The sequence below is a fragment of the Actimicrobium sp. CCI2.3 genome (assembly GCF_035019065.1).
GTDB lineage: Bacteria > Pseudomonadota > Gammaproteobacteria > Burkholderiales > Burkholderiaceae_D > Actimicrobium.
The window spans coordinates 1-57671 of sequence record NZ_JASJWR010000006.1; the positions used below are offsets into that span (position 1 = coordinate 1).

At 50.8% G+C, this 57671-nt stretch carries 47 protein-coding genes and 3 pseudogenes (1 of these 50 running past the window's edge); 17 read left to right on the forward strand and 33 right to left on the reverse strand.

All coding sequences use genetic code 11. The annotated features are described in order from the left end of the window. Positions 1 to 318 precede the first annotated feature (318 nt). Positions 319 to 2277 carry a PhoX family protein gene (locus QN370_RS04950; RefSeq protein WP_322125903.1) on the forward strand — a complete coding sequence of 653 codons (1959 nt, stop codon included), beginning with the start codon at positions 319 to 321 and terminating at the stop codon, positions 2275 to 2277. A gap of 124 nt (positions 2278 to 2401) precedes the next feature. Continuing rightward, positions 2402 to 2833: pseudogene (locus QN370_RS04955) on the forward strand (transposase); the annotation flags it as partial. Positions 2834 to 3099: 266 nt separating this feature from the next. Here the strand turns inward: QN370_RS04955 and dinB are convergent. The 3 genes from dinB to QN370_RS04970 all read right to left on the reverse strand — a co-directional run bounded on the left by dinB (position 3100) and on the right by QN370_RS04970 (position 6955). Further along, a complete protein-coding gene (gene dinB / locus QN370_RS04960; protein WP_322125902.1) occupies positions 3100 to 4218 on the reverse strand; it encodes a DNA polymerase IV in 1119 nt (372 codons plus the stop codon). Between the two features lie 100 nt (positions 4219 to 4318). Continuing rightward, on the reverse strand, positions 4319 to 4726 hold the full coding sequence (locus QN370_RS04965) for a hypothetical protein (RefSeq protein WP_322125901.1): 408 nt from the start codon (positions 4724 to 4726) through the stop codon (positions 4319 to 4321). 180 nt (positions 4727 to 4906) lie between these two features. Next, complete coding sequence (locus QN370_RS04970) at positions 4907 to 6955, reverse strand: UvrD-helicase domain-containing protein (RefSeq protein WP_322125900.1); 2049 nt, start codon at positions 6953 to 6955, stop codon at positions 4907 to 4909. A 195-nt stretch (positions 6956 to 7150) separates the two neighbouring features. Here QN370_RS04970 and QN370_RS20695 point away from each other — a divergent pair. The 4 genes and pseudogenes from QN370_RS20695 to QN370_RS04985 form a co-directional block, all read left to right on the forward strand. After that, positions 7151 to 7351, forward strand: a pseudogene (locus QN370_RS20695) (hypothetical protein); the annotation flags it as partial. Continuing rightward, positions 7341 to 7628, forward strand: a pseudogene (locus QN370_RS04975) (hypothetical protein); the annotation flags it as partial. The pseudogenes QN370_RS20695 and QN370_RS04975, both read left to right, overlap by 11 nt. A gap of 50 nt (positions 7629 to 7678) precedes the next feature. Beyond that, positions 7679 to 8908, forward strand: a complete 1230-nt coding sequence (locus QN370_RS04980; RefSeq protein WP_322125898.1) for an AAA family ATPase — start codon at positions 7679 to 7681, stop codon at positions 8906 to 8908. 2 nt (positions 8909 to 8910) lie between these two features. Then, positions 8911 to 9555, forward strand: coding sequence for a hypothetical protein (locus QN370_RS04985; protein ID WP_322125897.1), 645 nt, complete (start codon positions 8911 to 8913; stop codon positions 9553 to 9555). 35 nt (positions 9556 to 9590) lie between these two features. On the opposite strand, the gene QN370_RS04990 is transcribed toward QN370_RS04985, so the two are convergent. Further along, positions 9591 to 12410, reverse strand: coding sequence for a pitrilysin family protein (locus QN370_RS04990; RefSeq protein WP_322125896.1), 2820 nt, complete (start codon positions 12408 to 12410; stop codon positions 9591 to 9593). A 316-nt stretch (positions 12411 to 12726) separates the two neighbouring features. On the opposite strand from QN370_RS04990, the gene QN370_RS04995 reads away from it, so the two are divergent. Next, entirely contained in the window at positions 12727 to 13197 is a 471-nt protein-coding gene (locus tag QN370_RS04995; protein ID WP_322125895.1) for an SRPBCC family protein, read from the forward strand. A 7-nt stretch (positions 13198 to 13204) separates the two neighbouring features. Here QN370_RS04995 and QN370_RS05000 read toward each other — a convergent pair whose 3' ends face one another. Both QN370_RS05000 and hemE read right to left on the reverse strand, forming a co-directional pair. Beyond that, the gene (locus QN370_RS05000; RefSeq protein ID WP_322125894.1) at positions 13205 to 15244 is read right to left on the reverse strand and encodes a primosomal protein N'; all 2040 of its coding nucleotides are present in this window, start codon (positions 15242 to 15244) and stop codon (positions 13205 to 13207) included. A gap of 717 nt (positions 15245 to 15961) precedes the next feature. Continuing rightward, a complete protein-coding gene (hemE, locus tag QN370_RS05005) occupies positions 15962 to 17041 on the reverse strand; it encodes a uroporphyrinogen decarboxylase (RefSeq protein ID WP_322125893.1) in 1080 nt (359 codons plus the stop codon). A gap of 251 nt (positions 17042 to 17292) precedes the next feature. Here hemE and QN370_RS05010 point away from each other — a divergent pair, with 251 nt between their 5' ends. Then, the gene (locus QN370_RS05010; protein WP_322125892.1) at positions 17293 to 17796 is read left to right on the forward strand and encodes a BLUF domain-containing protein; all 504 of its coding nucleotides are present in this window, start codon (positions 17293 to 17295) and stop codon (positions 17794 to 17796) included. 163 nt (positions 17797 to 17959) lie between these two features. Here QN370_RS05010 and QN370_RS05015 read toward each other — a convergent pair whose 3' ends face one another. The 22 genes from QN370_RS05015 to QN370_RS05120 all read right to left on the reverse strand — a co-directional run bounded on the left by QN370_RS05015 (position 17960) and on the right by QN370_RS05120 (position 40216). Continuing rightward, positions 17960 to 18382, reverse strand: coding sequence for a F0F1 ATP synthase subunit epsilon (locus tag QN370_RS05015; protein WP_322125891.1), 423 nt, complete (start codon positions 18380 to 18382; stop codon positions 17960 to 17962). 76 nt (positions 18383 to 18458) lie between these two features. Then, positions 18459 to 19859 (reverse strand): F0F1 ATP synthase subunit beta, encoded by a 1401-nt coding sequence (gene atpD, locus QN370_RS05020; RefSeq protein ID WP_322125890.1) that lies wholly within the window; start codon positions 19857 to 19859, stop codon positions 18459 to 18461. A 140-nt stretch (positions 19860 to 19999) separates the two neighbouring features. Next, positions 20000 to 20869 (reverse strand): F0F1 ATP synthase subunit gamma, encoded by an 870-nt coding sequence (atpG, locus tag QN370_RS05025; protein ID WP_322125889.1) that lies wholly within the window; start codon positions 20867 to 20869, stop codon positions 20000 to 20002. 29 nt (positions 20870 to 20898) lie between these two features. Beyond that, positions 20899 to 22434, reverse strand: a complete 1536-nt coding sequence (gene atpA / locus QN370_RS05030) for a F0F1 ATP synthase subunit alpha (RefSeq protein WP_322125888.1) — start codon at positions 22432 to 22434, stop codon at positions 20899 to 20901. A gap of 52 nt (positions 22435 to 22486) precedes the next feature. Further along, entirely contained in the window at positions 22487 to 23020 is a 534-nt protein-coding gene (locus QN370_RS05035; protein WP_322125887.1) for a F0F1 ATP synthase subunit delta, read from the reverse strand. A 2-nt stretch (positions 23021 to 23022) separates the two neighbouring features. Further along, on the reverse strand, positions 23023 to 23493 hold the full coding sequence (locus QN370_RS05040) for a F0F1 ATP synthase subunit B (protein WP_322125886.1): 471 nt from the start codon (positions 23491 to 23493) through the stop codon (positions 23023 to 23025). A gap of 67 nt (positions 23494 to 23560) precedes the next feature. After that, positions 23561 to 23806 (reverse strand): F0F1 ATP synthase subunit C, encoded by a 246-nt coding sequence (gene atpE / locus QN370_RS05045; protein ID WP_009664937.1) that lies wholly within the window; start codon positions 23804 to 23806, stop codon positions 23561 to 23563. Positions 23807 to 23892: 86 nt separating this feature from the next. Next, positions 23893 to 24720, reverse strand: a complete 828-nt coding sequence (gene atpB, locus QN370_RS05050; protein WP_416172124.1) for a F0F1 ATP synthase subunit A — start codon at positions 24718 to 24720, stop codon at positions 23893 to 23895. 16 nt (positions 24721 to 24736) lie between these two features. Beyond that, positions 24737 to 25075, reverse strand: a complete 339-nt coding sequence (locus QN370_RS05055; RefSeq protein WP_322125884.1) for an ATP synthase subunit I — start codon at positions 25073 to 25075, stop codon at positions 24737 to 24739. 237 nt (positions 25076 to 25312) lie between these two features. Next, positions 25313 to 26206, reverse strand: coding sequence for a ParB/RepB/Spo0J family partition protein (locus tag QN370_RS05060; protein ID WP_322125883.1), 894 nt, complete (start codon positions 26204 to 26206; stop codon positions 25313 to 25315). Between the two features lie 9 nt (positions 26207 to 26215). Further along, positions 26216 to 26986: an AAA family ATPase gene (locus QN370_RS05065; protein ID WP_322125882.1), complete on the reverse strand. Its 771-nt coding sequence runs from the start codon at positions 26984 to 26986 to the stop codon at positions 26216 to 26218. 26 nt (positions 26987 to 27012) lie between these two features. Further along, positions 27013 to 27576, reverse strand: a complete 564-nt coding sequence (locus QN370_RS05070) for a lipocalin family protein (RefSeq protein WP_322125881.1) — start codon at positions 27574 to 27576, stop codon at positions 27013 to 27015. Continuing rightward, positions 27573 to 28241 (reverse strand): 16S rRNA (guanine(527)-N(7))-methyltransferase RsmG, encoded by a 669-nt coding sequence (gene rsmG, locus QN370_RS05075; protein ID WP_322125880.1) that lies wholly within the window; start codon positions 28239 to 28241, stop codon positions 27573 to 27575. The genes QN370_RS05070 and rsmG overlap by 4 nt, the downstream gene beginning before the upstream one ends. A gap of 9 nt (positions 28242 to 28250) precedes the next feature. After that, a complete protein-coding gene (mnmG, locus tag QN370_RS05080) occupies positions 28251 to 30185 on the reverse strand; it encodes a tRNA uridine-5-carboxymethylaminomethyl(34) synthesis enzyme MnmG (RefSeq protein WP_323581684.1) in 1935 nt (644 codons plus the stop codon). A gap of 91 nt (positions 30186 to 30276) precedes the next feature. Beyond that, positions 30277 to 31005 (reverse strand): hypothetical protein, encoded by a 729-nt coding sequence (locus tag QN370_RS05085; RefSeq protein ID WP_322125879.1) that lies wholly within the window; start codon positions 31003 to 31005, stop codon positions 30277 to 30279. A gap of 1041 nt (positions 31006 to 32046) precedes the next feature. Next, positions 32047 to 33009: a branched-chain amino acid ABC transporter permease gene (locus tag QN370_RS05090; RefSeq protein WP_323581685.1), complete on the reverse strand. Its 963-nt coding sequence runs from the start codon at positions 33007 to 33009 to the stop codon at positions 32047 to 32049. Between the two features lie 81 nt (positions 33010 to 33090). Beyond that, complete coding sequence (locus QN370_RS05095; RefSeq protein ID WP_323581686.1) at positions 33091 to 33975, reverse strand: branched-chain amino acid ABC transporter permease; 885 nt, start codon at positions 33973 to 33975, stop codon at positions 33091 to 33093. A 126-nt stretch (positions 33976 to 34101) separates the two neighbouring features. After that, positions 34102 to 35331: an ABC transporter substrate-binding protein gene (locus QN370_RS05100; RefSeq protein WP_322129236.1), complete on the reverse strand. Its 1230-nt coding sequence runs from the start codon at positions 35329 to 35331 to the stop codon at positions 34102 to 34104. Between the two features lie 45 nt (positions 35332 to 35376). Beyond that, complete coding sequence (locus QN370_RS05105; protein WP_322129237.1) at positions 35377 to 36087, reverse strand: ABC transporter ATP-binding protein; 711 nt, start codon at positions 36085 to 36087, stop codon at positions 35377 to 35379. Further along, positions 36087 to 36857: an ABC transporter ATP-binding protein gene (locus QN370_RS05110; protein ID WP_322129238.1), complete on the reverse strand. Its 771-nt coding sequence runs from the start codon at positions 36855 to 36857 to the stop codon at positions 36087 to 36089. Before QN370_RS05110 ends, QN370_RS05105 begins: the two co-directional genes overlap by 1 nt. A 193-nt stretch (positions 36858 to 37050) precedes the next feature. Further along, positions 37051 to 38682: a GMC family oxidoreductase gene (locus tag QN370_RS05115; protein WP_322129239.1), complete on the reverse strand. Its 1632-nt coding sequence runs from the start codon at positions 38680 to 38682 to the stop codon at positions 37051 to 37053. Between the two features lie 16 nt (positions 38683 to 38698). Then, positions 38699 to 40216 (reverse strand): CoA-acylating methylmalonate-semialdehyde dehydrogenase, encoded by a 1518-nt coding sequence (locus QN370_RS05120; RefSeq protein ID WP_322129240.1) that lies wholly within the window; start codon positions 40214 to 40216, stop codon positions 38699 to 38701. A gap of 106 nt (positions 40217 to 40322) precedes the next feature. Here QN370_RS05120 and QN370_RS05125 point away from each other — a divergent pair, with 106 nt between their 5' ends. After that, entirely contained in the window at positions 40323 to 41198 is an 876-nt protein-coding gene (locus tag QN370_RS05125; RefSeq protein ID WP_322129337.1) for a LysR family transcriptional regulator, read from the forward strand. Positions 41199 to 42690: 1492 nt separating this feature from the next. On the opposite strand, the gene putA is transcribed toward QN370_RS05125, so the two are convergent. Next, a complete protein-coding gene (gene putA, locus QN370_RS05130; RefSeq protein WP_416172191.1) occupies positions 42691 to 46365 on the reverse strand; it encodes a trifunctional transcriptional regulator/proline dehydrogenase/L-glutamate gamma-semialdehyde dehydrogenase in 3675 nt (1224 codons plus the stop codon). 190 nt (positions 46366 to 46555) lie between these two features. Here putA and QN370_RS05135 point away from each other — a divergent pair, with 190 nt between their 5' ends. Further along, on the forward strand, positions 46556 to 47014 hold the full coding sequence (locus QN370_RS05135; protein WP_322129241.1) for an Lrp/AsnC ligand binding domain-containing protein: 459 nt from the start codon (positions 46556 to 46558) through the stop codon (positions 47012 to 47014). 6 nt (positions 47015 to 47020) lie between these two features. On the opposite strand, the gene QN370_RS05140 is transcribed toward QN370_RS05135, so the two are convergent. Further along, positions 47021 to 47971 carry a LysR family transcriptional regulator gene (locus QN370_RS05140; RefSeq protein ID WP_322129242.1) on the reverse strand — a complete coding sequence of 317 codons (951 nt, stop codon included), beginning with the start codon at positions 47969 to 47971 and terminating at the stop codon, positions 47021 to 47023. A gap of 160 nt (positions 47972 to 48131) precedes the next feature. On the opposite strand from QN370_RS05140, the gene QN370_RS05145 reads away from it, so the two are divergent. Next, the gene (locus QN370_RS05145) at positions 48132 to 48449 is read left to right on the forward strand and encodes a hypothetical protein (RefSeq protein ID WP_322129243.1); all 318 of its coding nucleotides are present in this window, start codon (positions 48132 to 48134) and stop codon (positions 48447 to 48449) included. A gap of 375 nt (positions 48450 to 48824) precedes the next feature. Here QN370_RS05145 and QN370_RS05150 read toward each other — a convergent pair whose 3' ends face one another. Further along, entirely contained in the window at positions 48825 to 50684 is a 1860-nt protein-coding gene (locus tag QN370_RS05150; protein WP_322129244.1) for a phosphoenolpyruvate carboxykinase (GTP), read from the reverse strand. A 314-nt stretch (positions 50685 to 50998) separates the two neighbouring features. Here QN370_RS05150 and QN370_RS05155 point away from each other — a divergent pair, with 314 nt between their 5' ends. Continuing rightward, positions 50999 to 51994 (forward strand): D-2-hydroxyacid dehydrogenase family protein, encoded by a 996-nt coding sequence (locus QN370_RS05155; protein WP_322129245.1) that lies wholly within the window; start codon positions 50999 to 51001, stop codon positions 51992 to 51994. Here QN370_RS05155 and QN370_RS05160 read toward each other — a convergent pair. Then, positions 51983 to 52744: an L-asparaginase gene (locus QN370_RS05160; protein ID WP_322129246.1), complete on the reverse strand. Its 762-nt coding sequence runs from the start codon at positions 52742 to 52744 to the stop codon at positions 51983 to 51985. The two genes, QN370_RS05155 and QN370_RS05160, sit on opposite strands and share 12 nt — an antisense overlap. Before the next feature lie 340 nt (positions 52745 to 53084). On the opposite strand from QN370_RS05160, the gene QN370_RS05165 reads away from it, so the two are divergent. The 5 genes from QN370_RS05165 to QN370_RS05185 all read left to right on the forward strand — a co-directional run bounded on the left by QN370_RS05165 (position 53085) and on the right by QN370_RS05185 (position 56471). Continuing rightward, a complete protein-coding gene (locus QN370_RS05165; protein WP_322129247.1) occupies positions 53085 to 53606 on the forward strand; it encodes a hypothetical protein in 522 nt (173 codons plus the stop codon). Positions 53607 to 53770: 164 nt separating this feature from the next. Further along, on the forward strand, positions 53771 to 54295 hold the full coding sequence (locus QN370_RS05170) for a hypothetical protein (RefSeq protein ID WP_322129248.1): 525 nt from the start codon (positions 53771 to 53773) through the stop codon (positions 54293 to 54295). 5 nt (positions 54296 to 54300) lie between these two features. Then, entirely contained in the window at positions 54301 to 54786 is a 486-nt protein-coding gene (locus QN370_RS05175) for an asparaginase domain-containing protein (RefSeq protein ID WP_322129249.1), read from the forward strand. Positions 54787 to 54898: 112 nt separating this feature from the next. Next, positions 54899 to 55852 (forward strand): CAP domain-containing protein, encoded by a 954-nt coding sequence (locus QN370_RS05180; protein ID WP_322129250.1) that lies wholly within the window; start codon positions 54899 to 54901, stop codon positions 55850 to 55852. Positions 55853 to 55961: 109 nt separating this feature from the next. Further along, positions 55962 to 56471: a hypothetical protein gene (locus QN370_RS05185; RefSeq protein ID WP_322129251.1), complete on the forward strand. Its 510-nt coding sequence runs from the start codon at positions 55962 to 55964 to the stop codon at positions 56469 to 56471. A 17-nt stretch (positions 56472 to 56488) separates the two neighbouring features. On the opposite strand, the gene mnmE is transcribed toward QN370_RS05185, so the two are convergent. Next, positions 56489 to 57671, reverse strand: the 3' portion of a protein-coding gene (gene mnmE, locus QN370_RS05190; protein WP_322129252.1) for a tRNA uridine-5-carboxymethylaminomethyl(34) synthesis GTPase MnmE. Its footprint extends 206 nt past the window's final position; the window shows 1183 of its 1389 coding nt (coding positions 207-1389); its start codon lies off the right edge, out of view — the gene reads right to left on this strand; the stop codon is at positions 56489 to 56491.

The following is a 57671-nucleotide window of genomic DNA, read 5'->3' on the forward strand; positions in this document are numbered from 1 at the left end:
GGAGTGAGCCGCCTGCGCGGCTCACGGCGGGACGAAAAGGCACTCGCTTGCAAGCGAGTGAGCGGCCTGCCGCAGGTAATGCCATTCAGTTGAGCCCTGAACGTTATTTTTTATGCGCGATCTATTAAAAAAAGATTCACAAGCTGTTGACGCTTCGCCCTCATGCATTTTTCATTGCCACGCGAAGTCGTAGCTGACAAATAAATGACAATTCATGCCACTGTAATATTAGATTTTTATACTCACCGGTAGTCAGGCTTCTCCCTGATCTGCCGGTACCCATCGGCTGCCATTGCACCCAACTGTGGGAAATAAAAAATGTCCGATCTGCCGCAAGCCTCCCGTCGCCAGTTACTCAAATTTTTGGGCTGCGCTCCCATGCTTCCTTTGGGCGCTTTTGCGACCACGTCGTTGCTCGCTGGTTGCGGCGGCACGAATTCGTCGGTGGCACCGTCGATTACCGACTTCCTGTCAGTATCGTTTACGTCAATGCCTGCACCGTCACTGGCGATTGCCAAGGAAATGGCAACGACTACCGCGGGTTCCAGCATGAATGTGCTATACGCCGACAGCACGACGGTCAGTTACAAGTTGTCCTATCAGCCGTTCTTCATTACCGGCGACATGGTGTCCAATGGTGCCGGTGGCACCATTCTCAGTGGTGGATATGTCGATATCAATAATCGACCAATTATCGATCGTTCAGCAGCAGGCAAGACGCCACAGTTTTTTTCAGATGCACCGGACGGTACCTCGCTGCTATCGCTGGCTAGCCCAACGATCACCGGCCTCAAGGGAAAAGCCGTCTTCGCCGTCGTTCAGTTCGAATACACCACCCGCGATCAGGCAGGTGTCAGCCAATACGGCAGACTACCCTCCCCGATTGCCGTGCTGACGCTGGATCAGGATCAGACCACCGGCAAGCTGACGCTGGTCAGCTATCACAACGTGAATACGTCCGGCGTGCATGGCCTGTGGATTACTTGCGGTTCCAGCCTGTCGCCGTGGAACACGCATCTGTCGAGTGAAGAATACGAGCCGGATGCAACCGTTGCCGCGACCGATGCACAGTTCAAGGCATTCAGCCAAAACCTGTTTGGCAGTGAAACGGCAGCCAATCCCTACCACTATGGCCACCTGCCGGAAGTCACCGTCAACCCCGACGGCACCGGTTCGATCAAAAAGCATTACTGTCTTGGCCGCATCTCGCACGAACTGGTGCAAGTCATGCCCGACAACCGCACCGTCCTGATGGGCGATGACGCCACCAACAGCGGCCTGTTCGTGTTTGTCGCCGACCGCGAAAAGGACTTGTCGGCGGGTACCTTGTACGTCGGCAAGCTCGGCACCGGCTTTTCGATTGATCCGGCCGCAGCCGGTGCCGCGATCACCTGGATCAATCTTGGTCACGCCACCAGCGCGGAAATTGAAGGACTGGCCAATTCACTGAAGTCCACCGACATCATGACTGTCGTGACGACCGATCCCGCCGATGCCACCTTCACCAAGGTGTTCACCAACGGCACGGCCAACTGGATCAAGGTCAAGCCCGGCATGGAAAAAGCGGCGGCCTTTCTTGAAACACATCGTTATGCCTACCTCGCCGGTGGCAGCATGGGCTTCTCGAAGATGGAAGGCACCACCGTCAACATCAAGGACAAGATCGCCTACTCGGCGCTGCAAAATATCCAAGACTCGATGATCAGGACCGGCAAGGGCTGGAACGCAGCCAGCGGCATTGCCCTCGACAAGGCACTGGTGGCCGGCGGCATCATGGCCCACACACTGACCGGCGGACAAAAAGACCTGGGCGGCGCGGCAATCAACAGCGAATGGATGCCGGTGCAGATCAAGGCCTTGCTGATGGGTGAAGATATCGCTGCCGATGCATTGGGTAACAAAGCCAATCCAAACAAGATCGGCAATCCGGACAACATCAAGTTCTCGGAAGCCATGCGTACGCTGTTCATCGGCGAGGACAGCGGTTCGCACATCAACAATTTTGTCTGGGCCTACCACATCGATACCAAGGTATTGTCACGTCTTCTGTCGATGCCTTCCGGTGCCGAGGCGACCGGTCGGCATGTCGCCGACAACATCAATGGCTGGACCTACATCATGAGTAATTTCCAGCACGCCGGTGACTGGAGTTCACTACATGCGATCGTGCAGCCAACGCTTGATCCGCTGGTGCGCAACAATTACAAAGACCGTTACGGCGCAGCCGTCGGTTACCTGACTGCCGACCCGCTGAACATGAAGTTATCGAAGAGCTGATGCAAGTCAGTGCAGCGCAATAAAAAATGCCCGGCAATTGCCTTAATGCCGTTCAGTTAAGCCCCGAACGGCATTTTTTATGCGCGATCTGGTTGTAAACAAATTCGCAAGCTGTTAACGTTTCGGCCTCATGCTGGCCATGGATGGCACCACGTTACGTACCGCCAATAGCGTGGCTAACCGGACCCATTTCGGCGCTCAAGGATATGCCGGTGGCACGGTTGCGAGTTACCCGCAGGTGCGGGGCGTGACGGTGACGTCGATACCGACCCATCTGGTCGTCGATGCCACATTCGGTCCGTATGAAATTAACGAAATGCGATTCGTGGCCTGCTACAGCAGGCGCTGGCAAATCGAAACGAGTTATCGTGAATTGAAACAATCGATGATGGGTATGGCGCTGACCATACTCAGTAAGACCGTCGACGGTGTCATGCAGAAGATCTGGAGTGCGTTGACCGCCTATAACTTGATCCGTCTCGAAATCGCTAAAGCCGCTTTGGAGGCAAAGTGTGCGCCGACCGATATCAGTTTTATTCGCGCCTTTTACACCATTCATTCAGGCGCTTCGACGAACGCATAGCGCGTCGCCCTGCCCTGCCCGGTCCGAACAACTTTCCCTGCTCGCACCAGCCATTCCAGCCAACGCTTGGCGGTAGCAGAACTAGCTCGGTGGACGTCGCCCCTCCCTGACCAGGACGATGGCGTTCGCGCAAGACTTTCAACAGATTATCGGTAGGCAACACGGTATCGCTCCTGGAATCGGCTCATATTGGCTCGTATCAGCTCATAGTGAGCTGATACGAGCCAATATGAGCCGATTTAAACGATATGAGCGGATTCTCCAGGCCGGATGTCATCAATCCGCTCCTCCAACCCGAACAACGACAACTGCGTTCCCGGCTCCTCCTCCTCACCCAATCGCACCCCCGCGCCCAGCAACCGCACAGCCTGCTCACGCCGTCGAAACCCGGTCTCCAGTAGTGAGCGCAGCATGTCGCGATCAATCGTAGTGGCGACGCATTCGACCGTGGTCTGGTGGAAGTCAGCGAAGCGAATCTTAATGTAGAGCTTGTGGATATGCCGTTCGGCCTGCGCCCGCTGAACCCGCACGATCAGCATGTCGATCAGCGGCTCGAGTTCGGCAGCGCAAGCGGCCAGGTCAGGCAGATCAGTGACGTAGGTTTCCTCAACGCTGACTGATTTGCGCTCGGAGGCCGGATTGACTTCGCGCTCGTCGATACCCCGGCACAGACTGTAAAGTCGCTCGCCAAATTTGCCGAATTGTTGCAGTAGTTCGGCACGCGGCCAACTGCGCAAATCGGCGCAGACATGGGCACCAAGCGCATTGAGTTTGGCAGCGGTGACCTTGCCGACACCGTGCAATTTCTTGACCGGCAAGGCAGCGACGAAGGCATCGATCTCGTGCGGTCGCACTACGAACTGGCCATCGGGCTTGTTCCAGTCGCTGGCGATCTTGGCGATGAATTTGTTCGGTGCGATGCCGGCAGAGGCGGTGATGCCGACGGTCGCTTCGATGCGGGCGCGAATCTCTTGCGCGATCAGCGTGGCGCTACCGCCATGCTGGGTAGCGTCGGTGACATCGAGATAGGCTTCGTCCAGTGACAGTGGTTCAACCAGGTCGGTGTAATCGCGATAGATTGCCAGAATCTGCTTCGAGGCGAGGCGGTATTTTTCCATCGCCGGACGCAGCACGATCAGACCGGGACAACGCTTGACCGCTTGCGCCGTGGCCATCGCCGAGTGCACGCCGAAGCGGCGTGCTTCGTAATTGCAGGTGGCAACCACACCGCGCTGGTCAGCGCGCCCGCCGACGGCCACCGGCAGCAGGCGCAGCGACGGATCGTCACGCATTTCGACGGCAGCATAAAAACAATCGCAATCACAGTGAATGATCTTGCGCTGGCGGGGTGGTTTCAACGGGATGTGCTGGATGGCATTGGGGCCTCATTTTAACGGCCTGCCGATAAAAAAACCGCCGCCCGTATTACGGGGCGACGGCTCGATGTGCCGCGTGCTGTCAGTTGCCGATGTTGGCTTTTGCACCTGCTTTAATATCCGCAGCAAGCCGTGCCTTGCGCTCACGCGCCGACGCACGTTTTTCGGCTTGCAGATCGGACTCGGCCAGCGCCTTGCTGTCGTTGTACTGCTCTTTGGCCAAATCTTTCTTCATCTTGGCGTCGTCCTTGGCGGCCGCATCTTCTTCGCGCTTCTGGACATACGGGTCGGCCGGCGGCGCGACTGATACCGCACCGCTAACACCGGCACCGACCACCGGCTTGGCCGGGCTCATCGGTGTGACGGCCACCGGCGCGGTGGTTCCCGCGTTGGAATTCACGCCGGCACCGACGGAGAGCGATTGCGCACCCGCAAAACTGGCGACTACGAGAATAGCTGAGCCGAATAGAACTTGAGTTGATTTCATCATGATGGAATCCTTGATCGAGGCATGCAGGCTGGACGACAATCCGTCCGGAAAAATGACCGGGTGAAATGAATTCCACGTTATTGCGGTCATGGCTGGTTGATGACTTCACCTTAGCAGAGGGTAATCGTCAGACCTCTTTCACCATTTTTTATTACATCTTCCCGGAGTGCCGGAACCTGCTCAGGGCGTGCGCGGTTTTTGCAGCAATTCCTTGAGCATCGCCATCCGGTCCTTCGGCGAGATGATTTCCGCTTCCGTTGGTACTGCCTCGCCTTCGTCGAGTTTCATTTCCGGGATAAAGCGCGACATCTCGCAATTGATACTTTCGCGCGCCCGCTTGCGGCGCTTGCACCAGCTCACGTGCAAGGTGCGCTGCGCCCGCGTAATGCCGACGTACATCAAGCGGCGTTCTTCCTGAATGCGTGCGCCCAGCGTCTCGAGCGGCGCATCAGGATCTCCCTTGTGCGGCAGGATGCCTTCCTCGACACCGATCAGAAAAACGTGCGGAAATTCCAGCCCCTTGGACGCATGCAATGTCGACATGCGGACCGCGTCCTGCTCTTCGTCTTTCCCTTCCAGCATCGTCATCAGTGCGACCATCTGGGTCAGTTCAAGCAGACTTTTTTCGGGTGCTTCGCCGTCCTTGCCGCCGGTGCATTTTTCCTTCAGCCAGCCGGTAAAGTCGACCACGTTTTCCCATTTGCTCTGCGCCTGGCGATCGTCGAAATTGTCGTACAAGTAGTACTCGTAATTGATCGCTTTCATCATGTCATCAAGGATCTCGGCAGCATCGTCGCCGCTGCCGTTCGCGCGCTCTTCGAGCTGCCGGATGAAATTGCCGAACTCGCGCAACGGCTTGAGCTGGCGATCCGGCAGCTTCGCGTCGAGCCCGCCCTTGAAGACCGCTTCAAACAGCGAGCATTGCCATTGGCCAGCGAACGTACCGAGTACTTCGAGCGTCGACTGACCGACGCCGCGCTTGGGCGTGGTCACCGCGCGGATGAAGGCCGGATCATCGGAGCCATTGGCGATCAGTCTCAGGTAGCTGATGATGTCCTTGATTTCGGCTCGGTCAAAATAGCTCTGGCCGCCCGACATCGTGTACGGAATACGTTCGCGACGCAGGGCCTTTTCAAGCACCCTGGCCTGATGATTACCGCGATACAGGATCGCGTAATCCGAAAATTTCGCCCGCCGTTCGAAGCGGTGCGCCGACAGCATGATGGCGACCTGATCGGCTTCGATTTCATCGTCCTCCATCGCCATGACCTTGACCGGATCACCGAGGCCGTGCTCGGACCAGAGTGACTTGTCGAACAGTTTCGGGTTGTTTGAAATGACGGCATTGGCGGCGCTAAGAATGCGCGTGCTGGAGCGGTAATTCTGTTCGAGCTTGATGACCTTCAGGTCCGGGAAATCAACCTGGAGAGTCTTCAGGTTTTCGATGGTCGCGCCACGCCAGGCGTAGATGGCCTGATCGTCGTCGCCCACCGCCGTAAAAAGCGGCTTCTTGCCCACGCCGGTGACCATCAGCTTGACCAGTTCGTACTGGCAGGTATTGGTGTCCTGGTACTCGTCGACCAGCAGATAACGCAAGCGTCGCTGCCACTTGTCGCGCACCGCTTCGTTACTGCGAAACAGTTCGACCGGCAGCCGGATCAAGTCATCAAAATCGACTGCCTGATAGGCCGACAGCGTGGCGACATAGCTGCGATAGATACGCGCGGCCTCGGCTTCTTCTTCATCGACGGCTTGCTTGACGGCGGTGTCGGGATCGATCAAACCGTTCTTCCATAGCGACATCGCACCCTGGATGCGACGGATCAATTGCTTGTCCGTGGTGATCGCCAGATCCTGCACCAGCGAAAAACAATCGTCGCTATCCATAATTGAAAAGCGATCCTTCAGCCCGAGCTGGCGCGCTTCCTGGCGCAGGATTTTGACGCCCAGCGAATGGAAGGTGCTGACCGTCAATTGCTTGGCCTGACGCGGTTGCTTGAGCAGTTTGGCGATGCGCTCCTGCATTTCCAGCGCAGCCTTGTTGGTGAAAGTCAGCGCCGCAATATGCTTGGGTTCGTAGCCGCAATCCTCAATCAGGTGAGCGATTTTTTGCGTAATCACGCGCGTCTTGCCGGAACCGGCACCGGCCAGGACAAGGCACGGACCATCGAGGTAATAAACCGCTTCGCGCTGCGGGGCATTGAGGCCAAACGAAGGGGTCGAGGACATGGAGTCAGTGAGATATCGGTGTGGGTTGCTGATTGTACAGACCACGTTTGGACGACGTCGACGTGCGCAACATTATGCTATTTTTGGTCAGGCAACTTGGCTGATTTCGGTAATTTCACCCTACGAGCACACATCGAAAAATGGTAAGCTTCGCGGGATTTTTAGCTCGATTCAACCCTCCCGCGCTAGGCACCAATGACTAATCAGTTTTTTGAAAAACCGATTTTAAACACGCCTTACGGCTATCCGTCCCGGCACTGGGAACTCGACAGCAGCGGTCAACCGACCCAGAAAATTATTGGAAGTCGTCGCAGCGCCGAATTCATTACACCGATCCCCAAGCCAAAAAAAAGCAAAGGCGTACTGCAGTTAACCACGATGACGTTCGACGAAGGACGTGCACAGTCACGATGCCGATGACATCGCTTGCTGGTTCATCGATACCGACTACAACGAAGAAAGTTTTTTTGTAAGACAGGCGTATTTTCTGGGTGCAAATGATCCGTACAAAGCCTTGAAGACAACGCTCAAAGCAGAGATCAATGCAGAAGCATGGGCCACCCTGAACAGTGAAACCTCACGGCCGTTTGCCGAACCGAAATCGGGACGGGTAGCGGTGAAGGTGATCAATCATTTGGGGGACGAAGTGATGAAGGTATTCAGGACTACCTGAGTTTGCAGACCAAAAATGATGCACGAAACAATTTTCAGCAGAGGAACGATATGGCGTTGATCGAAGGCTTCCGGGTTCAGAACTATCGCGCCTTGCGGGACGTGACGTTAGGCAGATTGTCGGCTCAAAAAACTGGTGCGCCGCTCACGCCGTTCACCGTTGTCATTGGAAAGAACGGCGTGGGCAAGAGCACACTGTTTGATGCATTCGGCTTTATCGCGGACTGCCTGACACATGATGTCGAGACCGCGTGCGATATGAAGGATAGGGGCGGCTTCGAACGGCTGCACTCGGCTGAAACGGATGCGCCGATTCGCTTTGAAATCTATTACCGTGAAGCCTCAGGCGAACGACCCATCACCTATGAGCTATCGATTGGACTCGATGACACGGGACGACCGTTCGTCGAGAGTGAACTGCTCAAGCAGCGTCGAAAAAATTCGAAGAGTGGTCAGCCGTTTCCGTTTCTGCGCTTGACGCGTGGCACCGGTCATGTATGGGCGGGCGAAGTCGCCGTGCAACTGGATGGCGAAGAGGATAACGGCAAAGAGGCTGTCGAATTAACTGACCTGCGTCAGCTTGGTATCGCTACGCTTGGTACCTTGAAAGAGCATCCACGCATCAAGCGTTTTCGCGATTTTCTCAAGGGCTGGTACCTGTCTTACTTCTATCCTGATGCTGCACGCAGCCTGCCTTCGGCCGGGCCGCAAAAGCATTTGAATAGCCACGGTGACAATATCGGCAACGTGGTGCAGTTCATGGAGCGCGAGCACAAAGCGCGTTTCGCGACGATCCTGCAACGCATCGCTGACAAAATTCCCGGCGTATCCAGCATCAGCACAAAGGTCACCGATGACAAACGCGTGCTGTTGCAGTTCAATGATGGCGCATTCGCCGATCCGTTTTTTGCACAGCAGATGTCAGACGGCACATTAAAGGTGTTTGCTTATTTACTGCTGCTCGAAGATCCCGAACCGCCTCCGTTCATCTGTATCGAAGAACCGGAAAACGGCCTGTATCACAAGCTGCTGGAAACCCTGGCGATCGAATTTCGCGCGCATGCGACAGGGAAAAAGAACGCACCACAGATTTTTGTTACTACTCACCAGCCGTATTTTGTCGATGCGTTGTCGCCTGAAGAAGTCTGGATTCTGGAGAAGGGGATTGATGGCTACTCGACGGTACGGCGCGTGTCCGACATGGAAATTGTGCGCAATCTGGTAGCCGAAGGATTGCCACTCGGCGGCCTTTGGTACAGCGACTATCTCGATGCGAGGTAGCCATGCACATTGAAATACTGAGTGAGGACAGTTCGGGAAAAAAACTGCTGGAAGCCCTGATGCCTCAATTGCTAGGTGTACAGGGCGAACCGCATACATGGCGCATCAATGCTTACAAGGGAATCGGAAGAGTCCCGGCAGGGTTGACTGCGAAGGGTGACGCGGCAAATCGCATTCTGCTTGACCAGCTACCCAGGCTTTTGCGTGGATACGCAATGACGCCGGGGTACGAAGCAATTGTCGTTGTAATGGATGCCGATGACCAGATTCCCAAAGTCATGCTGGATAAATTGAATGCACTTGCGTTGAAGTGCAATGCTGCGGAGATCACCCGATTCTGTCTGGCCATCGAAGAGACAGAAAGTTGGTACTTGGGTGATAGGGAAGCTTTATTGAAAGCGTATCCTCGCGCCAAGAAAGATGTGCTCGTCCGCTATGTTCAAGACAGTATTTGCGGCACATGGGAGCTCTTGGCTGATGCGGTATATCCAGGAGGAGCGGCAGCCGTCAAGAAAGAAGGTTGGCCGCTGCCTGGTCAGATCAAGCACGAATGGGCAGAAAAGATGGGGCCGCTCATGGTCGTCGAGCGCAATGTATCTCCCAGCTTTGGAAATGTGTGCGCACAACTGCGACACCTTATTAGCTAATCAAGGCCTGCCCATGTGCTCGTGCCGAAGACGCCTTACTTCAGCACGACACCATCCGCATCACGCAACTCAACCGGTCCCAATTTGAACGGCTCGAATTGCGGTGCGATGCTGGCTTTGTCGCCTACCGCGATGACGATCATTTTTTTTGGTTGCAGATACTTGGCGGCGACTGCCTGCGCCTGTTTCGCGGTGACGGCGGCATAACGTGCGGGCAATCCGACGTAGTAATCGCGACCCAGGTCGTAGATAAAAATATTGGCCAGTGAGGCACCAATGGCCTGATTGGTTTCAAAGCGTCCCGGTAGCGACAGGATCTGTGAATTGCGCGCATTGGTTATCTCGGCCGCTCCCATTGTTGCGCCGGTCATGCCACGGATTTCCTTGAAAATTTCTGCTACGGCCACGCCCGTCACGTCGCTGCGGATGCTGCCGGCAACGGCAAATGGTCCCGGCGCACGGCGATAGTCAAAGCCGGACGTGGTGCCGTAGGTGTAGCCTTTTTCTTCGCGCAGGTTGCTGTTGATACGGCTGGTGAACAAGCCGCCGAGCGCAGCATTCATCACCTGCAAGGCGTCGAAATCAGGCGTCTTGCGAGCGGGGCCAAGGACAGCTACGCGGATCGCGGTTTGCGGCGCGCCGGGCTTGTCGACGAGGATTAGTCTTGCGCTGGTCGGCTGGGCCAATCCGAGCGTTGCCTGCTCGCTGACCACGCCTTTCCACTCGCCGAAGCGAGTTTCGGCCAACGCTGTCAGTGCCTCGCGGGTGATGTCGCCAGACACGACGAGCGCAGCATTGCCGGGAACGTAATGCTTCTTCCAGAAACCGTCGAGGTCGGCACGACCAGTGGCCTTGACCGCGGCCTCGTCACCGAGTTCGGACCTGCCGTACGGATGCACGTCACCATACAGTGCGGCCAGCTCGACACGGGTTGCGACGGCGGGTGCATTCTCGCGTTCCTGACTGAGATCACCGAGCCGGCTACTCCGTGCGCGCTCGATTTCTTCGGCCGGAAATGCCGGGTGCTGGACCATATCGGCCAGCACATCAAGCGACTGGCTGAAGTTGGCTTTGAGCGACATCACCGATACCATCGAGGCATCGGCATTCGACCCGGTCATCATGAACGCACCAAGCTGCGCGAGTTCATCGGCGATCTGCGGTGCGCTTCGACTGGTCGTGCCTTCCTCCAGCATGTGTGCGGTAAAACTGGCCAATCCCGGCTGCCCGGCAGGGTTCGCGCCAGAGCCGCTGCGCAATACCAGTTCGGCAGCCACAAGCGGCAATGCCGGATTGAAGTTGTGGATCACCGTCAAGCCGTTGGCGAGCGTGAAGCTGTCGCCCGTGGGCAGCGTGAACGGTTTCAATGGCTGGCCCTTCGGTACTTGCCGACGCCATGGCTCATCCTTGTTCAGTGACGTGATCGGTTCAACCGGTCCTTTCACGACCGGCGGTGTCGGCACTTCCGCGCCAAGTTGTTTCTGGCCCGGCATGCCGTGCACGACCACGCGGGCATTTGACGCCAATTGCGCGTTGATGACGTGCTTGACGTCGGCAGCAGTGACTTGACGGTAGCGCTCGATGTCCTTCGCCAAATAGCCGGGATCACCAAGGTACTGGTTGTACTGATTCAGTTGGTTGGCCAGACCTTCGCCACCGACTTTTTCGAGACGGGTCAGCATCGCCGTTTCGATAGTGTTGCGGGCGCGCGCGACTTCCTTGTCATCGGGACCATTCTTGCGTAACAGCTGCAACTGCTCGTCGATCGCCGCTTCGATTTCTTTGACATCGTGACCCGGTCGCGCGGTCACCGAGACCACAAACATCGAGGTCAGCGCGTTCGATCCCTGCGAGGCACTGACTTCCTGCGCGATCTGCTTGTCATAGACCAGCGACTTGTAGAGTCGGCTGGATTTTCCGCCTCCAAGGATTTGTCCGGCAATCGCCAGCTCGGCATCACCCGGCTGGTACGCCGGCGACGTCAGCCAGGCCATGTAGACCCGTGGCAGCTCGATCTGATCGGTCACGACGGCTCGTCGCTCGCTGGTGATGGCAGGCGTGACGACAACCGGCTTCGTCAGTTCGGGACCGCGCTTGAAAGAGCTGAAATATTTGGCCACCAGTGCCTTGGTGCGGACCTTGTCGATATCGCCGACGATGACGAGGCTGGCATTATTGGGTCGGTAATACTGCGTGAAAAAGTGCTTGATGTCGCCCAGTTTGGCGGACTGGATATCGGCATGCGAGCCCATGATGCTGGCGTAGTACGGGTGCGTCTTGGGAAATAGCTGGTGAAACAGGGCTTCTTCGACGATGCCATAGGGCGCGTTTTCGATGCTTTGGCGACGCTCGTTGCGCACTACGTCAATCTGGTTGGTTAGCGCAATCTGGTCGAGCACATCAAGCATGTAGCCCATGCGATCGGCGTGTACCCACAGTGCCAGTTCGAGCTGGTTCGATGGCACGGTATCAAAATAGTTGGTGCGATCGAAATCGGTACTGCCATTGGAATCGGTCGCCCCGGCACCTTCGAGCAATTTGTCCGCCTTGCCACGTGGCACGTGCTTCGACGCGGCAAACATCATGTGTTCGAACAAATGAGCAAATCCGGTCAGGCCGGGCGCTTCGTTGGCGGGACCGACGTGGTACCAGAGATTGACTGCCGTCAACGGCAAGCGGTGGTTTTCAACCAGAATGACGTCTAGCCCGTTGGGTAATGTGTATTTCTCGAACGGGACTTGCGGCACCGACAGGTTGACAGCATTCACCGCCTCCGCTGCTGACACTGGCGATGACAACACCGCGCATAGGACGAGCACTAAGGCGGGTAACGCCAGCAATTGGTGGGGTTTCATTGATTGCTCCGGGGATGTGGTGGACGCAGGGCTGGTGACGCCTTACCGACGGATTATGCCAGCGCTCTGCAGGGCGCGCAGCCAAGGCAGCTGACTGCTTGGACGCACGCCACCCCAAAGTTCGGCAGCGGTGCCATGCATGACTGCGCTGCAGCGGCTGGGACTGACGTGAATCAATCGAAGGATTAACTTTTGCATCAGAAAAAGGTGTGTCTGATTAACTTGACGCGCGTTGGAGATGCGCCTTTGCTTGCAAAGCAACCGTTGCGGCCCGATATTGATGCTTATATTTAACGCTCAATGAAATGGCACTCGCATGAAATTTACCCACTTGATCGAAATCAATGATCCGCTTCTGCCCTTGGTAGACATGCTGACGCGCGAGCAACTCTGGCTGGGGCTGGTATTGCGCGCCAAAGCACCGAAATTGTTTGTGCCCTATCTGGACGGCTGTTCGATCACGCACTCTTCCGATGTGGGGTTTTCACGCGAATTGCAGTACGGCGATCTGGTTATTCGCGACGAGGTGACACTGACACCGGTCCATACTGTCCATTACGCGATACCGCAACAGAAAGATATTGCGCCGTCGTCGTTGACCATGACTATCGAGGAACCGCAGCCAGAGTTGTTCTTTGTCCGGTTTTCGTATGAAGACAGCCAGCGTGAAGAAGATGGCTCCGTCGATGCGTTTTATAACGAATTTCGGCATTCAGCCTATCAGGAAGCAGATATCGACACGGTGCGCCTGATCCGTCAGATGGCACAGGATGGCGAACTGCACTGAACAGGATTCAGATATCCACCGGGTCGACTTCGACCGACCAGCGCGCCCTTGTTTTGATCTCGCGCAGCGCAACGATCCATACCGTGAGAAAGGCCTGTAACGCCGGACGCGAGGGCGATTCCACCAGTAACTGGGCGCGGTCGACATTGGCAACGCGCGTCATGGTCATCGGAATAGGATCGTTGATGATGATGCCGTCCTGTTTCACCGCTGCGGCCGCTGCGTGCAGAAATTCAAGCGCGATTGGCAGTTCGCGGGCTTCTGCTCGCAGCAATGCTTGATAAATAAATGGCGGCAAGCCGGCTTGACGACGTTCCGCCAGCAACTCGTTGGCAAAGCGGTCGTAGTTGTGCGCGATGATGGCTGCATAGAGCGGGTGTTGCGGATAGCGCGTCTGAATCAGCACTTCGCTGGGACTTCCTCCCTCTTTCGGCGCAGCCCGTCCAGCCCGCCCCGCCACCTGCATCAACTGCGCGAACAAGCGCTCGCTGGCCCGATAGTCTTGCGAAAACAGGGCGGTATCGGGATTAAGAATTCCAACCAGAGTCAAGTTCTTGAAGTCATGCCCTTTGGCAACCATCTGGGTACCAATCAGAATATCGACTTCCCCGCGATGCACGCTATCAAAAGCGGCCTGGGCACTTCCCTTGCGTCGGGTCGAGTCTGCATCAATGCGAAGTAACCGTGCCTCCGGCAACAAGCTCTGCAGCCCTTCCTCGACCCGCTGGGTACCGCGACCAAGAGGCTGGATATCCACGTTGCCGCAAGTCGGGCAGGATTTCGGAATACGATGTTCGAGCCCACAATGATGGCACCGCAGTCGATAATCGGGCTTGTGTAACACCATGAAGGCCGTGCAACGGGTGCAATTGCTGATCCACCCACAGGCATCGCAAGCCAATACCGGGGCATAGCCGCGTCTGTTCAGGAATAACAACGATTGTTCGCCGCGCGCCAATCTTGATTTGAGCGCTGCCAGCAAAGTCGTGGTGATGCCTTCGAATGGCTTGTCATGCTCCATGTTGATCAAACTCACTTTAGGCAAGACGGCATCACGCACTGCCCTGTCACGCAGATCAAGTTGGCGGTAACGTCCCGACTGGGCGTGATGCCAGGTTTCCAATGACGGCGTTGCCGAACCCAGCACCAGCGGTATGGCCAACTGACGTGCGCGCCAAACCGCCAGATCACGCGCCGAATAACGCAAGCCCTCCTGTTGCTTATACGATGGATCGTGCTCTTCATCGATGATGATCAGCTTGAGATGCGGAAACGAGGCCAGCAGGGCCAATCGGGTACCGAGGATAATTCGGGCATGTCCTAAATGCGCCGCCAGCCAGTTACGCAGGCGCTCGCCTTCCGCCAGCCCGCTATGCAATGTCACCATCATGACTGTCGGAAAACGAGCGCGGATATTGCCTTCAAGCTGCGGCGTCAGGTTGATCTCGGGCACCATGATCAGAATCTGCGACGGGTTGTCGATGTCGCTAGCCTGGCTAAGAATCGTCGCCGCGGCATGCAAATACACTTCGGTTTTACCACTGCCCGTCACCCCGTAAAGCAAGTGCGGCAAATAACCCGTCGCGCTGGCAATCGCGTTTGCCGCAGTGCGCTGAGCAGGATTGAGTGCGGGCACATTCGCAGGTGTTGCATCATGCGTAACACGAGGCTGCTGGAGCTTTTTTAGTGCGTTATCTAGCGAAACCAACTGCAATCCGCGCAGATTTTTCGGTAATGCCGGAATCACCACCTCACCGAGCGGACGGTGATAGTAAGCCGCAGCAAAGCGGCATAGCGCTAGCCAGGAAGAACTTAACGGCGGAAGTTGTACATGTACAGCAAGCGCGTCCTTGAGCTTTTCGGCAGGAACCTCCGTGCTAGTACCAATCCCGACGATCATTGCGGCAACGTCACGTCGACCGAATGGAACGATGGCGATATGTCCGATCTTAGGCACTTGATCACTATCTGCTTGCTGTGACCAGCGATAGTCGAAACAGACATTGAGCGGTGCGTCGATTGCGACGGTCAGGATGCAAGGTTGCACGAGTTAAGGTAATCCTTAAGAACAAAAGCTAACTATCAGTTTCAAAAGCACTTTTGGACAGATTCCCGGCTCCTGTGGATAACTTTGTGGATAAAGGCCTATTGACAAGCCGGAACCCTAGTATTCATGCGGGTCTCTAGGAATTACACAAAAGAGATGAAAAAATTTAGTTCTTTAAAATCAATGAGTTAAAAAATATGCTGGAAGACAAAAAAATAAGTCTTTAAATAAAATTACGTCGATTTAGCCCGTATTAATTTTGTGAATAAGTTAGAAATAGAATGACTGTTACTGTTGACTTTTCATTTCTCTTGGTTAGTTTTAAGGAAAAACTTATCGAAAAATACAACCGGGATAAAACCATCATGTCAACAGTACGGAAATTGGCCTATTCCCGAAAGCGCCGATCATTACTTCGCGTAAAACATGAAGTAGTGGCGTAACACCCCGATTTGAAAGCACTTTTAACTCTATCCACAATAACTGTGGATAACTTTGTGGATAAGTGACTCTTGACAAGCCACGAGACCAGCGCTGATGCGGGATTCAACATATTGCCCTTTGTAACAGCGAAAATTTTATTCATTAAAATCATAGACTTACATTTACCCAGTAAGAGCTAAATTTTAATTTGAAAAAAATATTTTTCTTTTTATCCGTGTCTGATTTTGTGCATAAGGTCTTTTTGAGACACAACAAATTCAGTTATTGGAAGGCTCAAATCGTCGAGCGGCTTAGGCTATGTACCGCCTCAACCATCACGGCAACCGCATCTGGTTGCGTGAACTGCGAAATACCATGACCAAGATTGAAAACATGACCGTGCCCCATCGAAGGTGCCCCATAGGACGCAAGTGTTCTGGCTACCTCCGCATGAATCTGTTCGGGCTTAGCAAACAAGGCGACGGGATCAAGATTTCCCTGCAAAGCGACCTTGTCGCCGACCAGGGCACGAGCGCGGCCAAGATTGACAGTCCAGTCAAGGCCAACCGCATCGGCACCGATATCAGCGATCTGGTCGAGCCACAGCCCGCCTCCCTTGGTGAAGACAATACAAGGAATACGCACACCGTCCTGATCGAGGTTTAATTGCGCCACAACCTGTCGCATATAATCCAGCGAAAATTGTTGATAGGCACCATCTGCTAGTGCTCCGCCCCAGCTATCGAAAATCATCACGGCTTGTGCGCCGGCTGCAATCTGGGCGTTAAGATATCCGGCCACCGCGGTCGCATTAATCGACAAAATGCGATGCATTAAGTCAGGCCGGTCGTAGAGCATGCTTTTCACCCGCCGAAAATCATCTGAGCCACCGCCTTCGACCATATAGCAAGCAAGCGTCCACGGACTACCAGAAAAACCAATCAGCGGAACACGACCATTAAGCTCAGTGCGGATCTGCGTTACTGCGTCGTAGACGTACTGCAAATCACCCAGATCCGGCACTTGCAACGCCATCACAGCAGCCTCATCTCGAAGTGGCCGCTCGAATTTTGGACCTTCACCATCGGCAAAATAAAGACCCAAGCCCATCGCATCTGGCACAGTCAAGATGTCAGAAAACAAAATTGCGGCATCCAGCGGAAAACGATCAAGTGGTTGCAGGGTTACCTCGGTTGCATAATCGGGATTTTTAGCTAACCCCAAGAATGAACCGGCACGAGCGCGTGTAGCGCGATATTCCGGCAAGTAACGACCAGCCTGGCGCATTAGCCAGACGGGCGTGTATTCAGTAGGTTGACGCAATAAGGCGCGAAGAAAGGTATCGTTTTTCAGCGGAGCAAACTTGGTAGACATCAGGCGAATCCTGGGAACATCGAAGAAGTCGGTATTATCGCCCAAAGCACTATCAGGGAATCATAAAGCGCCACCCGGATTGCAATTGCTCCGCGCATCGATCCGCATCGCAAAAATGCGGATCGAATCCGAAGCTCCGTGATTGTTCAAGCTGCAGCTGCAACAGCAGTAGAACCGTACAGTCACCGTACACGTAGTCTGTGGATGTCTTGGGACTGACGAACTAGCTACCAATCAGGACGTCTTGCGCAATGTCCCAATCCGGCTTAGGATTTCCGCCGGAGGGAAAAATGCAGAATACTATTCGCAGTCTTGTCTACGTCAGTCGTTCAATGCAGCGCATGTCACTGAACGAACTTAATAAGTTGTTGATTCAGGCCCGCACATCCAATCAAGCGACTGGGATTTCTGGCGTTCTGCTCCATCATGATGGCTTGTTCTTGCAACTGATGGAGGGTGAACCAGGGGCAATTGATACGCTATTAAAAAAAATCATGGTTGATCGTCGCCACGAAGGTGTGTTGATTCTTCTTGATTCGCTACGGGATCGCCCGCGTATGTTCCCGGACTGGAAAATGGGTTTTTATCATTTTTCATCGATTGAGAGCGTGGTAGGTCCGGGCCTCATGGAAAATGCCACGACAGACATGGACAATGCGATCCGGTTAGTCGATCCCGAAGATCCGGTCTCCATCCTTATGGCGACCGTATGGAAAGCGAACCGTCAACATTTTGATCGGACTCCACTAGCGTAGTACAGCACGTCCCTAATATCAGTTGCCCTTACACCGCTGCGGTTTGCTCCTCACGCTCTGGTGGGCTTGATGAAGAACCCGCACCATTAATAATGCGCCCGTGTCGGGCGCAAAAAAAAAGCAGCCTCAGCTGCCTTTCTTTTTATTAGTCCTGCTACAACAATCAACGCTTCTGACGCAATCGCTGAATCGCTGCCAACTGGGCTATCGCTACCGACAATTCTGCTTGTGCAGCAGCGTAGTCAATTTTCGACTCCTGATTGATCATCGCTTCCTCAGCCAAGCGCTTTGCTTCCAACGCCTTGGCTTCATCGAGGTCGCCACCACGAATTGCCGTGTCTGCCAGGACTGTTACCGCGTTTGGTTGCACTTCCAGAATGCCGCCAGCGACGAACACTAGTTCCATCTCGGCTTGGCCTGCAACCTTGATGCGCACCGCGCCCGGTTTGATACGCGTAATGAGTGGCGTATGACCAGGATAGATACCGAGCTCTCCAGATTCGCCCGGTAAGGCAACGAACTCGGCTTCACCCGAGAAAATCTGCGTTTCGGCGGAAACCACATCAACGTAAATAGTGTGTGCCATCTTGAAACCTTATCTGTTCAATGAGTCAGTCATCCGACTGCCAACATCGGACAATCCCGATGCTGACAGACACCGATTACTGAGCCTTCTTGGCTTTTTCGATTGCTTCCTCGATCGTGCCGACCATGTAGAACGCTTGCTCTGGCAGGTGATCAAGTTCGCCCGACGCGATCATTTTGAAGCCCTTGATCGTGTCTTTCAGCGAAACGTACTTACCAGGTGCACCAGTAAATACTTCAGCAACGTGGAATGGCTGTGACAGGAAGCGTTGCATTTTACGTGCGCGTGCGACAAGAAGTTTGTCTTCCGGCGCCAATTCATCCATACCCAGAATCGCGATAATGTCGCGCAATTCCTTGTAGCGTTGCAAGATACCTTGCACCGATCGGGCGGTGTCGTAGTGGTCCTGACCAACGACGAGCGGATCGAGCTGACGTGAGGTTGAATCGAGTGGATCCACCGCAGGGTAAATACCCAGCGAGGCGATATCACGCGAAAGAACAACGGTTGAATCCAGGTGAGCAAAGGTTGTTGCTGGTGACGGGTCGGTCAAGTCATCTGCAGGAACGTAGACAGCCTGAATCGAGGTAATCGAACCGACTTTGGTCGACGTGATGCGCTCTTGCAGACGGCCCATTTCTTCGGCCAGCGTTGGCTGGTAACCCACTGCGGAAGGCATACGTCCCAACAGTGCAGATACTTCCGTACCGGCCAACGTGAAGCGATAAATATTATCAACGAAGAACAGAACGTCTTTACCTTCGTCGCGGAAACTTTCAGCGATCGTCAGACCGGTCAGCGCAACGCGCAGACGGTTGCCTGGCGGCTCATTCATCTGCCCGTAAACCATCGCGACTTTGGAATTCTCCGGATTTTCCAGATCGACCACTTTCGCGTCGGCCATCTCGTGATAGAAGTCATTACCTTCACGGGTCCGCTCACCAACGCCTGCAAACACGGACAGGCCGCTGTGTGCTTTGGCGATGTTGTTGATCAGTTCCATCATGTTCACGGTCTTGCCGACACCGGCACCACCAAACAAACCGACTTTACCGCCCTTGGCAAACGGACACACAAGATCGATCACCTTGATACCGGTTTCCAGCAAATCTTGCGACGGTGACAACTCGTCATACGCTGGTGCTTTGCGATGAATTGACGCCATTTTTTCATGGCTGACCGGACCGCATTCGTCGATTGGGTTGCCCAATACGTCCATGATACGACCCAGCGTTGCCTTACCAACTGGGACCATGATCGGTCCGCCGGTGTTCTGGATAATCATGCCGCGGCGCAAACCGTCGGAAGTACCCAGCGCAATGGTACGGACGATACCGTCACCCAATTGCTGCTGCACTTCCAGTGTCAATTCCGAGCCTTCCATTTTCAAGGCGTCGTACACCTTGGGCATCGCGTTGCGCGGGAACTCAACGTCCACCACTGCGCCGATACACTGAACGATTTTGCCGTCAGCCATGTTCGTTCCTTCAAAAGTAATTTAAATTCCTGGCAGCTTGACTACGTGCTTTCCACTCTTAAAGCGGCATACGGTCAAGTTGCGTCATGTTTTATTCAGTCGGGGACAGAGCAGTTCGCGCCTCTGTCCCACTCAGGTCATTAGACTGCTGCTGCTCCGGAAACAATCTCCGACAATTCCTTCGTGATCGCTGCCTGACGCGTCTTGTTATAAACCAGCTTTAATTCACCAATCACGTTGCCAGCGTTGTCGCTGGCAGACTTCATCGCCACCATACGGGCCGATTGCTCGGACGCCATGTTTTCTGCGACTGCCTGGAAAATCAATGCTTCAACGTAACGCAACAGTAGTTCATCAATAACCGATTGCGCATCTGGCTCGTAAATGTAATCCCATGAGGTATTACCTTTATCGGCTTCCAGTTTGTCAGCCGACAGGGGCAGCAATTGCTCCAGTGTCGCTTCCTGACGCATCGTATTGATGAACTTGGTATAAACCACATACACCGCGTCCAGCCGGCCTTCCTGATACGCATCCAGCAAAACCTTGACCGGACCAATCAGTTTGTCGAGATGAGGGGCATCACCGAGTTGCACCGCATGCGACACCACTGTCACACCGACGCGATTGAGGAAACCAAATCCCTTGTTGCCGATAGCGACTGCCTCGATTTTGTTGCCCGTGCTTTCGACTTCACGCATCTTTGTCGTCAACAGGCGCAACGCATTGGTATTCAGACCGCCGCACAATCCCTTATCGGTTGTAACGACGACGAACCCTACGCGCTTAGCCTCCGCTTGCGACACCAAAAACGGATGTGTGTATTCCGGATTGGCCTGCGACAAGTTAGCAGCAATATTACGAATCTTCTCGCTGTAAGGACGAGCCGCACGCATCCGCTCTTGCGCTTTGCGCATTTTGGATGCAGCGACCATTTCCATCGCCTTGGTGATCTTCTTCGTATTTTCTACGCTCTTGATCTTGCCTCGAATCTCTTTACCTGAAGCCATGCTTAGTTACTCCTTATGCACAGTTAGGTTCAGAACGATTTCTTGAAATCTGCAATCGCCGCGGCCAGTGCAACTTCACCGTCCTTGTCGAGCTGCTTGGTTTCTTCGATCTTCTGCAACAACGCCGCGTGGCTGCTTTTCATGAAGCCATGCAGACCCGATTCAAACGGCAGTACTTGCTTGACTTCGACATCATCGAGGTAGCCTTTGTTGACCGCGAACAGCGAACACGCCATCAGCGAGATCGACAACGGTGAATACTGCGCCTGCTTGAGCAGTTCAGTAACGCGCGCGCCACGATCAAGCTGTTTGCGGGTCGACGCATCAAGGTCCGAAGCAAACTGGGCAAACGCTGCCAATTCACGGTACTGGGCCAAGTCGGTCCGAATACCACCAGACAGGTTTTTAATGACCTTGGTCTGCGCTGCGCCACCAACACGCGACACCGAAATACCGGCATTAATCGCAGGACGGACACCGGCGTTGAACAGCGAGGTTTCAAGGAAGATCTGACCGTCGGTAATCGAAATCACGTTGGTTGGAACGAAAGCGGAAACGTCACCAGCTTGCGTTTCAATGATCGGCAACGCAGTCAGCGATCCAGTCTTGCCCTTGACTTCGCCCTTGGTGAAGGCTTCGACGTAGTCCGGATTCACGCGTGCTGCGCGCTCAAGCAAGCGGCTGTGGAGATAGAACACGTCGCCAGGGTACGCTTCGCGACCTGGTGGACGGCGCAGCAACAGCGATACTTGACGGTAGGCGACAGCTTGCTTTGACAAATCGTCATAGACAATCAGTGCATCTTCACCACGGTCACGGAAATATTCACCCATGGCGCAACCGGCGTACGGCGCAACGAACTGCATGGCAGCCGACTCGGAAGCCGAAGCAGCAACGACAATCGTGTACTCCATCGCATTGTGCAGTTCGAGTGAACGCACGATGTTTTTGATCGATGATGCTTTTTGGCCGATCGCAACGTAGATACACGTGACGCCCTGACCCTTTTGGTTGATGATCGCATCGATCGCCACCGCGGTCTTGCCGGTTTGACGATCGCCAATGATCAGTTCGCGTTGACCGCGACCAATAGGTACCATTGCATCGATTGACTTCAGACCGGTTTGCATTGGCTGCGATACGGATTGACGCGCAATCACGCCAGGCGCGATCTTTTCAATCGGTGCCGTCAGCTTGGCATTAACAGGACCCTTGCCATCAATTGGCTGACCCAGTGCATTGACCACACGGCCGCACAACTCAGGACCAATTGGCACTTCCAGAATACGACCGGTACATTTGACTGTGTCGCCTTCCGAGATGTGCTCGTAATCACCCAGAATCACGGAACCGACCGAGTCACGCTCGAGGTTCAGCGCGAGGCCGAAAGTGTTACCTGGAAATTCCAGCATCTCGCCTTGCATCACGTCGGACAGACCGTGAATGCGGCAGATACCATCGGACACCGAAATGACCGTACCTTGATTACGAATCTCGGCGCTGTCGCTGAGACCCTGAATCCGGCTCTTGATCAGTTCGCTGATTTCGGACGGGTTGAGTTGCATATAAACTCCTAAAATTTTTCTCTGGCTTACGCGAGGGGCAAGTTTTGCACGGTTACGCGGTGAGCGCGACCTGCATCTGTTGCAGCTTTGCGCGCACCGACGTGTCGAGCACTTCGTCTCCGACAACTACGCGCACACCACCAATCAATGTCGAATCCACCGACACCAACGGATTGAGTTTGCGACCGAATTTTTTTTCCAGCGTGGCAATCAGTTCACTGACCTGCTCTGACGTCAATTCGAACGCGCTGACGATGTCCGCATCTGCGGCACCTTCCTGGGTATTTTTCAATACCTGGAATTGAGCGTCGATTTCAGGCAGCAAAGTCAGGCGGCCATTTTCGATCAGCATCATGATGAAGTTATTGGCTTCAGCACTGACTGGCGATTTGACAGCTGACAAGAAAGTGGCAGCAATGTCCGCATCCGAAATTTTCGGGTTGTGCGTCAGCGCTTGCAGATCAGGATCTGCAGCCACTTGAGCCATTTCTGCGACCAGGCCAGACCAGACAGTCAGGTCCTCTGTCTTTGCGATGCGAAACAGGGCTTCGGCGTAAGGACGGGCAATCGTTGCGAGTTCGGCCATGATTACAGCTCGGTTTTCAGATGAGCCAACAGTTCGGCGTGCACGGCTGCATTGACTTCACGCTTCAAAATCTGCTCAGCGCCTTTTACCGCCAGCGTAGCGACCTGATCACGCAGCTCTTCACGTGCGTGGGTAACTTGCTGATCGGCTTCGGCTTTAGCAGCGGCAACAATACGCGCGGCTTCCACTGTTGCAGTGTTCTTGGCTTCGTCAATAATGCCCTGGGCGCGCTTCTCAGCATCGCTGATTCGCTTTTGACCGGCATCGTTAGCGGATGCCAGTTGCGCCTGAACACGCTTCTCTGCGGCAGCCATTTCGGCCTTGCCACGTTCGGCCGCAGCCAAACCATCCGCGATCTTCTTTGCGCGCTCATCGAGCGCTTTCGTCAACGGCGGCCATACGAATTTCATCGTGAAGCCAGCGAGGATGAAGAAGACCACGAACTGTGCAATCAAAGTTGCATTGAGGTTCATGGTTTTTTTCCTTAGCAGAATACGGTCGGCCGACATCCCGAAACGGGATGCGACCACGAGCAGCGAATTACTTGGCGATGAATGGGTTTGCGAATGCAAACAACATGGCGATACCAACACCGATCAGGAACGCAGCATCGATCAGACCAGCCAACAAAAACATTTTGGTTTGCAATGCATTCATCAGTTCTGGTTGGCGTGCCGACGCTTCAAGATACTTACCGCCCATGATAGCGATACCGATACAAGCACCGATGGCGCCCAGGCCGATAATCAAACCACACGCCAATGCTACGAATGAGAGGTCAGTCATGACAATTCCTTAAAAGTTAAAATAAATATAAAAATCAAATCAAAAAACCAGCGTGCCAATACAACAATTTCAAAATCTAAAACCGGTTAATGCCCTTCGTGTGCCTGGCCGATATATACCAGCGTCAACATCATGAAAATGAATGCCTGCAGAAATACGATCAGGATATGGAAAATAGCCCAAACGGTACCCGCAACGACCTGACCAGCAAATCCGAATACTGTGGCAGTTGATGCGAGCAAGGCAATCAGAAGGAACAACAATTCGCCGGCGAACATATTACCGAACAATCGCATCGCCAAAGACACGGTCTTGGCAGCGAACTCGATGACGTTGAGCAGCAAATTGAAAGGAGCAAGCCAGATGCCGAACGGGGCAGCGAACAACTCATGAATAAATCCGCCGAGGCCCTTGATCTTGAGGTTGTAGTACATCATCAGAGCAAACACGCCCAGAGCAATCCCCATCGTGCCATTAAGGTCAGCAGTAGGGACGACGCGATGATGCGGAAAAATATGTTCGACACCAAGGAAGCTGAACAAGGCAGAGAACATGTCGACCGGCAGGAAGTCGAGTGAATTCATTAATGCAACCCAGACGAAAATCGTCAAGGCCAGCGGTGCAATGAAGCTGCGATCGCCGTGGACAATCGACTTGGCTTGGTCGTCGACCATTTCGTAGAGCATTTCGACTGCAGCCTGAAAACGGCCTGGGACGCCGGCTGTTGCCTTACGTGCGGCAAGGTACATGATCAGACAACCAACGACACCAGAAAATATGGACCAGAAAAGGGTGTCCATATTCAGGATGGAAAAATCGATGATTTTTTCCTGATGCTGGGTCGAAAAATGTCCCAGATGGTGGACGATATATTCAGAGGCAGTCGGTGCGTGTTCCGCAGCCGCGCCAGCAATTACTTCAGTCGTCATATCATTGCCTAAATAATAAAATAATGTAACTTTTCAGTGCCACGACGAAAGCAGCGATTAACGCCAGCCAATTCAAGTCACGGTACAGCCATCCGATGGTGCCTAATAGCGCCACCGTCAATGCAATCTTGACAAATTCACCGATGAAAAATGACATGGGATTTGCACCACCTGCTTTGCGGGAATCAGCAAACAGTCTTAGCGCAAATAGTCCATTTGGAACGACACAACACAAGCCGCCTAACAAAGCTGACAGGAATCCGGGGACTCCTGCCAAAGCACCTGATATCACACTGACGACTAGCGTCGCTACGAACTGCAATAAGACAACGCGTAACATGCTAGTCCAAGGTCGGAGCCCATCTCCGACAATCTGACGGAGCAATGTGCATGAAAAAAGTGCTGATGTGGGTGCTCTGAAGGCACGGGATTATAAGTGGTTTCCGAAGGGGCAGTCAATTAATTGGCGCACTGATACCCAACGAAAAACACGTACCTGGCAAGACTCCCGGCAGATCGTTTGAATCAGGGTAACTGCAGCTATTTATTCGCTGCTGTCTGCGACTGAACTATGGATTTATGCCGCCACGCGCAACCTGACAATGATGCCGTCAAGGGCGTCCAGGCTGGCAAAATCGATGACTAGCTGGCCTTTCTGGCGCGCGCCCATCTTGACCGTCACCGTGGTCGCAAGTGTGTCTGATAGCTCTTCCTCCAGCCGAGCAATATCACCTGACTTGGTTTTTCTGGAGTGCGGCTCAGCGGACACTTCAAGTGCAGTACGCGACACCAATTTTTCGGCATCCCGGACCGACATGCGTTTTGCAACGATCTGATTAGCGAACATGATTTGAGTTGCCGCATCAACCGGTAATAGTGCCCTGGCATGTCCCATATCGAGATCACCCGCCATCAACATCGTCTGTACCGGTTGTGCGAGATTGAGTAATCGCAATAGATTGGATACGGCGCTGCGCGAGCGCCCTACTGCTGTCGCTGCCTGTTCGTGTGTAAATTCGAAATCACTGATCAAACGATGAATACCTTGCGCTTCTTCAAGAGGGTTCAAGTCCTCGCGCTGAATGTTTTCGATGAGCGCCATTGCGGCGGCAGCCTGATCGTCAACGTCCTTGACTAGTACTGGTACCTCGCTTAAACCGGCCAGCTGCGCAGCACGATACCTGCGCTCGCCGGCAATGATTTCATAATGATTGCCCCCATCCTGCACCGCAATGCGCCTCACGAGGATAGGCTGCAAGATGCCTTGCGCCTTGATCGATGCTGCCAACTCATTGAGCGCACCCTCATCCATGCGCGTACGCGGCTGATATTTGCCAGCCTGCATGACACCGACCGGTAGCACTGACGGGGCACCCGGCAAGTTCGGCACAGCATCCTCGAAATCGGTAGAACCACCTAGCAATGCATCGAGACCGCGACCCAGACCACTCTTATGTTTTTTCGTAGCCATAATTGCTCTTTACATTGTTTTGATACGTTCGACCATCTCGGCGCCGAACGCGATGTAAGCTTGCGCGCCTTTCGAACTTGGATCGAAATTTACGCCGGGCACGCCGTAGGACGGTGCCTCTGCGAGGCGAATATTGCGAGGGATCATGGTTTTGAAGACTTTGTCACCGAAATGTTGTTCGAGCTGAGCCGACACTTGCTGTGACAACGTCATGCGGGGATCAAACATGACACGAAGCAAACCGATGATCTTCAGATCGGGATTAAGCTTGGCATGGACCTTCTTGATCGTGTTGACCAAGTCTGACAACCCTTCAAGTGCGTAATATTCGCATTGCATCGGAATGATCACACCATTGGCTGCACACAAGCCATTCAACGTCAGCATGGAAAGCGCCGGGGGACAATCAATCAAGATGAAGTCATAGTCGTCGCCAACCAAGCTCAACGCGTCCTTCAAGCGCTTTTCCCTGTTTTCCAGTTGAACCATTTCTACTTCGGCACCGGCGAGCTCCCGGTTTGCCGGCAAGACGTCGAAGCCACCATTCTCCGATTTCAAACGCGCATTGGCGACGTCGGACATACCGAGCAAGACTTCATAAATAGAACTACTCAACGTCGTCTTGTTGATGCCTGCGCCCATCGTGGCATTACCTTGAGGATCAAGATCAACCAGCAAAACGCGTTGTCCGATTTTCGTCAAGCCTGCAGCAAGATTGACGGCCGTCGTGGTCTTGCCAACGCCGCCCTTCTGATTTGCAACGCAAAATATCTTAGCCATATTTTCAATTTTTTCGTGATGGTAAATCAGCGAGATGCTGGAGCTTGTTTCGTACCACCCTGAGGAGTAAGAACCAGACTATTTGTGTCGTAACCTTGGACGTCAAGTCTCTTCAGCAGCGACTGATAAACAGGCTCGTCAATCGCTTGCTTACGAGAAAGTACCCAAAGATACTTTCTCGTAGGATCTCCGACTACCGCGATCGAGTAATCCGGTGCCAGCTCGACTACCCAGTAATCTGCCCACACCATTGGTAACCAGGACAGCCACTGGGGTGCGAAACGTACTTTTAATTTAGATGTCGTTTCAAGAGATGGAACCCGCGCTCGTCCAACTGCTTCCTCGATAAGACCGGTAACATTTTTGCAGCGATTAATGACATCCATATCGCCGTCGGCACGCTTGACATACGTTGCGGAAACATCGCCGACGCACTGCTTTTGAAACTTGTTCGGGAAGCGTGCTATCTCGAACCACTTTCCCGTATAGCGATTTAGATCGAGATCTGCAACCACAGTGACCGTTTCGGCATGGCTTGAAGTAGCGTGCAGCATCAACAGTAAAACAAGAGAATATAGCCGCCGGATCATGCCTTCTGATCTCGCGCAATAAAAATCAGATGCCGCTCTGCCTTCAAGCCGGGTACCTGTAACGGTCGAATTTCAGTGACTTTCCAGCCGGCTGGCAAACGGGTAATTTCGTCGACAGGTATCTGGCCTTTCATTGCAATAAAACGCCCCTGTTCTGCGAGTAAATGTCCGGACCAATTCACAAAGTCGGCTAACTCGGCAAATGCTCGAGAGGTAATCACATCAAATGGCTGTGCGACATCGAGTGCTTCAACACGGCCAGTGTGAACAGTGACGTTTGTCAGTCCAAGCTCCGCCTTGGCCTGCGTCAGAAACGCTGTCTTTTTGTGGACCGTATCGACCATAGAAATTCTCATCGCCGGGTTTTCCTGTTGTGCCCAGATCGCGAGGACCATGCCTGGCAAGCCACCACCAGAACCGACATCAAGCACATTTTTCACGTGAAAAAATGCGGGTAGGATCGTGAGCGTGTCCAGCAGATGCTGGGTCACCATTTGCAAGGGATCACGTACTGCGGTCAGGTTATACACTGCATTCCACTTGGTCAGTAGCGCAAGATAGTCAATCAGTCGCTCGAGGGTAGTGGCATCAAGCTGGAGATTGAGTGATGTCGCGCCATCACTTAATGTCTTTATCAGTTCTATACGATTGAAGGAAGTGGTCATGATCTTGTGTCAGGCTGCGATATCAGTCGTTGCAACAGCAGCAAATTCCATGTACCCGCCTTTTTTAAGGTGCACGAGCAACAATGACAAAGCTGCTGGTGTGATCCCCGAAATACGTGAAGCCTGGCCAAGTGTTTCAGGGCGTTGCGTGTGTAGTTTTTGTCTCACTTCCATCGACAGTGCGGTAACCGCCAGATAGTCGAACTCAAGAGGCAATTTCAAATGTTCAAAATGCTCGTGACGTTCAATTTCTTTAGCTTGCCGATCGATGTATCCGGCATACTTCAACTGGATTTCGACTTGCTCTCTGACGATGGGATCGTCCACGCCCGGATGGGCCAATAACTTGCCATTGATACCAGTCATTTCTAGCAAACCGGCATAACTCACATTCGGACGTCGTAACAGATCAGCCAGGGAGTATTCACGTTCGATCGCCTTTCCCAAGATGCGTTCGGCTTCCGCATCGGCGAGGACGCGCGGGCTTACCCAGGTCGAGCGAAGCCGTTCCATTTCACGTGCTACGGCTTCTCTTTTTTGCTCGAATGCCTCCCATTGCACGTCACCGACACAGCCCAGCTCTCGACCAATTTCAGTCAGACGCATATCGGCATTGTCTTCCCTCAAGCTCAGCCGATACTCTGCCCGGCTTGTGAACATTCGATAAGGTTCTTGCACACCCTGAGTCACAAGATCGTCCACCAGAACACCAAGATAGGCCTGATCTCGACCAGGAGTCCAAGCTGGCCTGCCCTGTGTTTGTAACGCAGCATTCAGTCCCGCCAGCATGCCTTGCGCCGCGGCTTCTTCGTAGCCTGTAGTGCCATTAATCTGGCCAGCGAAAAATAATCCTTGAATTGATTTAGTCTCGAGGGATGATTTCAAGCCACGTGGATCAAAGTAGTCGTATTCAATTGCGTAACCGGGACGCAGTATATGCGCGCTCTCAAGACCCGTCATTGACCGTACTAACGCCAATTGCACATCGAACGGCAAACTAGTTGAAATTCCGTTCGGATAATACTCGTTTGTGGTCAGCCCCTCTGGCTCAAGAAAAATTTGATGTGATGACTTATCCGCAAAGCGATGAATCTTATCCTCAATTGATGGGCAATATCTCGGACCAACACCCTCAATGACACCGGTGTACATGGGACTGCGATCAAGCCCTCCGCGAATAATGTCATGGGTGCGCTCATTGGTATGTGTTATCCAGCAAGGCATCTGCATAGGATGCATGCTCACGGAACCCATTACTGAAAAAACAGGAATGGGATCAAGATCCCCAGGCTGTTCCTGCATAACTGAAAAATCGATGGTGCGGCCGTCCAATCTAGGTGGTGTTCCTGTCTTTAAACGCCCTTGGGGCATCTTCAACTCTTTTAAACGCGCTGACAGCGATACAGCTGGTGGATCACCAGCGCGTCCTGCTGAATAGTTGTTTAATCCAACGTGAATTTTTCCGTCTAAAAAAGTACCAGCTGTAAGTACGACTGAGCGGGACCTAAATTGAATTCCGATTTGCGTAACTGCACCAACAACACGATCACCTTCCACCATCAAGTCATCTACTGCCTGCTGGAAGAGCCACAGATTGGGCTGGTTTTCAAGGCGGAAACGTATGGCTTGCTTGTATAAAAGGCGATCCGCCTGCGCGCGCGTTGCACGTACCGCTGGCCCCTTTGAAGAATTTAATATCCGGAACTGTATACCGGCCTCATCGGTTGCGAGTGCCATTGCTCCACCCATTGCATCGACTTCGCGTACGAGATGCCCTTTTCCGATACCACCGATAGATGGATTACAGGACATCTGCCCTAATGTTTCGATATTGTGAGTAAGCAGTAGCGTTTTTCGCCCCATGCGAGCGGCGGCTAAAGCCGCTTCGGTTCCGGCGTGTCCACCGCCGACTACGATAACGTCAAACTCTGAGGGAAATTGCATAACTTGACCCGATGAACGGTAAATAGAGGAAGGATTATAAGGGCTTTTTTCGGGAAACCAGGCAGGGAATGAAGTTACAGTGCTCGTTGTTTCACGTGAAACCTAAATAAAGACTAATTTTGTCCCAGATAGAAAGTGACACTATGACAAGCCCAAAAGAAAATAATAGAAGCCACAACATAAGAATGACTTGCCCTCGATCACTTGGCCGCCATCGATCTCTCAAATGAAAAACTGAACGTACTGCAGCAGACAACCCAAATCCCGTGGAGCGAGGACTAACAGAACCACCCGTCTCAGCTGGAGAACTTTTAAATAATGGGATATAAAAATCTACCAACTCAACAGATTGAACAAAAACGTCAGGTCGCTGAGACGACAAAATTGGATATAAAACACCTTTCTCTCGCATTATTGAACTACCAGCAAGAAATGGGATAGGGAAGTCCTGTTGATCTAAATTGTTCGCAAGCTGCCCTTCTACGTACTCATAATCTGCATCAAATGAAACAACAGTTACTGGATCAAGCGGATCTTGCTCGAGAAACCGATCAATCAACACAGCATCAACAACTTCATTCTTAACAGAAGTCCCAGGCATCAATACTTCAAAAATCAATTGTTTAACCACCAGTTTCTCAATCGCCCGCCGTATTCTGCTACTTTCGAGACCCTTAAACTTGTCATCTAATTCAGATAACGGGGCCCGACCATCAACAACTATCAGAACCAACCGTTCACTTTGTGTGAGCCCCTCTTTTTTTAATTGAATCTCTATACGACCTGCATCGGTGCGCTGATAGATAGCTGAATCTGTCACGAGTCATTCCTCCTTAATCCACTCTGTTTCACGTGAAACAAAAAAATTACAGAACCAACATAGAGAACAACCTGAACACCAAAAAAAGATAGCAATCACTATTACAACAACTCTCTGCATTACAAATATCTTTTCCTTTGTTCACCACCAGTAATGTTGGAAATACAAAGACAAACAAAGGATAGCGCTGAAAAAACCAAAAAAGCAAAAAACAACATCAACAAGCCAAACAAAAAACGACGGATATAAATTAGTTCATGACAAAGCCACACTCAGTGTCGCTCCCTCTAAGTGATTATCGAAACAACAATGGTCGAAACGGAAGCATTATCAGATTTAACTACAACCGGAAAAACAGAAAAATAATATTAATAACCTGACTAACACAATATTACTTAACAAGAAAAAAAACTGAACTACATCGTGAAAAACCATCTTATGTTGAAAACCAATGTGATCTGCCGCAGTACCGTGACAGAAATCGCTCACACCAATATAAATTGCGAAAAAGGTGACTCTAGTAAAGACAGCGGAAACAAGCGAGGTGGCCTTCAACACACATTAACTGAACAAACAGGAATTTATCAAACTAGGATTAGGAAGCGAAGTTGCAGCTGAGTAGACATATTATGCCGACTACTTGAATTTGAAATAAAACCGAAACATGAACGTAAAGTGAGAACGTGAACAACGCAATCCATTCTAAAAACGATCCTTGGATAGACGCAGGAACGCAGCACGGTAATCCTAAATTCCAGTCTCAAAAAGCTATTACTAACCTTTCCACTATAGAAATTCACAAAATTCGTACTTATGAAAAACCAAAATAGTTAATTCTGGCCAGTAAAAATATAACAAATTATTGATTAGATGCAGACACTGTCATACCAGAGTGATTCAAGAATACGACAGAGAAAGAAAGAAAAGAAGAGAAAAGAAAAGAGAAGGAAAAGAAGGATAAATTAAAAAATGTAAATTGCTGCAGTTGAAGATATAACCGACCGAACAGAAAACTGCACACTGCTCGGTCTGGGTAAAAAATTACTTTCGATTGAAAAAATTCGCCACTTCACCGACGATTCCACGCCGAAAGGCCAACACACAAATAATAAATATCAAACCAATGACAATCGTAACAGAATCCCCAATAGAATTAAACCAGTCAATATTAGTAATTTCAGCCAATGAATGACCATAACTACCTAATTTGTTTTCAAGCGAAATAATAATCACCGCACCGACAATAGGACCGACTAATGTACCTAAACCACCTACAAGCGTCATCAACACTACCAAACCAGACATGGACCAATGGACGTCGGTCAGTGTCTCAAATCCAAGAACTAATGTCTTAGTCGCTCCGGCAAGCCCAGAAAGGGCAGCAGAAAGAACGAATGCCAGCAACTTATATCGGTCGACATCATAACCAAGTGAAATCGCACGTGGTTCGTTCTCCTTAATTGCTTTTAACACCTGCCCGAAATGTGAATGAACAACACGAACTATCACCGCATAACCAAAAATTACAATGGCCAGTACAACGTAATACAGCGTCAGATCATTACTAAGATCAATAATTCCAAGTAACTTGCCGCGAGGCACACCCTGCAAACCATCTTCTCCACCGGTAAATTTTGCCTGCAAAAATGCGAAATAAAGCATTTGGGCCAATGCCAGAGTAATCATCGTGAAGTAAATGCCTTGCCGCCGAATCGCCAGACTTCCCATGAACAGACCGATCACAGCGCCTGTTAATGTCCCCAACACGATGCCGATCTCCGAAGACAGACCAAGCGTCGACATGGCATAACCGGCAATATAACCAGCCCCTCCAAAAAACGCAGCATGACCAAATGACAGAAGGCCAGTGAACCCGATCAACAGGTTGAACGCACACGCAAACAAAGCAAAACATAGTATTTTCATCAAAAATACCGGATAAAGCCAAAACGGTGCTGCCAATAAAGCGGCCAGTGCTATGGCGTAACCAATTTTCTTGTTCATGCTTTAAAACTCCATTGCGGCAAAACTACAGTCTCGCCCGGGTGATTCGGTAATGGTGTCGAGTGGGTCATCAAGAAATGCCTATTTTTCTTTACCAAACAAACCGGCAGGACGGATCATCAAGACGATCGCCATGATGACGAAGACGACTGTAGCTGATGCCTCCGGATAAAATACACGTGTCATCCCTTCAATAACACCCAGCGACAATCCTGTAATAATCGCACCGAGTATTGATCCCATTCCGCCAATCACGACCACTGCAAACACAACAATAATCAGATTCGATCCCATCAACGGCGATACTTGAATGACCGGCGCTGCCAGTACGCCTGCGAACGCCGCAAGCGCGACGCCAAATCCGTAAGTTAAAGTCACCATCAACGGGACATTAATACCGAAAGCCTCCACCAGCTTCGGATTTTCAGTACCAGCACGCAAATAAGCACCAAGTCGAGTTTTTTCAATCACGAACCAGGTTAAAAAACAGACAGTCAACGAAGCGACAACGATCCAGGCCCGGTATATTGGTAAATACATAAAACCAAGATCAACCCCACCAGAAAGTGCAGCCGGAGTGGAATAGGACTGACCAGAAACCCCGTAGATCGAACGGAAAATTCCTTCCGCTACAAGCGTGACGCCAAATGTGAGGAGCAATCCATATAAATGGTCAAGCTTGTAAAGCCAACGCAGCATGGTCCTTTCAATGACCATCCCGAAAACGCCGACCACGAGCGGTCCCAATACCAGCATCGTCCAATAGCTAAAACCGAAATAGGTGAGTCCAATCCAGGCAGAAAAGGCACCCATCATGTACAGAGCACCATGGGCAAAATTGATCACATTCAGCAAGCCGAAAATGACCGCCAAACCAAGCGACAACATGGCATAAAACGAGCCATTAACGAGACCAAGCAAAAGCTGACTCATCATGGCCTGCAGGGGAACGCCGAAAATTTCCATGGCAAATATAGTAAAAAATCATCCGAGAACTACCCGGATGGAACTGCAAAAAAAAAGCGCGCGCAGGAAAATTCAGGCGACGCGCCGGGGCAGTTAAATTGCGATTGAATTACTTATCCAAAAATACTATTTCCAGCTCGCGCATTTAGAATCGGCTTTTGACGTGAACGCTTGATCACCTGGAATCGTCTGGACGACTTTGTAATAATCCCATGGATACTTTGATTCAGCAGGTGATTTCACCTGCATTAAAAACATGTCATGAATCATGCTGCCGTCACCGCGTATCGTTCCGTTTTTGGCATACATGTCATTGATCTTTACTTTACGAATTTCCGCCATTACCTTATCCGTATCATCAGTACCAGTGGCTTTAACGGCATTCAAATAAGTCATCGTTGCTGAATAATCTGCTGCTTGCAGACTTGATGGCATCTTCTTCATTTTCTCGAAATAGCGACGCGACCATTTGCGCGACTCGTCGCTCTGGTCCCAATACCAGCTATCCGTCAGATACATGCCTTGGGTTAAATTCAGTGTCAATGAATGTACATCGTTGATGAACATCAGCAGACCTGCCAATTTCATGGTCTTGTTTATCCCAAACTCGTTGGCAGCTTTAATTGCATTAACCGTGTCGCCGCCCGCATTGGCCAAACCAAGAATTTGTGCCTTGGATGCTTGTGCTTGCAACAGGAATGATGAAAAATCCGATGCCGACAGAGGATGACGAACGGAACCTGCAACGGTACCGCCACTGGCTTTGACAACTGTTGTTGTATCGTTTTCAAGCGATGCACCAAATGCATAATCAGCTGTCAGGAAAAACCAGCTTTTCCCACCCTGCTTTACCACTGCACCGCCAGTACCTTTGGCAAGTGCAACCGTGTCGTACGCATAGTGCAGCGTGTAGGGAGTACATTCTTCATTGGTCAGGCGAGCAGTACCACCACCAATTGAAATGAATGGCATTTTCTTTTCGAGCGCAACTTTTGACATTGCCAGATTGGTACCTGAATTGGTACCGCCAATCAGCATATCAACGCCTTGGCGATCGAACCATTCACGTGCCTTACTCGCTGCAATATCGGCTTTGTTTTGATGATCAGCTGTGATCAGTTCGATTTTTTTACCGTTGACGGTGCCACCAAAATCGGCAATCGCCATTTTGATCGCTTCAGCCCCGCCCACCCCGTCAATATCCGAATAGACACCAGAAAGGTCGGTAATAAATCCAATCTTTACGGTATCGCCTGAAATTTGAGCGGAAGCGCTACCTGCAAACGCCAGTGCGCACACCGCGGCGACGGCAAGCGTCATCGTTTTTGGTGTTATTAATTTTAATTTGGTAATCATGTCTCGCTCCAGGGATAGATAAGGTTTGCAGAACTATTTTTTCGTTCAAACGCCCAACAGCTCATTTAGTAAAGGCATCTTCGCCTCGAGCTCTGATGACGCTATTGTTTCAACGATTTGTCCATGCTCCACTACATAAAACCGATCTGCCAGCGGTGCAGCAAATCGGAAATTCTGTTCAACCATAATGATGGTGTAACCATTGGCACGCAGCGTAGTAATCATCCGGGCGAGTGCCTGAACGATTACTGGTGCAAGGCCCTCTGATATTTCATCAAGTAGCAACAAGCGAGCGCCGGTGCGCAAAATCCGCGCAACTGCCAGCATTTGTTGTTCGCCACCCGACAACCGCGTGCCTTGGCTAAATCGACGCTCTTTTAAATTCGGAAACATCTCGTAAATTTCTGCTACCGACATAGCTTTGTCAGTAGTCGAAACTACAGGTGGCAACAGCAGGTTCTCTTCTGTTGTCAACGATGAAAAAATGCCGCGTTCTTCTGGACAGTAACCAACGCCTAGATGGGCGATTTTGTGTGTCGCGAGACCTATAGATTCGACACCGTTGATTTTTATTGAGCCCTTGCGGGTCCCGGTCAATCCCATGATTGCGCGAAGCGTCGTACTACGACCAGCGCCATTACGACCCAACAGCGTTACCACTTCGCCTTTTTCGACCGTCAAATTAACGTCATGCAAAATATGCGATTCGCCGTACCAGGCATGCAAGCCAGAAATTTCAAGAGCTTTACCTGACATCAGTGAGCTCCTTCCAGCGCACTAGTTGAAGTACCCATGTAGGCTTCCATTACCAGCGGGTTATTCGAGACTTCCTGATAACTTCCTTCAGCCAACATTGCACCTCGCTGTAATACTGAAATTCGATCGCAAATACCAGAAACTACGTTCATGTTGTGCTCCACCATTAAAATGGTGCGCCCCGCAGAAACTTTCTTTATCAGCGCTGTCACGCGATCAACGTCCTCATGCCCCATACCTTGAGTTGGTTCATCAAGCAGCATCATTTCCGGATCCATCGCCAATGTAGTTGCAATTTCAAGTGCTCGTTTGCGCCCGTAAGGTAAATCTACGGTAATCGTATCTGCAAATTCAACTAAGTCGACTTCAGACAATAGCGCCATTGCACGATCATTTAACGAAGACAAACTGCGCTCGCTTTTCCAGAAATGGAACGATGTGCCAAGACTACGTTGCAACCCGATGCGGACATTTTCCATCACTGAGAGGTGCGGAAAAACAGCCGAAATCTGAAATGAACGAATAATGCCCTGACGGGCAATCTGCGCTGGCATGGCTTTGGTAATGTCTTTACCGTTAAAAAGGATATGGCCTGAAGTTGGAGTCAAAAACTTCGTTAACAAATTAAAGCAAGTTGTCTTGCCAGCACCGTTAGGCCCGATCAACGCATGGATGTGACCACGTTGAACACGCAGATTCACAGCATCAACAGCAGTGAACCCCTTGAACTCCTTGGTCAAGTTTTTTGTTTCTAGGATGACTTCAGTCATCGCGTCTCCTGGTTGCTTGTTTTTTATGCAGCTGCAAATTTTTATTGATAGTACAAGTGACAACCGGATCGAACAATACCGTACAACTACCACGCAAACTTTTATCAATACTGCACTATTTTCACCATCTAATACTGATCGTAATCATAGCCTGTTCGATGCCAATCAGGTGCTGGAACGGTGCCTCTAGGTGTTATCCCTCATGCGCCGCGAGAATAAGAATTGCCGCACGTTCTGCGATCATCACAGTCGGCGAATTCGTATTTCCTGATGTTATTGTCGGCATGATTGACGCATCAACAACGCGCAACCCGGTGACACCAAGTACTCGCAGCTGGCTATCTACTACCGCCATCGGATCCGATGGCATACCCATTTTACAAGTGCCAACAGGATGAAAAATTGTCGTACCGATGTCGCCGGCAGCACCAATTAATTCTTCTTCCGAAGTAACGTGTGGTCCTGGTTTGAGCTCTGTTGCCGTGTATTTTTTCAATGATGGCGCGTTAATAATGGAACGCGTCAGACGCTGCGCGTCAGCTGCCACATGCCTGTCTTCCTGTGTACTCAAATAGTTCTGCGTGATTTTTGGCGCTTGCGCCGAATCTGCAGAGGCTATCCGCACATGGCCGCGTGACGTTGGACGGAGGTTGCATACACTCGCAGTAATTGCTGGGAAAGGATGTAGCGGCTCACCAAACTTTTCCAGCGAAAGTGGTTGAACGTGATACTGCAAATTCGGCGTCAACTGCGATACGTCAGAACGAGCAAACGCGCCAAGTTGCGATGGTGCCATCGACATCGGTCCTTTTTGCGTCAGCGCGTATTCGAGACCAATTTTCATCTTGCCGAACCAGCTGTTGGCCATCGTATTTAAGGTCTTGGCATTGGATATCTTGAACACCATACGGATTTGCAAATGATCTTGCAAATTCTCGCCCACCCCAGGCAAATCGACGAGTGGAGTTATATCGTTTTTTTGCAATAGCGAGGATGCTCCGATACCAGACAATTGCAGAATTTGTGGTGACCCGATCGCACCAGCCGAGAGTACCGTTTCGTGTACCGATTCGGCTGTCCATGACTGACCATTACGAATGAATTCAACACCGCGACATCGCACCCCGTCAGGCCCTGTTTCAAGTTTCAGACGCTTTACCTGACAACCGGTCATGATATCGAGGTTACCCCGATGGCCTGCCGTTTTAAGAAAAGCCTTGGCAGTACTTACGCGCACACCGCGACGTTGATTGACGTCGAAATAAGCGGACCCGTTATTGTCACCACGATTGAAATCGTCTGTTTTTGGAATACCAACCTCGGCTGCGGCATCTCGAAAAGCATCGAGTATTTCCCACGAAAGTCGTTGCTTCTCAACTCGCCACTCTCCGCCCGCACCGTGAAATTCGGTACCACCCAGATAATGATCTTCGCTTTTTTTAAAAAGCGGCAACACATTATCCCAACGCCACGCATCATCGCCGCAAGAACTGGCCCAGGTGTCGTAATCCTGCGATTGGCCACGCATATAAATCATTCCATTAATGGATGACGACCCACCCAATACCTTGCCTCGCGGATACCCCAGACTGCGACCATTCAGGCCCGGATCAGCTTCGGTCTTGTAAAGCCAATCAGTGCGTGGATTGTTTATGCAGTAGAGATAGCCGACCGGAATGTGTATCCAAAGATAATCATCCTTGCCACCTGCCTCCAGGAGCAATACCCGCACGGCAGGATTTTGCGACAACCGTTTTGCCAAGACGCAACCGGCAGACCCTGCGCCAATAATGATGTAGTCGTATTTGCCTGCAGATTGCGTCATCGTTGTCCTCGCCCGATTATTTCGCCACTGGCATTGTGAATTCGGCACCCTTGTCGATCGTCTCCGGCCAACGCTGCATGATGGATTTGTAGCGTGTGTAAAAACGTACGCCTTCTTCTCCGTAAGCATGCGTATCACCAAATAACGAACGCTTCCAACCACCAAACGAATGCCAGGCCATCGGTACTGGAATCGGAACATTGATACCAACCATACCTACTTCGATGCGACGGGAGAACTCGCGAGCCGTGTTGCCGTCTGACGTGAACAAGGCCACACCATTGCCAAACTCATGCCCGTTGATCAGCTCGATTGCTGCTGCAAAATCGGGAACGCGCACAATACAAAGTACTGGTCCGAAAATTTCTTCATTGTGAATTTTCATGCCCGGTTTGACATGATCAAATAACGTGCCTCCCAGGAAAAAACCATTCTCATGACCTGGCACGGTGAGACCGCGACCATCAACCAGCAGCGTGGCACCTTCATCGATGCCGTCCTGAATGTAACCTTCAATTTTTGCCTTATGGACACCCGTCACGACAGGTCCCATTTCGGCGGCATCTTCCATTCCGTTCATGACTTTCAGCGACTTAACGCGTGGAATCAGCGCCTCCACCAGTTTGTCAGCAACAGCACCAACTGCAACTGCGACTGAAATCGCCATGCAGCGTTCGCCAGCAGATCCGTACGCCGCTCCAATGAGTGCATCAACAGCAAGTTCAAGATTCGCATCAGGCATCACCACCAGATGGTTTTTTGCACCACCAAGCGCCTGTACTCGTAATGGGTAAGTGCCCTTACGTTTTGCACCTTCGGTATAAATATATTCGGCAATCGGCGTCGAACCAACAAACGACACTGCTTTCACATCAGGATGTTGAAGAAGCGCATCCACCGCTACCTTGTCACCCTGCACAACGTTAAAGACACCTTTTGGCAAGCCAGCTTGATGAAACAAATCTGCCAGCAACATAGAGGCGGAAGGATCACGCTCTGACGGCTTCAAAATAAACGTATTACCAGTTGCAATAGCCATCGGTGCCATCCACAACGGCACCATGACCGGAAAATTAAAAGGTGTAATTCCTACTGTGACACCCAATGGTTGACGCATCTGCCAATTATCGATACCACCGCCAATATTGTCTGAGAACTGCGTCTTCAGCAATTGAGGCGCGCCGCAGGCAAATTCGACGACTTCGAGGCCACGTGTTACTTCCCCTTTTGCGTCCGAAAAAACTTTGCCATGTTCTTTCGTAATGGCTGCAGCCAATGCATCGTGGTTTTGTTCCATCAGCTCTTTGAATCGCATCAAGATCCGAGCACGCTTCAATGGTGCAGTAGCTGCCCATGAAGGTGCTGCCGCACTCGCCGCAGCAACCGCTTGATTTACTTCCTCAACACTTGCAAGAACAACTTGAGCCGCAACCGCGCCTGTTGCCGGATTGAAAACATCTTGGCGTCGATCACTAGTGGACTCGACGATGCGGCCGTTGATGAAATGCTGAATAACAGGAATGGACTGAGTCATAACAAATCCTTGGGAAATTTAAGGTGAAAAACAGAATATAGCCATCACCACGCAAAATCCAATGAGTTATCATCGTTTCCTCATAAGCATTACTTATGGAAAAGTGATGGATTTTACTCAGATTCGGGCATTTGTTACGCTTGCAAAAGAGGGCAATATGACGCGTGCAGCGCAACATTTGCACCTAACCCAACCTGCTGTTAGCTTGCAACTCAAGTCCTTGCAAAAATCATTGGGAGTCACCTTGTTCATCCGCTCACCCGGCGGCATGGGACTAACAAGTGATGGTGAAAAATTACTACCTTTTGCAGAGCGCGTACTAGCTGGTATCACCGAATTTCATCAAGGTGTAAGAGCGTTGCAATCGAGTATTTCCGGCCCTCTAGCAATTGGTACCATTCTTGATCCTGAATTTACGCGACTCGGCGCTTTCTTAAAAAAGCTGGTCGAAAGTTATCCTCAACTATCGACGCAATTACGGCAGGGCATGTCCGGTAACGTCCTGCAGCAGGTTCGAAATGGCGCGCTCGATGCCGGTTATTACCTCGGAATACCGACCAAAGAATTTCATTCTCAAGTACTCACGTCATTCACATACAACGTTGTTGCACCGCAAGGTTGGAAGGCACGTGTTTCTGGAAAAAACTGGGACGCGCTAGCAACATTACCTTGGATCTGGGCACCGCCAGAGTCGGCCCACCATCGGCTACTCGTCAAAAAATTTGCCGAATATAAAAAATTACCCAAACAAGTTGCGCTGGTAGATCAGGAATCGTCAATGCTAGACCTCGTCAAATCTGGTGTCGGACTGTCATTGGTACGTGAATCAATAGCCTTGCATGAAGCACATGTGCATGGATTAGTCATTGCTGATGCAGTAAGTCTGTCCACCGAACTGTCTTTTATTACTTTACAGAATCGAAAAACAGAACCGGCAATCGCCGCTGCCTTTGATTTGTTGGCTGGTCTTTGGACTCAGTAACGGATCAAGAGACCCGAAGTTGATGCCAGCACCATTTAGCTGTGGATAAACCTATGGATAACAGGTGCATCAAGTGTGAACAACTACAAAATTTGTTCATGCCCTGAAAGTTATCCAGAACTTGTCCTGAGTCGAAAAGCACTTTGTTGGAATAGTTATCTTTCTTCCAAGTGCTTGATTCTAATATGGTTAACCTATCTATCCACAGAAAAGTCTTATCGTTAATTATTACTACTAAAGAGATATATAAAACAATTAGAACAAAACTAAGACGAAAAAAAAATCGGACGGCCGCTGACATCCCCTACCTGCATCAAACGCATTTTCACTGTCTAACTTTTTGCCTACCTTTTTTAAAAACACGCCCTGACCTACTGAAAGGGCGTCAGACGCCTTGCCTGCACCATTTCATTGGGTGCGGGGTAAAAACTGTGTTTGCACGTCATCCAGGTACCTTTGCGCTGGCCTGGGTAAAAATGATGGCGCACTACCCAAAAAGGAAATTTTTGCTTATTTATAGTTGAAAAAAGCACAAATCTTTATAAGACTCTGGATAACCAGTGGATCAACTGTGGATAAGTGAAAGCGTGGTCACTGTCACGAAAGTTATCCAGAACTTGTCCTGCGCAAAAAGCGACTTTGTCAACTTGGTTATTTTTTCTCTAAGGTATTGATAGGAAAGTGAAATAGAGAGTTATCCACAGAATTGAACGGATGTTAACTACTACTACTAAACAGATATATAAATCGTTAACTTAAAACCAGTATTGAAATATCTCTGTTTTTTATTTAAGCGCTGAAAGAAAAAAATCGAAGCCAAACTTGGTTAGAAGATGCTGCACAAAAGTCTCAGCAAGCCCTTCAAGCTGCTGAATAAGTAGTGTGCATAGGAGGGTAAGTAAACCAGGCCTGCGGTGCGCTAATGGCCGTTTGATGGTGGTTCTTTGTCACTAACTGATTTCCACATGTTGAGGACATTTTAGTTGGTTTAAAGCAACTATTACTACATTAACATGTATTGAAAGTACTCTCGAAATAACGCTTGTTGATCAAAAAAACCAAGTTTGTGCGCAAACGGGTCATGTTCCATCCATTGGCATGGTCGTGCACGACAATGGGATTGACGAATTTGATGGTGATTCTGATAGGTGGAGATGCAATAGCGTACGGCACAGGCGGCAGTACACAATCAATTTTGATTGCTGGTCTAGAATTAGTACCAGCAACTCTGTGTGTCAAAGAATAAAGATGCTGTGGATGAAGATCAGTTCCAGGAATAAGCGCAAATAATCGTGCTGCCAGTAACGTACATGCCGAGGAGATCCCGTCACTGAACAGGTCGATGCAACCCTCTGTCGCCGATAATGCCAGCACTTTCTATACCCTGGCGCTCTATGGGCTTGTAAAATCGATGTCTGATCGCTTGCGTGATAATGAAGTGCAAACGTAGCTAGGTTAGTTATCCAGACAGAATGTACGGAAACTCAACGCCTTACTCTTCCAGCATCATCAGACTTGCATTGCCCCCCGCTGCTGTGGTGTTGGTACACGTGGCACGTTCAGAAAGTAGTCTCCATAAAGGAATAGACTTACCGAGAGTCGTTTCAATTAATGGTACGAGCGCACCACCACGATCTGCCAGCAGGGTACGAGTGCCTGCAACCAGTGATACATCAATCAATGCAATTTGTAATGGTTGGCCTTCATCGTTGATGTCACTGATTTGCCTTATTGCAGTACGTACTGACTCCGGCAAACTAACAGGGAGAAGTGGCAACGATGACGTTAACAAAACCGGGTTGTTTCCTGTAGCAAAAACAGCAAACAGTTGATTGAGCAAACTGGTGATATCAGGTGCCAAACAAAGGATATCGCCGCGAGCGGCCAATAGCAGCGTATTAATTTCACCGGTTGGGCCTGGTAATACCAACTTCTTACCGAGTTCGCTGTGACGTATGTAGTGCTCACCTAAATCGAAAAGAGTCTCGTGGCCAAAAGCTTTGGCCCACGCCAATAGTGAATTCAGTGCAGGCGAATGCATGTTGCCACGACCGATTTCGATAATATTTACGCTGAGCTCGCCGTCCTTCGAACGCTGCAACCGTTTCAGATAGAGCGGGCCACCTGCTTTCGGACCGGTTCCCGACTTGCCTTCACCACCAAAAGGTTGTACACCAACTACTGCACCAACGATGTTACGGTTAATATAAATATTGCCAGCATGAATGCGGTTGCTAATGAAGTTGACAGTCTCGTCAATGCGCGAATGAATACCGAATGTTAGACCATAGCCGGTTGCATTAATAGCGTCGATTATTTGTGGCAAGTCTTCGCTGCGGTAACGTAGTACATGCAATATCGGGCCGAAAATTTCATTGGTAAGTTCCGATAATGAATCAATTTCTATAATTGTCGGTGGAACGAAAGTCCCATATTGCGTATCGACGGACAGTACCAATTGGAAAACCGAATGCCCAGTTTTTCTCATCCGTTCGACATGCGCCAGCAAACTATCTCTTGCCTCCATATCGATAACAGGACCAATATCGGTTGCCAGCCGGTCCGGGTTGCCAACAGCGAGTTCACGCATCGCACCTTTCAGCATGACTAGTGTTTTATCGGCGATTTCTTCTTGCAGACACAACACCCTTAATGCGGAGCAACGTTGTCCGGCGCTATCAAATGCGGAGCTAATAACGTCCTGCACGACTTGTTCTGTCAGCGCACTGGAGTCGACGATCATTGCGTTTTGTCCACCGGTTTCGGCAATCAAGACAATATCGCAGGATTCAACGAGGGCGCGCTTTGCGAGCGTACGGTTAATTAATTGCGCAACGCTTGTTGATCCTGTGAAAATGATGCCTTGTGTCCGATGATCTGCAACTAATGAAGCGCCGATACTTTCGCCTTGTCCCGGCAGAAATTGCAGCGCGGCACGTGGAATACCAGCTTCGTGCAGGAGTTGTACTGCGCGATACGCGATTAGCGGGGTTTGCTCGGCAGGTTTGGCAAGGACTACGTTACCTGCAGCAAGCGCGGCGCTAACTTGACCTGTAAAAATTGCTAACGGAAAATTCCAGGGACTAATGCAAACTACCGGTCCAAGTGCCAGCATTGTTGGCGTTTCAGTAATGCGAGCTGCGTAATATCGCAAGAAATCGACAGCTTCACGTACTTCGGCAATGGCGTTCGGTAAAGACTTCCCTGCTTCTCGAATTGCCATAGCCATTAGTTCCAATTGGTGCAATTCGAACAAATCAGCAGCATGGAAAAGAATGGTTGCGCGATCGGACGCGGGCACGGCTTGCCACGCGGAAGCGTAGTCATGCGCTGCAAGTAGTGCTGCATCGACATCGGTCTTGTTGGCTTCAACTACGGAACCCACTTGATCGCGACGGTCAGCCGGGTTATTCACTGTATGTGATGCCAGAGTACTAAACGTTGTACCGAGCATCGGTACCGCATGCCATTGCTTGCTACCGAAATGGACAAAGGCCTGGTTGACGCGCGCCAGCTCTTTTTCATTACTTAGATCGATACCTGAGGAATTCGCTCGCTCGTCACCGAACATGGCGCGGGGTAGGCCGATGTTCCTGTGCGGAATTCCACCTTGTTTTCGCGCTTCGTCCATAGGGTTTGCAATCAACGCGTCCACTGGTACGTTCGTATCGACAATCTGATTTACAAACGACGAATTGGCGCCGTTTTCCAGTAAACGTCGTACAAGGTAAGCAAGTAATGTCCGATGCGAACCTACCGGAGCATAGATACGACAAGGCTTGTTCAGATTGTCTTTACCAACCACTTGGTCATACAAAGTTTCACCCATGCCATGAAGGCACTGGAATTCATAGTCGGTTACACCGCGAGCTTGTGCTGACGTATAAATTGCTGAAAGGGTTTGTGCGTTATGGGTAGCAAATTGTGGATACAACACGTCGGTCGCCCCGAGTAACTTTTCAGCGCAAGCCAGATAGCACACGTCGGTGTAGACCTTTCGTGTAAAAACTGGATAACCCGACATGCCATCAACCTGCGCACGCTTTATTTCTGCGTCCCAATAAGCACCCTTAACCAGCCGAACCATGAATTTTCGTCCACTATTACGCGCCAGATCAATAAGGTAATCAATCACAAAAGGGCAGCGTTTTTGATAGGCCTGTACCACAAAGCCTATTCCGTCATAGCCGGCGAGGCACGGATCGTGAGCCAACACTTCTATCAAGTCGAGCGATAGTTCAAGGCGTTCTGATTCCTCTGCATCAATATTTAAACCGATGTCATATGATTTAGCCAGCAGCAAAAGACTTTGTAAGCGCGGCAATAATTCAGTCATTACCCGGTGGCGCTGGGCACGGGAATAGCGAGGGTGCAATGCCGATAATTTCACCGAGATTCCAGGTCCATTACGTATTCCTCTTCCTGCCGATGCTCGTCCGATTGCATGAATTGCTTGTTCGTAGGATTGTAAATATTTATCCGCGTCCTCGGCCGTTAGCGCGGCTTCACCCAACATATCGTACGAGTACTGATACCCGCGAGCTTCGTTGTGACGACTATTAACAATCGCATCATCAATGGTCTCACCAGTCACGAATTGGTTGCCCAACATACGCATCGCAAGATCGACTCCTTTGCGTATCAGGGGTTCGCCACCTTTCGCAATCAGGCGGGTTAATGCAGATCCGAGACCTTGTTCGCTATTACTGCTTACTAGCTTTCCAGTGATCAACAATCCCCAAGTGGCAGCATTAACAAATAGCGAGGGCGAGACGCCCAAGTGCTTTCGCCAATCGCCGCGGCTAATTTTGTCCGCGATTAATCGGTCTGCAGTGTGATGGTCGGGAATACGCAATAACGCCTCTGCCAGACACATCAACGCAATTCCCTCGTCGGATGACAATGAAAATTCGTGCATTAGTGCATCGACTCCGGAGGCCCGTGTACGTTTTTCCCTTACGGCAATGACTAGCCGCTTTGCCAGCTGCGTAGTTTGTACCGTCAATGCGGTATCCTGTGGGGATTGTTCAAGCAGCAAGCCTACTGCTTGCTGCTCCTCAAGTCGGTATGCAGCTGTAATTTTCTCGCGTAACAACGAAGTAGGAAAATGCATTTCGGCATGCAAAGCTGAAAAAGCGGGGTCATTAAATAGTACAGAAGTAGACATATTTTGCTCGGCATCACGTCACGGGTAAATGAAATTGCACAAAACGACTTTTTATGAAAAGTCATTTTCTGTCTTATATTTGATTGTATGCGCGAAAGCATCGCATTAATTCTGGTAATACTAACTACTATCAAAATTTTGTATTTGGTGAGAAAATTTAGCCAAATTAAATTCTTACCTGAGATTTGCAATGTTAGATAAAATTAGCAAAAAAATACTAAACGAGTTGCAAAACGACGGCCGAATTAGCAATGTCGAGCTATCAGCACGAGTTAACTTGTCTCCGGCAGCTTGCCTGGAGCGCGTTCGTAAATTGCACGAAGGTGGATATATATTGGGATACACGGCACAACTGAATCCGCAACTACTGGATGTGTCGTTGTTGGTGTTCATCGAAGTGGTGTTAGATCGGACTACGCCCGAGGTCTTTGATGCGTTCAAGCGTAGCGTCCAGATCATTCCCGAGGTGCTTGAATGTCACATGGTCGCAGGTGGATTTGATTACCTGGTCAAGGCCAGGGTTTGCGACATGAACGCTTACCGAGAATTTTTGGGGAAGTCACTTTTGCAATTGAAAGGTGTCCGTGAAACGCACACTTATGCAGTCATGGAAGAAGTCAAGAACACGACCAAGCTTCCTATCCGCTAAGCGCAGTTAGCGTCTTACCGTATCTCGTAGAAATGATTCGTCGGTAATTGTAGTCATGTGTTCGCGCAACCACTTGTGAGAAGGGCTGCGGGCATCGCGTTCATGCCACAGCATGTCGACTTGCACTTGTGGCAATTCAAACGGTAGCTCTTTCGCAATTAATTCCCCTGTCATGCCAGTTGATGCAATCAAATGGCGTGGGATCACAGTGAGCAAATCCGAGTTGGCGACAACGCGTCCAGCAGTGAAAAAATGGTTAACGGTCAATAGAATGCGACGTTCCCGACCTAACTGAGTCAGCGTATCACTGACGATGCCATGCGCCCTACCTGAAAAACTCACTAATAGATGTTTTGCTGCACAATACGAATCCAGAGTGAGTTCTTCCTTTGCAAGCGGATGCTGCTTTCGCATCACACAAGCGTACTTTCCCGAATAGAGTAATTCATGGCGAATCGGTGTATCTGGCTCACCTGCCAACTGCGCTACAACACCTGGAAAGAAGCCAATTGCCAAATCGATGTCTCCTCGCAGGAGCATCGGTCTTGGCTCGCGTGTCGTTAGAGGAACCATTCTGACATTGACGCGTGGCGCGTCGCGCTCTATCGAACGCACCAATGAAGGCAGCCAAAGCGCTGCAGTTGCATCCGCCATCGCCATACGAAAAGTTGCTTGCGTCTTAGAGACGTCAAAACTCTGCGGTGCCATCGCCGCCTCGAGATCTGACAGAGCACGTCGGACAGCGGGCCATAGCTCATCTGCATGAGGTGTTGGCTTAACACCATGGGCAGTTCGGATTAGCAACTCGTCGCCAACCGAATCGCGCAGTCGTTTAAGTGCATTGGATACCGCTGGTTGCGTCATCGCAAGTCGATTTGCAGCACGCGTTAAATTTCGCTCGCTCATCACGGCATCAAAAACACGCAGCAAATTGAGATCAAGGGTGAGAAAGCTCATCAGTTCTGACTGTCTGTTGAAAATGGAAATGAAACGTCGTTATCAACTTGATTTCATTCACAAAAAGTATAACTGATATGTGAAATTGGAATTGGCTTAATAGCAGGCATATCTTGCATACTGCACTGCAACATATTAGCCAAATCTACCGAGGTCCATCATGTCCATCTTGGCCATTGCATTTCCCGCTCAGTCAGCAATTCCTGTTGCACAGGTTGTAACAAGTTCCATCATTGCTGCAGCACGACCATTACTTGGTCTAGGAGTTTTAGTCACGTTCTTATTGATTTTCAAGCCTTTGTTGCTTGGTTTGCTAAGGGCAAGTTTTTTGACATTAAAACCGCGTCAGTCACTTGAGCAAAGATCGATTCGCAGTCATTTGCGTAGCATGCTAATCCTAAATCGTATGGCAAGGGATCTTGAGATTTCGCAACCAAACATGGCATCAGAATTAAGGGCAGTTGCTTCACGCGACTGAGTTGTATTTTCTTGTCATCCTTATTTTGTAGAAACGCCATATGAAAACATTAATTTTTAAGCCGACGGTGGATTTCTTTACAACTCCTTCACTGGCATCCCCGATTAGAAAAATAGCAGCGGCAAGATTGGATGCACCATCGGCGCGACGCGCTGTCGGGCTGTCAACGGCAGATGTTGCCGAGGCATCAGGCCGGGCAACTATGCATCATGGCTTGACAATTAATCGATCTCTTCGATTGTGCGTGACTAAGTAAAGTGTCTCGATCTTTAAATCGGGTACGTTTTTTACTGTAGTGACCAATCGCACATGAAGCTGGCAAAAAAAAGCGCAATTAAATAAATAGATTGCGCTTTTATTATTTTGACAGTTACGTTACCAAGCCTTCAATTGTTTCTCTAGCTTGTTTCTTGCATCAGCCAGTTCTTGCGGCAAATGATGATGAAGTTTTTCGAATAGCTCTGTATGTAATTTCAACTCATCCTTCCATGCAACTACGTCAATTGAAGTAATTTGTTCAAATTGCTTCGGCGAAAAATCAATACCATCCCAGTTCAAGTCCGCATAGCCCGGAGTGGTACCAAACAGGTGTTCCACACCGCCAGCTTTTTGTTCTATCCGATCCAGCATCCATTTCAAGACGCGCATGTTGTCTCCAAAACCTGGCCAGACAAACTTGCCTTCACCATCAGTACGGAACCAGTTGACGCAGAAAATACTTGGTAAGGTTGCATCAGTGGCGGCTAGTTTCTTACCCATATCTAGCCAATGCTGAAAATAATCACTCATGTTGTAACCAATAAACGGCAGCATGGCGAACGGATCGCGCCGAACCACGCCCATTTGGCCAGTCGCTGCGGCAGTGGTTTCTGATCCCATCGTCGCAGCCATGTAGACGCCTTCGATCCAGTCACGTGCTTCGGTCACGAGTGGGACTGTCGTTGAACGACGGCCGCCGAAAATAAAAGCTGAAATGGGTACGCCAGCCGGATCATCCCAAGCCTCATCAATTACCGGATTCTGGATAGCCGCGACAGTAAATCGTGCATTCGGGTGCGCTGCTTTACGGCCTGTTTCCTCGCCGACTTCGGGCGTCCAGTCTTTGCCTTGCCAGTCGATCAGATGTGCAGGTGCCTGTTTGGTCAGTCCTTCCCACCAGACATCTCCGTCATCGGTCAATGCAACGTTGGTAAAGATCGTATCGCTAACCATTGAAGCCATGCAATTGAAGTTGGTTTTCTCATTGGTGCCGGGAGCCACGCCAAAATAACCCGCTTCGGGGTTAATCGCATACAGTCGACCATCTTTACCGGGCTTAATCCATGCAATATCGTCACCGATCGTAGTAACTTTCCAGCCCTCAAATCCAGCTGGCGGAATCAGCATTGCAAAGTTGGTTTTTCCACATGCAGACGGAAAAGCAGCAGCGACATAATGCTTCTTGCCTTCTGGTGATTCAACACCAAGGATCAACATGTGTTCTGCCAGCCATCCCTGGGAACGTCCCATGCTTGATGCGATACGCAATGCGAAACATTTTTTGCCCAATAAGGCATTACCACCATAACCTGATCCGTATGACCAGATTTCCCGGGTTTCGGGAAAATGCACGATATATTTTGTCGGGTTGCATGGCCAAGCTACGCTCTTCTGGCCAGATTCCAGTGGTGCGCCCACGCTGTGTACGCAAGGAACAAATTCGCCATCTACCCCAAGAACGTCAAATACCGCTTTGCCCATGCGTGTCATCACGCGCATGTTGGCGGCAACATAAGGAGAGTCGGATAATTCAACACCGATATGTGCAATCGGTGACCCCAGAGGACCCATCGAGAAAGGAATAACATACAGAGTTCTTCCACGCATGCACCCGTCAAAGAGTCCATTGAGCGTAGTACGCATTTGAGCAGGGGGCTGCCAGTTATTGGTCGGTCCAGCCTCTGCTTCGCTGGCTGAGCAAATGAAAGTTCGGTCTTCAACGCGCGCCACATCACTCGGATCGGAACAGGCAAGATAGCTGTTTGGTCGTTTGTCCTGATTCAATTTTTTCATTGTCCCTGCAGCGACCATTTCGCTACAAAGCCGGTCATATTCTTCTTGTGAGCCGTCACACCAGACGATACGTGCCGGCCTGGTAAGTGACGCTACCTCGGCAACCCAATTGATCAATTCTTGCTGTTTGACGTAGGACGGGGCGTTAATGCAAGCGACGCCACCCATAATGGGCTGATTCATGAAGTAAAACCTCCAATACCAATAAAGAAATCTGTCACGGGTTCGATCAATATAATAATGATCTCGCCGTAAAATCAGGGCTAAGTCGCCATAATCTGGCGGAGCTGTGCTGAACCGTACCACTCTGTGTTGGAATGATGCTTAAGGAAATTGCAACAAAAATGGCATTAAATTGTACACCTGAGATTTGTTACGGTTAGTGATTCGCGACAAAAAGGGAGTAATAACAGAATAAATTTTGTAGTAATAAATTTTAAGTTTTACTTTTATCGTTATTCCATTACGGATTTGCTTAACCGATTTTTCTCCACACCATGAAAATTGCCATTCTTGATGATTATCAGGACCGAGTTCGTCATCTAGACTGTTATAAATTGCTTGCTGGCCACGACGTTAAAATATTTAATCATTCGGCGCGCGGACTCGGGCAACTGGCAATCCGTCTTGCGAGTTTTGATGCGCTGATTTTGATAGACGCGCGAACCAGTTTGTCTGCAGCGTTGCTCAACAAATTGCCTCGCCTTAAATTAATCGTGCAAACCGGTAGGGTAAATGGTCTCATCGATCTTGCTGCTGCGACGGCTAACGGAATAACGGTTGTCGAAGGAACTAGTGATCCAACGGCACCTGCTGAACTGACTTGGGCATTAATCATGGCATCAATGCGTAGGATTCCTGACTACACATCAAATTTACGGGATGGTCTTTGGCAAACCGTATCGACTTCGCCAGATAAAAATTTGCTAGGTCGCGTATTAAAGGGACAAACGCTGGGAATTTGGGGTTACGGAAAAGTTGGTCGCCTAGTGGCCACTTTTGGCAAGGCATTCGGTATGTCAGTTCTTGTATGGGGGAGCACTGAAAGCCGCATCTTGGCAAAAAATGCGGGTTTTGAGACAGCAGTATCAAAAGAAGAATTTTTTTCTCGCGCCGACGTGCTTTCCTTGCACTTAATTTTGAGCGAAACCACGCGTGGATGCGTTACTTTTGCTGATCTTGCGGCAATGAAGCGTTCGGCATTGCTAGTCAACACAAGTCGTGCGGAATTGCTTGCAGAAGATGCTCTTCAGCAAGCATTAATAGCGGGCTGTCCTGGTTATCTTGTGCTGGATGTTTTCGATACTGAGCCCCTGCCCGCAACATCGCCGCTGCTGCAGTTTTCCAATGTACTGGCTTCACCTCACTTGGGTCATGTCGAGGAGGGTAGCTATGAACTGATTTTTTTTGCGGCTTTTCAGAGTGTTATAGATTTTTCTACTGGCTTGGCGCACAACGTATCAACGTCGGGAGCTTTACCGTCAATCAGATAACGTGTCGTTGGATGTTTTGCAGTATCGCCCCATAGCCGGACCATCAACCAGGCTTCCACCATGGTTCCATAACCTCGCCCATCCAGGTGGCCATGCTATTGGGGGGCCAGCGTATTGTTGGACTCCGCTACGTACAGGGATAACTGGTACACCGCGGGCTGCCGGGTCTTCACGATGATTCCAGCTCAGACTAAACGTGTAATCTGGTAGCAGCAAATCACAAGTGCGTGCGAACCAGTCCGTGTGATCTTCGTCTCTGCCAAGTGCCTGCGCCAATCCTTGCGGGTCAAAGCGCGCCAAAGCGTCAACAAGTTCAACAGTGCTCGCACCTGGCGCATCTCCCCAGCCCATTACCGGGTTGAAGTTATAGTCAGCCCCAGACCCGTACCAGCCCTCTCGTCGAGACCGGTGCATCCAGTTTCGCGGCCCACAAAATAGTTGCCAGCGCCAGTGCATTCCCGATGGGTTTGGCCAATTATATAAATACAAACGTTGATATCCCGCCTGATGCAACTCCCGCATCATTGCCATGAGCCGCGCCTGCGGCATTCGGTCCGGTGGAGCGCGCCGAAACAAAATAGGTTCGCCATCGGCATGCTGGATCTCGTCGGAGGAAAGATTCAGATCCAGAGTTCTGGATTCGCTACCGAATCGGGCGGCGATCCATCCTGTGAGCAAGTTGACCATGACGATGACACCGTAGCCGCGATGACGGTGAAAAATAACAGTACCAGGGGCAACAGGTTTCATGATCGGTTTGCTCGGATTAAATGAATTCAGGGATTAGTTTAGCGGTAAATGTCGAGCTGGATTATTTGTCTTCCTGACAATTCGGGCGCACCAGGGCGATGCGCAAAAATCGAAATGGAGACACATTAGGGCGTTTCTGACCCGTCGAAACAAGTGGGGATCACGGAACGCCGAAAACTGCACCTGCAGACCTGGCCTGTAATTTGCTATAAGAACTTTCCTCGCTCGATATATTGCTGCGAGTTCAATTGATGTTATTGCCCACCCGGCCTTATAGCAACAGTTGCCGACCCCTCGGACTACTATGCCGGCGATCTGCCGGATTCAGGAGAATGTTGTGATGACAGAAAATTTCATTTTAGGTGACGGTGCCCTACACCAGCGTTTGTGTGCAATTACAGAAATTCTCGGAAAATTTGTTGCCTGCGCGCCGCGTCAACTCAGCATTTGGAATCTCGTCGAAAGCACTGGGCGGAGTGAGTGCGATCTTGAAAACTTGTGCGCTGGGTTAGCGCGTGCAGCATTACTCAAATCAAACTTGCAGTTGCCGGGCAGTTGGTCGCTGGCTTGTGCACCGGACAAGGTTACTCTGGAGGATGTGTTTCGTTGCGTGATGGCGGAACAACCTGCGCCAGGACATTCTTCTGGTTCGGCCTTCGTTCCCATTCCTGGCTATCAGCCACAGCGTTTGCAACATGACGCCGATCTGCTCGTGATGCAAGCCGCGATGGCGATCAACCAAAGTGTGTTCAAGCACTTGCGTCAATTTTCCCTTGATCGTCTCAAAGTGAGTTCAGCTGCCGCCTACCCGGTGCCGAGATCATCGCGTCATGTGCCGCGCCGTTCGGCGACCGTCGCCTGAGCCTTGGTCTGTTGATCTATGCTTGAACCGCATAAAGTGATGCTTACAAGGCATTGGCTTTGCGTCCTCGTCTTCGCCTACGATTCGTTCTTCTCAGGGTAACCACTTCTGTCATCATCAGAGGGCTACTCCTACTTTTCCCTTTGCGTAATGTTGGAGATGTAATGACAGCGGGTAACGATTTCATTCTTGGCAACGGGGATCTGCACAAGCGATGTTGCGTCATTACCGAGTTGCTGGGGAAGTTTGTCTCAGTTGCTCCATTGACGTTGACACTGGCTCAAATAAAGCGAGATACAGGACTTAATAGTCGTGAAATAAATAAATATTGCAGCGATTTACTCCTGAGTAATCTGATCATTGAAACATCATATGGCTGCTGGAAGCTGGCCGGAGCAGCGGCCGACCTGACCCTGGAAGACGTTTATCGTTGTGCCATGGCAAAAACCGAATCGGACACAATTCCTTTTGCAAGACAGAGTGATCACCATCTTAGCCACGCTGCTGATTTACTGTTGATGCAGGCTGCACTGGCGATCAATCAAAGCGTACACAAACATTTGCGACAATTTTCACTGGATCGTCTCAAACCCGCTACGTGCGTGCCTTTTCCCGTTAGCCTACGTCGGTTGTCCGGACTGAATTACAATGAGTCTTTCGACCTGGCACCCGCCGGGCACTCTGCCTGATTCCCATGACACTTCGCGTAATTGCCACCGGCGGTACCTTCGACAAGCATTACGATGAAATTGCCGGCAAGTTGATTTTTGGTGCCGGCCATCTGGCTGCCGCGATTGCGCGTGCGCGCATTACCTTGCCTGTAATTCTCGAAGAACTACCTTTCCTTGATTCGCTGGAGATGCAAGATGCAGATCGTCAGCATATCCTTGCCAGTTGCCTTGCGTCTGCTCAGTCAGCCATCGTGATCATTCATGGTACTGACACGATGTCCGAAACAGCGACCGTTCTGGGTGCTGCCGGTTTGTCTCAGACCATTGTGTTAACGGGAGCGATGATTCCTTATGAAATCGCGAATTCAGACGCGTTGTTCAATTTTGGTTTTGCCTGCGGAGTGGCCCAAGTCTTGCCATCAGGTGTCTATGTAGCGATGAACGGACAGTTTTTTAATTGGGATAAGGTGAAAAAAAATCGCTCTGCTGGTGTCTTTGAGCCTGCTTAGAATGGCGGGGTTTATAAATCTTTGTTGATTGAAATTGCGTAGTCCTATTTAACCAAGATTTAAAATACGCATGCCAGCGTGCATCGCTAGCGGCCTATCCAGGAGACATTCCATGACCCAATCTCGACGCATTGCCGCCTGCGCCAGTGCGCTCTCTCTATTATTTTTCTTGACGGCATGCGGTGGTGGCAATAATGCATCGGCACCAGCGCCAGCCGGAGACACGACAACACAACTACTCGCCGAGCCTGGGACCCCGACTCTCACCAACGATACTGCCACCGATGGATACAATCGCCTCAATTTTCGCAGGCAACAAATGGGACTCGGAGTACTTACTAGAAATGCCAACGTTGATCTCGCGGCACGTGGACATTCCAATTACCAAAAAGTAAATGACAAGATTACCCACGTTCAGGTTGCCGGCAAACCTGGTTTTACAGGAGTAGGTGTGGCAGAGAGGCTGACCGCTGCAAATTACGTCTTTACGTCAACGCGCGGGTACGCATTTGGTGAAGTCATTGCAGCGAGCGCCAATCTTGCGGGTGCTACCAATGTAGAAGATTTGATTACCGCCATTTATCACCGCTTTGTCATTTTTGAACCAAAGTTTCTGGAGGCAGGAGCGGGATCGGATGGTTTCAGTGCTACCGGATACAACTTTCTAACCGTCAACTTCACTGCGAACGGACTAGGACCCGGCTTAGGTAAAGGCAAATTTGCGGTATATCCGTCAGCCAATCAGACTGGAGTAACGACCGTCTTTTATAGTGATCAGGAATTACCTGATCCTGTGCCGAACCAGAATGCAGTTGGCTATCCGGTGAGTGTTCATGCAGATATCGATGCGGTCGTTACCGTACAGACATTTACGATCAGCCCACGTGGCGGACAAGCACTCGCCACGCGCCTGCTGATCAATTCGACCGACCCTGAAACCCCGTCTTCTGCAGCAGCCATTATTCCTTCGGCAGAGCTGAGTGCCGCAACGACCTATGACGTGAAATTTGTAGGCACCGTGTCCGGTCTGGCTGCCGACCGAATCTGGTCATTTACGACAAGGTAATATTTTCTCTAGGTAACTCTCTGTAAATAGGCAATACTGTTGGTTAGTATTTAGGTTGTACTAATGACGACAATATTGGCGGCCAAAGAGCTACCTTGAGGAGATCGTGATGTCATCGCTTGAACAAAGCACTTTCCAGCTTGCGCTCATTCACTTTTGCGAACAACGCGCCCAAATAGAATTACTTAGCCGACGCATCGGTGAAAACGTACAAAAACTGGTGCTGTTACAAGAGCAAGTTATCCAGGTAACGACACATACCAGACGATCACCAGGTAATGTTTTTGAATTAAGCGTAGTGCGGTTGCGCGCTGACATGGCCTTGCTGGTTGCCGATACCCGGCGTTTGGCAAAGTTGGCAGGTGAGTTGCACATCGAATTCATTGAAGTTGCTGCTCGATACTTGACTGAGAGCAGATTGCGCATGACACGGCTAATAAATGTTCGTGACGAGCATGGCAAATATTGCGATGAAGAATTAACAACGCGGATAGACTCCGCGTTGCTCAAGTGCCGCCGAGAAATCGATCAGATTATGGGACTAATCGAGCGCACCGGCTCCTCGGTGGCCTTGTTGACAGTGTCAACCGCCCAGTTTTCCTCACTGGCACTTGCTTGAAGTGTTGAAAGCACACCTTATTTCCCGATACAAAAACGACTGAAAATGACACCTAATAAGTCGTCCGACGTAAAAGCGCCAGTGATGCTGCTCAGTTGGTCTTGTGCCAGGCGCAATTCTTCGGCGAACAGATCCAGTGCATGGTCGCTCAATGCGGCGTGGTCAGCAGCAAATTGCAGATGGGTTTGTGCAGCGGCGAGCGCTACAAGATGACGTTCTCGCGCAAGGAACAGCGATTCGCCAGTTTGCTGCCAGCCAGCCAGCCGTAATAATTCTTCACGTAGCAAATTCATGCCGAGCTGGTCGGTAGCGGACAGATAGACATGCGTTGCATCGGCGAGGCGATCAACGGCAGGCTTGTGTCCTGACAAATCAATCTTGTTCCATACGCGCATTACCGGAATATTTTCTGGAAATCGCATCGTGATGTGTTCATCGGCCAGCGTCGGTCCGCGGCAAGCGTCCAGCAAGTGAATAATGACATCAGCATTCGCGACGGCAGCCCAGGTACGTTCGATACCGATACGCTCCACTTCATCCGTTGCATCAGAGGCGTCACGAATGCCGGCAGTATCAATGATGTTGAGCGGGATTCCCTCAATCTGGATCGTCTCGGTGACTTTGTCGCGGGTGGTACCGGCGATTGGTGTAACGATGGCCACATCGGCACCGGCCAGCGCATTGAGCAGTGATGACTTGCCAACATTGGGTTGACCAGCTAAAACGATATTGAGACCATCACGCAGCAATGCGCCCTGAGCGGCTTGACGAAATACTTGATGCAATGTTTCTCGTATGGCCGTCAGCTTGCCTCGCGCATCCGATTTTTCCAGAAAATCTATTTCTTCTTCCGGAAAATCGAGTGTTGCCTCAACCAGCATGCGCAAAGTGGTTACTTGCTCGACGAGTGCCCCGATGATTCCGGAAAAAACACCAGACAACGATTGCGAGGCCGAGCGTGCCGCAGCTTCGGTCGAGGCATCGATCAGGTCGGCGACTGCCTCGGCCTGGGCCAGATCAAGTTTGTTGTTGAGGAATGCGCGTTGGGTAAATTCGCCTGGTTGCGCGAGACGCAAATCAATAGCACTGCCAGCTTGCAGGCAGCGCGCCAGCAACAGTTGCATGACCACCGGTCCACCGTGCCCCTGCAATTCAAGGACGTCTTCGCCCGTGTAGGAGTGAGGCGCTTTGAAATACAGC

Bases quoted from the DNA above. Each gene is read 5' to 3' on its own strand.
- QN370_RS04950 (WP_322125903.1), top strand. From the start codon at position 319: ATGTCCGATCTGCCGCAAGCCTCCCGTCGCCAGTTACTCAAATTTTTG.
- QN370_RS04965 (WP_322125901.1), bottom strand. From the start codon at position 4,726: ATGATGAAATCAACTCAAGTTCTATTCGGCTCAGCTATTCTCGTAGTC.
- QN370_RS04970 (WP_322125900.1), bottom strand. From the start codon at position 6,955: ATGTCCTCGACCCCTTCGTTTGGCCTCAATGCCCCGCAGCGCGAAGCG.
- QN370_RS04980 (WP_322125898.1), top strand. From the start codon at position 7,679: ATGGCGTTGATCGAAGGCTTCCGGGTTCAGAACTATCGCGCCTTGCGG.
- QN370_RS04985 (WP_322125897.1), top strand. From the start codon at position 8,911: ATGCACATTGAAATACTGAGTGAGGACAGTTCGGGAAAAAAACTGCTG.
- QN370_RS04990 (WP_322125896.1), bottom strand. From the start codon at position 12,410: ATGAAACCCCACCAATTGCTGGCGTTACCCGCCTTAGTGCTCGTCCTA.
- QN370_RS04995 (WP_322125895.1), top strand. From the start codon at position 12,727: ATGAAATTTACCCACTTGATCGAAATCAATGATCCGCTTCTGCCCTTG.
- hemE (WP_322125893.1), bottom strand. From the start codon at position 17,041: ATGTCTACCAAGTTTGCTCCGCTGAAAAACGATACCTTTCTTCGCGCC.
- QN370_RS05010 (WP_322125892.1), top strand. From the start codon at position 17,293: ATGTCCCAATCCGGCTTAGGATTTCCGCCGGAGGGAAAAATGCAGAAT.
- QN370_RS05015 (WP_322125891.1), bottom strand. From the start codon at position 18,382: ATGGCACACACTATTTACGTTGATGTGGTTTCCGCCGAAACGCAGATT.
- atpD (WP_322125890.1), bottom strand. From the start codon at position 19,859: ATGGCTGACGGCAAAATCGTTCAGTGTATCGGCGCAGTGGTGGACGTT.
- atpG (WP_322125889.1), bottom strand. From the start codon at position 20,869: ATGGCTTCAGGTAAAGAGATTCGAGGCAAGATCAAGAGCGTAGAAAAT.
- atpA (WP_322125888.1), bottom strand. From the start codon at position 22,434: ATGCAACTCAACCCGTCCGAAATCAGCGAACTGATCAAGAGCCGGATT.
- QN370_RS05035 (WP_322125887.1), bottom strand. From the start codon at position 23,020: ATGGCCGAACTCGCAACGATTGCCCGTCCTTACGCCGAAGCCCTGTTT.
- QN370_RS05040 (WP_322125886.1), bottom strand. From the start codon at position 23,493: ATGAACCTCAATGCAACTTTGATTGCACAGTTCGTGGTCTTCTTCATC.
- atpE (WP_009664937.1), bottom strand. From the start codon at position 23,806: ATGACTGACCTCTCATTCGTAGCATTGGCGTGTGGTTTGATTATCGGC.
- QN370_RS05055 (WP_322125884.1), bottom strand. From the start codon at position 25,075: ATGTTACGCGTTGTCTTATTGCAGTTCGTAGCGACGCTAGTCGTCAGT.
- QN370_RS05060 (WP_322125883.1), bottom strand. From the start codon at position 26,206: ATGGCTACGAAAAAACATAAGAGTGGTCTGGGTCGCGGTCTCGATGCA.
- QN370_RS05065 (WP_322125882.1), bottom strand. From the start codon at position 26,986: ATGGCTAAGATATTTTGCGTTGCAAATCAGAAGGGCGGCGTTGGCAAG.
- QN370_RS05070 (WP_322125881.1), bottom strand. From the start codon at position 27,576: ATGATCCGGCGGCTATATTCTCTTGTTTTACTGTTGATGCTGCACGCT.
- rsmG (WP_322125880.1), bottom strand. From the start codon at position 28,241: ATGACCACTTCCTTCAATCGTATAGAACTGATAAAGACATTAAGTGAT.
- mnmG (WP_323581684.1), bottom strand. From the start codon at position 30,185: ATGCAATTTCCCTCAGAGTTTGACGTTATCGTAGTCGGCGGTGGACAC.
- QN370_RS05090 (WP_323581685.1), bottom strand. From the start codon at position 33,009: ATGAACAAGAAAATTGGTTACGCCATAGCACTGGCCGCTTTATTGGCA.
- QN370_RS05095 (WP_323581686.1), bottom strand. From the start codon at position 33,975: ATGGAAATTTTCGGCGTTCCCCTGCAGGCCATGATGAGTCAGCTTTTG.
- QN370_RS05100 (WP_322129236.1), bottom strand. From the start codon at position 35,331: ATGATTACCAAATTAAAATTAATAACACCAAAAACGATGACGCTTGCC.
- QN370_RS05105 (WP_322129237.1), bottom strand. From the start codon at position 36,087: ATGTCAGGTAAAGCTCTTGAAATTTCTGGCTTGCATGCCTGGTACGGC.
- QN370_RS05110 (WP_322129238.1), bottom strand. From the start codon at position 36,857: ATGACTGAAGTCATCCTAGAAACAAAAAACTTGACCAAGGAGTTCAAG.
- QN370_RS05115 (WP_322129239.1), bottom strand. From the start codon at position 38,682: ATGACGCAATCTGCAGGCAAATACGACTACATCATTATTGGCGCAGGG.
- QN370_RS05120 (WP_322129240.1), bottom strand. From the start codon at position 40,216: ATGACTCAGTCCATTCCTGTTATTCAGCATTTCATCAACGGCCGCATC.
- QN370_RS05125 (WP_322129337.1), top strand. From the start codon at position 40,323: ATGGATTTTACTCAGATTCGGGCATTTGTTACGCTTGCAAAAGAGGGC.
- putA (WP_416172191.1), bottom strand. From the start codon at position 46,365: ATGTCTACTTCTGTACTATTTAATGACCCCGCTTTTTCAGCTTTGCAT.
- QN370_RS05135 (WP_322129241.1), top strand. From the start codon at position 46,556: ATGTTAGATAAAATTAGCAAAAAAATACTAAACGAGTTGCAAAACGAC.
- QN370_RS05140 (WP_322129242.1), bottom strand. From the start codon at position 47,971: ATGAGCTTTCTCACCCTTGATCTCAATTTGCTGCGTGTTTTTGATGCC.
- QN370_RS05145 (WP_322129243.1), top strand. From the start codon at position 48,132: ATGTCCATCTTGGCCATTGCATTTCCCGCTCAGTCAGCAATTCCTGTT.
- QN370_RS05150 (WP_322129244.1), bottom strand. From the start codon at position 50,684: ATGAATCAGCCCATTATGGGTGGCGTCGCTTGCATTAACGCCCCGTCC.
- QN370_RS05155 (WP_322129245.1), top strand. From the start codon at position 50,999: ATGAAAATTGCCATTCTTGATGATTATCAGGACCGAGTTCGTCATCTA.
- QN370_RS05160 (WP_322129246.1), bottom strand. From the start codon at position 52,744: ATGAAACCTGTTGCCCCTGGTACTGTTATTTTTCACCGTCATCGCGGC.
- QN370_RS05165 (WP_322129247.1), top strand. From the start codon at position 53,085: ATGACAGAAAATTTCATTTTAGGTGACGGTGCCCTACACCAGCGTTTG.
- QN370_RS05170 (WP_322129248.1), top strand. From the start codon at position 53,771: ATGACAGCGGGTAACGATTTCATTCTTGGCAACGGGGATCTGCACAAG.
- QN370_RS05175 (WP_322129249.1), top strand. From the start codon at position 54,301: ATGACACTTCGCGTAATTGCCACCGGCGGTACCTTCGACAAGCATTAC.
- QN370_RS05180 (WP_322129250.1), top strand. From the start codon at position 54,899: ATGACCCAATCTCGACGCATTGCCGCCTGCGCCAGTGCGCTCTCTCTA.
- QN370_RS05185 (WP_322129251.1), top strand. From the start codon at position 55,962: ATGTCATCGCTTGAACAAAGCACTTTCCAGCTTGCGCTCATTCACTTT.